The sequence below is a fragment of the Myxococcus sp. CA039A genome, from assembly GCF_013336645.1.
Classification (GTDB): Bacteria; Myxococcota; Myxococcia; order Myxococcales; family Myxococcaceae; genus Myxococcus; species Myxococcus llanfairpwllgwyngyllgogerychwyrndrobwllllantysiliogogogochensis.
On the sequence record NZ_JABUMQ010000044.1, the window covers coordinates 1 to 44831 of the forward strand.

At 68.9% G+C, this 44831-nt stretch carries 32 protein-coding genes and 1 pseudogene; 17 read left to right on the top strand and 16 right to left on the bottom strand.

Annotated features, from left to right (window positions below; translation table 11 throughout):
- Positions 1–1863, top strand: a pseudogene (locus HR086_RS49405) (protein kinase); the annotation flags it as partial.
- Between the two features lie 128 nt (positions 1864–1991).
- Positions 1992–2306 (top strand): hypothetical protein, encoded by a 315-nt coding sequence (locus HR086_RS10020; protein ID WP_141644470.1) that lies wholly within the window; start codon positions 1992–1994, stop codon positions 2304–2306.
- A 66-nt stretch (positions 2307–2372) separates the two neighbouring features.
- Here HR086_RS10020 and HR086_RS10025 read toward each other — a convergent pair whose 3' ends face one another.
- On the bottom strand, positions 2373–2654 hold the full coding sequence (locus HR086_RS10025) for a hypothetical protein (protein WP_371817204.1): 282 nt from the start codon (positions 2652–2654) through the stop codon (positions 2373–2375).
- Between the two features lie 100 nt (positions 2655–2754).
- Positions 2755–3420, bottom strand: a complete 666-nt coding sequence (locus tag HR086_RS10030) for a hypothetical protein (RefSeq protein ID WP_141644471.1) — start codon at positions 3418–3420, stop codon at positions 2755–2757.
- Between the two features lie 134 nt (positions 3421–3554).
- Between HR086_RS10030 and HR086_RS10035 the strand changes: the two genes are divergently transcribed.
- Complete coding sequence (locus HR086_RS10035) at positions 3555–4844, top strand: glycosyltransferase (protein ID WP_174465469.1); 1290 nt, start codon at positions 3555–3557, stop codon at positions 4842–4844.
- A 200-nt stretch (positions 4845–5044) separates the two neighbouring features.
- Complete coding sequence (locus HR086_RS10040) at positions 5045–5341, top strand: hypothetical protein (RefSeq protein WP_174465470.1); 297 nt, start codon at positions 5045–5047, stop codon at positions 5339–5341.
- A gap of 7 nt (positions 5342–5348) precedes the next feature.
- Here the strand turns inward: HR086_RS10040 and HR086_RS10050 are convergent, their stop codons facing one another.
- The 8 genes from HR086_RS10050 to HR086_RS10085 all read right to left on the bottom strand — a co-directional run bounded on the left by HR086_RS10050 (position 5349) and on the right by HR086_RS10085 (position 16382).
- Positions 5349–7505 carry a DUF3616 domain-containing protein gene (locus tag HR086_RS10050; RefSeq protein ID WP_254626269.1) on the bottom strand — a complete coding sequence of 719 codons (2157 nt, stop codon included), beginning with the start codon at positions 7503–7505 and terminating at the stop codon, positions 5349–5351.
- A gap of 255 nt (positions 7506–7760) precedes the next feature.
- A complete protein-coding gene (locus HR086_RS10055; RefSeq protein ID WP_174465471.1) occupies positions 7761–8342 on the bottom strand; it encodes an imm11 family protein in 582 nt (193 codons plus the stop codon).
- Positions 8343–8350: 8 nt separating this feature from the next.
- Positions 8351–9091: an AHH domain-containing protein gene (locus HR086_RS10060; RefSeq protein WP_174465489.1), complete on the bottom strand. Its 741-nt coding sequence runs from the start codon at positions 9089–9091 to the stop codon at positions 8351–8353.
- A 111-nt stretch (positions 9092–9202) separates the two neighbouring features.
- Positions 9203–9703, bottom strand: coding sequence for a VOC family protein (locus HR086_RS10065; RefSeq protein ID WP_141644475.1), 501 nt, complete (start codon positions 9701–9703; stop codon positions 9203–9205).
- 159 nt (positions 9704–9862) lie between these two features.
- The gene (locus HR086_RS10070; protein WP_174465472.1) at positions 9863–11899 is read right to left on the bottom strand and encodes a zinc-dependent metalloprotease family protein; all 2037 of its coding nucleotides are present in this window, start codon (positions 11897–11899) and stop codon (positions 9863–9865) included.
- A gap of 179 nt (positions 11900–12078) precedes the next feature.
- Positions 12079–13281, bottom strand: coding sequence for a formaldehyde dehydrogenase, glutathione-independent (gene fdhA, locus HR086_RS10075; RefSeq protein WP_141644477.1), 1203 nt, complete (start codon positions 13279–13281; stop codon positions 12079–12081).
- Between the two features lie 178 nt (positions 13282–13459).
- The gene (locus HR086_RS10080) at positions 13460–14854 is read right to left on the bottom strand and encodes a suppressor of fused domain protein (protein ID WP_174465473.1); all 1395 of its coding nucleotides are present in this window, start codon (positions 14852–14854) and stop codon (positions 13460–13462) included.
- Positions 14855–14921: 67 nt separating this feature from the next.
- Positions 14922–16382 (bottom strand): RluA family pseudouridine synthase, encoded by a 1461-nt coding sequence (locus HR086_RS10085; protein WP_174465474.1) that lies wholly within the window; start codon positions 16380–16382, stop codon positions 14922–14924.
- A gap of 170 nt (positions 16383–16552) precedes the next feature.
- On the opposite strand from HR086_RS10085, the gene HR086_RS10090 reads away from it, so the two are divergent.
- From HR086_RS10090 to HR086_RS10135, 10 genes are all read left to right on the top strand, one after another.
- Positions 16553–17026, top strand: coding sequence for a chemotaxis protein CheW (locus HR086_RS10090; RefSeq protein WP_174465475.1), 474 nt, complete (start codon positions 16553–16555; stop codon positions 17024–17026).
- A complete protein-coding gene (locus tag HR086_RS48440; RefSeq protein ID WP_174465476.1) occupies positions 17023–19062 on the top strand; it encodes a CheR family methyltransferase in 2040 nt (679 codons plus the stop codon). The genes HR086_RS10090 and HR086_RS48440 overlap by 4 nt, the downstream gene beginning before the upstream one ends.
- Positions 19062–19673 (top strand): chemotaxis protein CheW, encoded by a 612-nt coding sequence (locus HR086_RS10100; RefSeq protein ID WP_174465477.1) that lies wholly within the window; start codon positions 19062–19064, stop codon positions 19671–19673. Before HR086_RS48440 ends, HR086_RS10100 begins: the two co-directional genes overlap by 1 nt.
- The gene (locus HR086_RS10105; RefSeq protein WP_174465478.1) at positions 19670–21313 is read left to right on the top strand and encodes a methyl-accepting chemotaxis protein; all 1644 of its coding nucleotides are present in this window, start codon (positions 19670–19672) and stop codon (positions 21311–21313) included. The genes HR086_RS10100 and HR086_RS10105 overlap by 4 nt, the downstream gene beginning before the upstream one ends.
- Positions 21313–23655, top strand: a complete 2343-nt coding sequence (locus tag HR086_RS10110) for a hybrid sensor histidine kinase/response regulator (protein WP_174465479.1) — start codon at positions 21313–21315, stop codon at positions 23653–23655. The genes HR086_RS10105 and HR086_RS10110 overlap by 1 nt, the downstream gene beginning before the upstream one ends.
- Positions 23652–24713, top strand: a complete 1062-nt coding sequence (cheB, locus tag HR086_RS10115; RefSeq protein WP_174465480.1) for a chemotaxis-specific protein-glutamate methyltransferase CheB — start codon at positions 23652–23654, stop codon at positions 24711–24713. Before HR086_RS10110 ends, cheB begins: the two co-directional genes overlap by 4 nt.
- 101 nt (positions 24714–24814) lie before the next feature.
- Positions 24815–26512 (top strand): ATP-binding protein, encoded by a 1698-nt coding sequence (locus tag HR086_RS10120; RefSeq protein ID WP_174465481.1) that lies wholly within the window; start codon positions 24815–24817, stop codon positions 26510–26512.
- Between the two features lie 32 nt (positions 26513–26544).
- Positions 26545–28026, top strand: coding sequence for a potassium/proton antiporter (locus HR086_RS10125; protein ID WP_174465482.1), 1482 nt, complete (start codon positions 26545–26547; stop codon positions 28024–28026).
- Positions 28027–28124: 98 nt separating this feature from the next.
- Positions 28125–28931 (top strand): helix-turn-helix transcriptional regulator, encoded by an 807-nt coding sequence (locus HR086_RS10130; protein ID WP_254624960.1) that lies wholly within the window; start codon positions 28125–28127, stop codon positions 28929–28931.
- 25 nt (positions 28932–28956) lie between these two features.
- On the top strand, positions 28957–29319 hold the full coding sequence (locus tag HR086_RS10135) for a VOC family protein (RefSeq protein ID WP_141644488.1): 363 nt from the start codon (positions 28957–28959) through the stop codon (positions 29317–29319).
- Positions 29320–29373: 54 nt separating this feature from the next.
- Here HR086_RS10135 and HR086_RS10140 read toward each other — a convergent pair whose 3' ends face one another.
- Complete coding sequence (locus HR086_RS10140; protein WP_254626271.1) at positions 29374–31794, bottom strand: arylsulfatase; 2421 nt, start codon at positions 31792–31794, stop codon at positions 29374–29376.
- 131 nt (positions 31795–31925) lie between these two features.
- A complete protein-coding gene (locus HR086_RS10145) occupies positions 31926–32357 on the bottom strand; it encodes a helix-turn-helix domain-containing protein (RefSeq protein ID WP_174460726.1) in 432 nt (143 codons plus the stop codon).
- Positions 32358–32432: 75 nt separating this feature from the next.
- Between HR086_RS10145 and HR086_RS10150 the strand changes: the two genes are divergently transcribed.
- Positions 32433–33293, top strand: a complete 861-nt coding sequence (locus tag HR086_RS10150) for a class I SAM-dependent methyltransferase (protein ID WP_174465483.1) — start codon at positions 32433–32435, stop codon at positions 33291–33293.
- A gap of 42 nt (positions 33294–33335) precedes the next feature.
- Here the strand turns inward: HR086_RS10150 and HR086_RS10155 are convergent, their stop codons facing one another.
- Positions 33336–34472, bottom strand: a complete 1137-nt coding sequence (locus tag HR086_RS10155; RefSeq protein ID WP_174465484.1) for a serine hydrolase — start codon at positions 34470–34472, stop codon at positions 33336–33338.
- 298 nt (positions 34473–34770) lie between these two features.
- Here HR086_RS10155 and HR086_RS10160 point away from each other — a divergent pair, with 298 nt between their 5' ends.
- Positions 34771–36378 (top strand): LVIVD repeat-containing protein, encoded by a 1608-nt coding sequence (locus tag HR086_RS10160; protein WP_254626272.1) that lies wholly within the window; start codon positions 34771–34773, stop codon positions 36376–36378.
- Positions 36379–36512: 134 nt separating this feature from the next.
- On the opposite strand, the gene HR086_RS10165 is transcribed toward HR086_RS10160, so the two are convergent.
- The 3 genes from HR086_RS10165 to HR086_RS10175 form a co-directional block, all read right to left on the bottom strand.
- Positions 36513–37343 (bottom strand): hypothetical protein, encoded by an 831-nt coding sequence (locus tag HR086_RS10165; protein WP_174465485.1) that lies wholly within the window; start codon positions 37341–37343, stop codon positions 36513–36515.
- A 242-nt stretch (positions 37344–37585) separates the two neighbouring features.
- Positions 37586–38869, bottom strand: coding sequence for a family 16 glycosylhydrolase (locus HR086_RS10170; protein ID WP_174465486.1), 1284 nt, complete (start codon positions 38867–38869; stop codon positions 37586–37588).
- A gap of 252 nt (positions 38870–39121) precedes the next feature.
- Positions 39122–42463 (bottom strand): hypothetical protein, encoded by a 3342-nt coding sequence (locus HR086_RS10175; protein ID WP_174465487.1) that lies wholly within the window; start codon positions 42461–42463, stop codon positions 39122–39124.
- Between the two features lie 173 nt (positions 42464–42636).
- Here HR086_RS10175 and HR086_RS10180 point away from each other — a divergent pair, with 173 nt between their 5' ends.
- Positions 42637–44421, top strand: a complete 1785-nt coding sequence (locus HR086_RS10180; protein ID WP_174465488.1) for a monovalent cation:proton antiporter-2 (CPA2) family protein — start codon at positions 42637–42639, stop codon at positions 44419–44421.
- Positions 44422–44831 lie beyond the last annotated feature (410 nt).

Genomic DNA, 44831 nt, shown 5'->3' on the forward strand with positions numbered 1-44831 from the left:
CGACTGGCCCCCGCGCCATTTCCGCCCGGCCCCCGCGCGGCCCGGACACGCCAGCAACTGGGCGCCATCCTGCTGACGCGCGGCATGCTCACGCCCCACGTCCTGGACGAAGCCCTGGCGCTCCAGAAACGCAAGGGCGGCAGGCTGGGCCAGTTGCTCGTCCATGAGCGCTGGCTGGAGCCCGAGAACCTCGTGCGCGCGCTGTCCGAGCAGTCCGGCCTGCCACACATCACCGACGAGAAGCTCCAAGCCCTCCCGGTGCCCAGGGAGCTCATCCAACAGATTCCCCGCGAGCTGTGCGAGCGATTGTGCGCCGTCCCCGTGGGACTGCGCGGACGCGAGCTGTTCTGCGCGGTGCAGGACCCTCGGGACGTGCAGGTCACCGACGCGCTCAAGTTCTCCACGCGCGCCGTCGCAGTCCAGGGGCTGTTCGCCACGGAGCAGGCCATCCGCAAGGCCATCCAACGCTTCTACACCGAGGAGGAGCCCCGTCCCCGGGAGCGCGTCCCCATTGAGCTGGAGGATGAGTCCGACGTCGGCGGGCACGCGCGCGTGCTCCAGTTCGCGGAGCAGTTCACCGGCCGCGCGGTGCTCGACGAGCGCACCTTCACGCCGACCGAGTCACCGGACACCAGGACTCCCGTCTCCATGGAGACCGCGAGCCGGGTGACGCCGCCCCGGAGCGACGTGCGCGCGCGCATGGTGTTGCTGGTGGCGGAGCCCTCCGAGCCTCGCGAGGCCGTGGTGCGACTGCTGTTGATGCAGGGCCTGGCGGCGGCGACCAGTCCCTCGGCCGATGCCGGACGCGCGCTCGCGCTCGGGGGCTATGACCTGGTGCTCGTGCTCGAGGACTCGATGACGGACGCCGCCGGTCTCGCGCAGAAGCTGCGCGCCGCGCATCCCCAGGTGGAGGTGCGCCTGCTGCCTTCCTACAGCGCGGCGTTGATGGGCGAGGGCGGACCGCTGGCGCGGCTCGCCGAGACGCAGGCCCGACTGCTGGATGGAATGCTGTCGATGCTCGGCGGCAGCGCGACGCTGGCGCCCTTCCTGACGAAGCTGGCGCGACGCATCGCGGTGAGGCTGGGCGCCGGGCGCGTGGACGAGGCCGTGCTCGGCACCGCGGCCTGCGCCCTGGCCCTGGCCGCGCGACTGGAGGAGCCGCGCCGCTTCACGCTGCCCTCGCGCGCTCGCGCCCTGGTGCTCGCGAGCAGCGGCATGCCCGAGGTGACCGAGCTGCTGGTCGCCGTGCTGCCGGAAGGCGAGGAGCGCGCTCCGCCCGTGGGACGCGCGGCGGGGGCCCTGCTGGGCGCGGCGCGCTTCGTCCAGGAGGTCCAGAGCGCGCAGCCGACACCGGCCAGGGCGGCCCAGGCGCTCCAGGCACTTCGCCAGGACGCGCGCCTGCCCATCCCCGTCCTGGAGGCGCTCACCACGGAGCTGGAGGCCAGCGCGCTGGCTGACCAGACGGCGCCCCGGGTGGTGGTGGCCGAGACGGACGGCGCCAATGCGATGACGCTGCAGATCCGCCTCATGGCGGAGGGCTTCAGCACCGTGCGCGCCCGGACGCGCGCGGACGTGGAGAAGGCCGTGGGCGCCGGCGCGCAGGCGGCCATCCTGGCCAACCCGTTGCCGGATGGAGACCTGCACTCGCTCCTGCAAGCACTCCGGAAGAACCCGGCCACCGAGGACCTTCCCGTCTACCTCATCGTCGACAAGGAAGACGCCAGCGTGTTCACCGCCAGCCTGGAGGCCGGGGCCGATGACGTCCTGGTCCGCTCCGCCAGTCCCGAGGTGCTCATCGCCAAGCTGCGCCGGGGCATCCAACAGCGACAGGGTGCCCGCCGAGGCGCGAGGACCGCGCAGTGAGGGCTCCCCGGACCTCGGAGCACACACGAGCCGCGCTGTTCAGAGCTGCACAGCGCGGCCCATGACGCATGCGAGCAAGTCAGGCCTCGGATGCATCATCGCGGTGTTCCCCTCACCAGGAGCTCTGAATGACGCTGAAGCCTGCCTTTGGATTCGTGCTGGCGCTGACCGTCGCGGTGGGAATGATTGCCGCCACCTTCCCTCGGGATGAACCTGTCGCGGACGACTCCACCACCCCAGCCGCCAGCGCCTGCGACGCGGACAAGCAGAAGCTGCTCATGTCGAGGGCGCGCAGCGGGCTCCCGCTGGACGCCACGCCTGCCCTCTTCTCTGACGAGCCGGTGGGTCTGCTGGGCTACTGCTCCTACGACTGTTCGAGCTGCTCCTCCACCGCGGAGTGCCGGGCTCGCGGCGCGGGCTCCTGCTACAACATCTGTCCCTAGTCCCTGGGCTCGGCCCGATGCCCCTCACAGGGAGCATCGGGCAGGGCCCGCGAGCAGCCAGGGTCATCAGCCGCAGGTGGACGAGAAGTCCGTCACCGCGAAGCTGGTCCGGCGGCCGGAGAGCCACGCGGTCTGATAACACTCACATGAGATGTATCCGACCCACTTCGTGTACGTCGCGTCGGAGTAGTAATCAATCCAGTAGGACTGGTTGCCGCAGAAGGGCAGCGCGTCCTCGCGCGTGTCGAGCGAGGCCTGCTCCTCCTCCAGCGCCGGCTCCATGCCACCACAGCCCATCGTCAGCAGTGCCGCCGTCAACAACCCACCCAGGATGTTCCTGCTGCGCACGTGTGCACCCTCCACCGGGCCATGATTGGGCTTCCGGTGGAGCAAACCTAGCATCAGTCGTGCAAAGCAGGACAAGACGGCAAGAATGACTCAGCCTGTCTCAAGGATTGCCGGTGGCGTAGGCCCACAGTTCGATGGGCGTCGCGTAGTAGATCCACCCGAAGAAGCCTCCCACCGCGGAGCGCGCGGGCGGCCGGAGGTAGGCCTTGTCTCGCATGCCGAGCAGCTTCAATAGCCCGCCGAGGGTACACGTCCAGAGCAGTTGCAGCAGGGACGTGATGACATACGAAGCCGCGACGAAGGGCAGGTAGAAGGGGCCGAAGATGCGCGCCTGGAGCAGGTGCATCTTCTCGTGTTGCCCCGCGCCGCCCAGGTTCACCGTGCCCAGCGTCTGGAGCACGTTGTTTCCGAACGAGCCTCCCGGGTTGGCGCGATAGACAATCCAGCCCTGTCCCTCCGAGTCGGGGCGGGACAGCTTGCCGAAGAAGACATAGACGATGTTTCCGAAGATGAAGCCGAACAGCGTGTTGGGCAGGCTCCAGGTGAGGTCGATGATGAGCTCCACCCAGCCTTGCGCGGAGGGCAGCGGATAGATGCGCAAGAGCCCGGCCTCCAGGCCGTACCCCAGCCCCAGCGGTAGCCCCAGCAGCAGCGCGACGCCCGCCGGGAAGGCGCCTCCTGTCACCGCGCTGACGAGGAGCAGGACTCCCGGCACCAGCACGAGTGACAGCAGCACCGTCAGGAAGGACTGCGTTTCCTTGGACATGGTCCCCACCTCTCGAAGCTCGAAGGGAAGCCACCGTGGCTCCCTCTGACGTGGAGTGGTGGAGCCCCCGCTGTGACACCCGGGCAGGCACACCGGGGGGCAGGCGGCACGACAGGTCGTGCTAAGCGTCCTCCATGTCGAGCATCTTGATGGCGGCCCATCCGACGGCGGGCCACACCAACGCCTTGCGAGTCCTGGGCGGACGGTTGCGCGAGCTGGGCCACGACGTCGCGATGGCCCTGGCCGCGCCGCCCCTCCCCTTCTCCGACCTCTGGCCCGAGCCCCTGCGCGTCGCGACGACGCTGCCCCACGCCATCCAGCGCGACGGCCTGCGCCTCATCCGGCTCCAGCCCTCGCCCGCCATGCTCTGGTATGGGGCCCGCATCCCGCGCGCCCGCGGCGTCGACGAGCTGGCCCTGGCGCTCCGGCTGTTCACCGCCGGGATGAAGTCCCAGGCCCGCCACCTCGCCCGGGAAATCGAGGCGGCCCACATCGACGTGGTGCTCGGTGACTACCTCATGCCGGCCGCGCTGCTCGCCGCCCGACTGACGAAGCGGCCCTATGCGGCGCTCTATCACTCGGCGCTGCCCTTCCCCGTGGAGGGGGCGTCACCCTTTGGCAGCGGTCTTCCCGATGATGCGCCCCGCGATGCGACCTGGGCGCGCGCGGAGGCAGCGACGCAGTCGCTCGGCCGTTGGTTCGATGAGCGCGTCGCGCGGGACGCGAGCACGTTGGGTGTCCAGCTCCGCGGGGGAGGGCTGCTCTCCGCGCCCATCTCCGACGACCTCAATCTTCTGATGACGATTCCCGAGCTCGAGCCGGGCTTGAAACCACTCACAGGCCCCGTGGAGATGGTGGGCCCCTGCCTTCCGCGCGCCCGTGAGGCGGACCAGGACGACCCCGCGCTGCGCGCCCTTCAGCCGGGACGCCGCCACGTGTACGTGTCGCTGGGGACCGTGTTCAACGGACAGCCTCGCGTGTTCAACGCCATCCTCGACGGACTGGCGCGACATGACGTCCACACCGTCGTCAGCGCGGGCGCCAGCTTCGGCCGACTGGAGCCGCGCGCCGGCCCTCGCACGCTCGTGTTCCGTCAGGTGCCCCAGGTGCCCTTGCTCCAGCGCGTGGACTTCGTCGTGACACATGGCGGGAACAACACCGTGCAGGAAGCGCTCGCCGCGGGCCGACCCATGGTGGTGATTCCCTTCGGCGGGGACCAGCTCGCGAACGCGCGTCGCGTGGAGCGGCTCGGCGTGGGCGTCGCGGTGCTTCCCTCGGCGCTCGATGCGACCTCCGTCGCCAGTGCCCTCTCCCGACTCCTGGAGCCCGCCGTCACGGCCCGGGCCCGCGCGCTCGCCGCCTCGCTGGAAGGCGTGGACGGAACGGAGCGCGCGGTGCGAGCGGTGCTGCGATTGGTGAAGTGAGCGCTCACCCAGGGCGCTGAAGAGTTTCGCGGGGCTCGGAGAGAGCTTGCGCGATTGCAGTCTCCAGCCAGCAATCCCGCGGCGACTTGTAGTCCGCGGCCTACAACCGGCTCCGCGCCGGCTCGTCCTTTCGCGCCCTTAGGTCGTGGCCCCGGCCTTGCTTTGCTGTCGTCCAGAGCCCCTCGGACAGGAGCAGGACCATGAGCATTGGAAGCGCGACCTCCATCAAGCAGTTCATCAACCAGCCCAAAGTCGACAACGCGCTGCCCAAGTCCATCTGCGACACTCCGGGCACCCAGCCGTCCGCGGCCATGCCGTCTCCGACGGGCGCGACGAGCTGCTTCGAGCCCCAGAAGCCGAAGAGCCCCGTGAACCTCATGCCCGACTTCCCGGGCGCCATCTGCACCCCGACGGGCGCTCCGACGCCGGAGGCGCGGACGGAGGACCCCTTCAAGGCGCTCCTCGCGCTCACCCACGGTGAGCAGGAGCCGCGGTAGGCCCTCATCACTCACGGCCACCCGCCTCCCCCTCGGAATCCATCAAGACTTTCAACCTGACATCAAACACACGGGAGCGCTCGCTCCCGACGACATGGAGTAACGAACATGAAGAATCCCCTGGCGTGGTTGGTAGGCATGGCGGCCCTCGTGTTGACCGTGGGCTGTGGTCCCATGGAGCCCGACGAGACGCTGGACACCCCCTCCGAGGACAGCGCCCAGACCGGGGAGGTCTCCGCGGCCGCGACGAAGACCTGCAGGGAGAAGTGTTCCGACAATCTGTCGAGTTGCAACGGCAGATGTGGCGGCAACCTGGGATGCGTGGCGGGCTGCTCCGCCGTCTATTCCATCTGCATCTCTGGCTGTTGAAGCCCCCCTCGAAGTCCCCACACCCCTCCTGGGGCGAGACTCCTCTTCTTCCCGGAGTCTCGCCCCGGGCATCTTCCGCGCCCTGACTCAGTCGACGTGCACGAACACGTCGCTGAAGCTCTGGCTGGAGGATGCGACGTCCTTGCACTCCGTCCCCCCCCATCAAGCGCGAGCCCATGTCGAAGAGCACCTGCACATCCAGCGAGCCGGGATAGGGGATGACGGCCTCCGGCGCGGAGTTCTCCGGCGCGGTCAGGTCCACCACCTTCACTGGCGCGCTGCTCGCGTCGCCCGACCACTTCCAGAGGGCGAAGGGGCCACTGCTCTCGTCGTGCGGACCGCTGAGGAGCAACATCGCCTGGTGGGCCTCCGACCACGCCATGCCTCGCAGTCCCTGACCTCCCAGACTCAGGGGGATGGCTCGACCAAACCGCGCCGTGGCACCCGCGAGGACGGCGTCCGGATTGGTCAGCGTCACCACCAGGGCACTGGAGCCCACGCGTGGGTTGCGGAAGCCGATGGCCAGTTCGCCCGAGGGCAACGCCGCGAGCCCCTCCACGTTGGTGCCGTTCAGCTTTGGCGCGAGCGAGGCCACCGTGGACTCCGACAACCGTGAGCGCGCATTCAGCAGCGTGATGACGGCCGAGTCCGGGGCATCCCAGTTGGCGGCGTCGAGCAAATCTCTCAGCAGCGTCGAGGACGTCCCCGCCACCTGCAGGGTGACCGAGGGCGCGGTGCCCGCGACATCCAGCGCGAAGAACTTGTAGCGCGACGACTCCAGCTCTCCGTCCTTGTTGCGCGCGTGCGAGCCCGTCACGTAGAGGCGATTGCCCACGCGGGCCACGTCCTCCAGGTCCGCCTCGTCCGACGACGAGAGGCCGATGGCGGCGCTCACGTCCTGCGTCTTCACAGCGGTGGCGCTCTGGCTCCGGGTGTAGATGCGCACGGATTGGGACTCGTCATTCACGTTCAGGAAGTGCGTCCCATCCACCCAGGCGCCACCGGAGCCGTCACAAGTGCCCTTGAACGTCCCCGAGGCGGGCACCTCGCCACCGGGCGTTCCCGACGCCTCCCACGTCACGGTGAGCCTGGGACGCGACGCCTTCGTCGAGTACTCGCTCGAGCGCAGCTCCAGGCGGTTGTCATTGTCCTTGTTGGCGAGGATGAGGCCCTGATTGCTCGCGGGAGTGCTCACCCACCGCTGCACCGCCGCCACACCCTGGGCATTCAGCGCCACGGTGTACGTGCCCGTCGCGGGCGCGCGAAGCGTACCCAGCACCGTGGGGTTCCGGTCTCCCGTCCCATCCGCGCCGTTCGAGGCCCAGTCCTGGCTGTTGTCCGCCTGCTCCCAGGTGACCTGGATCTCCGTCCAGCCGCGCGTCAGCGCATACAACTGATAGTCCTGGTCGGCCTTGTCGGACACGGTGACGGTGAGCGAGGCGGAGCGGACGACGGCGTTGGCTGGAATGGCGGACACGTCCCACGCCAGCAGGGCGAAGTTCTCGTTGCCGCTGCCGGCGGGCGTGTCTCCGCTCGCGGAGAGCTTCGTGTCGCTCCCGTGGTTGGCGTCGGAGTCCTCTTCTTCAATCATCGCGTCCCGGGTGCCCGCGTAGTCCGTCGTCGGGGCCACGCCATCCTGGAATGACGTGCTCTGGGTGGCCGCCAGCGGCTGGGTGAAGGGGAGCGAAGCCTCCGGCTCCGTGTCACGCAGCGCGGGTTCCACTTCTCCGCATCCTCCCAGGAGCCAGGAGGACGCGACGAGCACAGCGATGAACGGACGCTTCAATCCACGCATGTCATTTCCCTCGCGCATCGTGCGAGGCAGCACCGTCCCCCGGCTCGCGACGGAATGCCGTAACGATTCTGTCGAAACCCCGCGACAACGTTCGGCGCGGTGTACGCAGAGGACCTGAGAATGAGAAGACCCTGCCCGAGGTCAAAGGTAGGGAGGGGTTGTGTTGGCGTGCATGGAGGTGAACAAGCATCCAGCGGAGCCCATGCTCCACCTGCCTGAATTCAAGGCTTGATCTGGAGTGCCGCGGCAGTCCGTCTATCGGAACGCCACGGAATCATCCCAGGCCTCCAGTGGGATGAATCGAAGTCCCTCTGGTGGTGGAGACAGCCCGAGCACCCGTTCCACAAGTGAGGCGTGGACGAGGTGGACGACAGCCTCCTTGAGCCTGAACGCCAGCCGCTCGCCGAGAGGAACATCCCGGAGGACGGACTCATCGAGCACGAGCCGGTCCAGCCCCGTCAGGACGATGCCGCTCCCCGCCAGCCGGTACACGGAGCGCTCCCGGTCCATCACCGAAAGGCGACGCCACATGTGCACCAGCGTGTAGCGGCGGACATCCCCCTCTTCAACCTGCACATCTGCGGGAATGAGTTGCACGCCCGGCAGCGGCACCGAGCGCAGCACGTCCGCCAGGCGCTCTGAGACCACTGGCGCCGGCAGGGTGTGGCAGTCCACCATCACAGGCAGCGAAGGCATTGGCTCGCCGAGCCGGAGCTGCACGACCTCACCCGTGTCCACCTCGCGGCCCTGCCGGAACGCCAGCGAGGATTGGGCCCATGCCAGGAGCGGGTGCCGCTCGGACGGCGCTCGCGTCCATACGTAGTAGTCGCGCTGCATGGCGCCTCTCACTCTCCCACCTGGAGCGTCCGACGCGGGAGGGGATTCCCTGTCGTCCCGTGCCTCACCCCATGGCGGCGACCATGGGGGCATGGCCGCCGAGGCTTGCTTTGAAGGCTGTGCACGCCTGCACAGCCCACGCCGCCAGCCAGATAATCCCTCCCGTCGGATGTGATTGTCCATGCGCCGGCAGCCAGGCGCGAGAGAATGTCACGGCTCAGGTCATTCAGGTCCGCGATGAACCGCGCCGGGTCCGAGCAGTAGGCTCCAGCCAGGGCGGCCTCGCCGTACGCTTCCACCAGTTCGCGCAACGCGTCCGGATAGGGCATCTCCTTCTCACTGGCCCAGCCCCCAGCGTGGTTGCCTCGATGAACGGGGACATGAAGCTCACACGCCACCACGAGAACCATCGGGAGGATGACACCGTTGCGCCGGTGGTTGATGTCGTAGCCAGTCATCCAGCAAATGGACGTCCACTCGTCGTCCTCAGCCATCACCTCCGAGCAGATGAGGTGGTGAGCCGCGATGGACCACCGCCCAGAGTACCAAGGGTGGGCTTGCGGCTCCGCGCCACGGAGGATGTTGTTGAACAGTACCGCCGAGCTTCCCGAGCTCCATCCCGGCTTCGTGGCGAACGCATGCCCCTCCTTGCCGCAGTACCTGCACGGCGAAAGCTTCGCGGGCCGTGGGCCGTCATTCGGCCCAGCCGTCTCGAATCTGACGCGGTGCCCTCGGATGATGACCGGCATGGGCGAAGCAGAACGGGCCTCGCGCCAGTTCGACAACGAGACCCCAGGGCACCTGTTGGCCACGCAACCCCGGGCGCACAACGGACAGCGCCGGTGCGCAGGAGCGGTCCGTTAGCCCGCCGCACGACGGAGGGCGTCGAGGTCGAGCTTCTTCATCTTCAACATCGCCTCCGTCACGCGGCGGGACTTCTCCGAGTCCGGGCCCGCGAGCAGTCGGACCAACTCGGTGGGCACCACCTGCCACGACACGCCGAAGCGGTCCTTGAGCCAGCCACATTGCTGGGCGCGCTCGTCACCGCCTTCGGACAGGCGTGACCAGTAGTGGTCCACCTCCGCCTGCGACTCGCAGTTCACCACCAACGACAGGGCCTCCGTGAACTTGAAGTGGGGACCTCCGTTGATGGCCACGAAGTCCTGGCCGTCGAGCTGGAACTCGAGGGTCATCACCGCGCCAAGAGGCTGACCGCTCACCTTCGCGCTCGGCTCGTTGTAGCGCGTCGTCGTGACGACTCGCGAGTTCGGGAAGACCGACGTGTAGAGCGCGACGGCGGCCTCCGTCTGCTTCTGGTCGGGGAACCACAGGAACGGGGTGATGCGCTGGAACTTGGACATGAGCGGCTCCTTCGGGCTGTGCCTCAGGAGCAAACTGAACAGGGTCCGTGCACCCGGCTCGCCGCCGTGGCTCGCAAGCCCTTGAGCAGCCAATGGGTCGCCTGGCCGAGAGGAGCCGGGGGCTCGACGCGAGCGCGGGCCGGCTCCCCTCCCCTTCAGCTACTCAGCCACATGCACCGTGGCGGTGGTGCTCGCCACGATGCCGACTTCGTCCTGAAAGAGCTCCAGGCCCACCGTATGGGTGCCCTGGGCATTCGCGGGAATGGACTTCGTCATCGTGAAGGTGAAGTCGCCACCCGGCGGCAGGTTCACGCCCCAGTCAGACCAGCTCGTGTCCCAGCCCGTCGTGTCGTTGTTCCAGAAGTCGTACCAGACCCAATTGCACGAAGCGGAGTCGTGGTTCTGCACGTACACCGTCCAGGTGACGTCCGTGCCCGGCGCCGCCGTCACCGTCGTGGGCGAGAGCGTGAGCGTGGGAGTCGCGGAGATACAGCGCTCGACGACCTCCTGCGCGGCCGTGCCCCTCACGGTGTGGCCATTGCGCGTGACGTCCACGCCCGTGGCGTACGTCCCCGGCGTCGCGGCGTACGGCGTGTAGAGCTGGAGCGTCAGCGACGTCGAACCCGACGCGGCGATGGTGCGCTGCGCGGGCAGCGGGTCGGAGCTCCAGCCCGGCGGGACGATGGCCGCGAGCTGGAAGACGCTCGGGGTACAGCCCACCGAGTCACGATTGATGATGAGCAGCTCCACCTCGGGGCGGCTTCCAGGCCAGACGGTGGGCTCGAAGGGCGTCACCTCGACCTCGGGCGCGGCTCGGATGCAGGCGGCCTGACGGTACTGGAGGGTCACCGTGAGCGCGGTGCTGGTGGCGGAGACGACCGTCACGGAGAGGTTGCTGTACGGGTCTTCCCACGTCGTGCCCGGAAGCAGGGCCGGGTCGCTCCAGGACGCGGTCCCCGGCGTGAAGTCGAGCAGGTGCGTGCCATCCCGCGTGTCCGCGTCCTCGTAGTGGATGAGCGCGCCACCGAACACCTGGGACGGCAGCGTCGACTCGTAGCTGCCCACCTGCTGGCGGTACTCCAGCCACAGCCACGCGTCATTGCCCTGCCCCCTTCGCACCTTGAGGGCCTTCACGCCGCCTGACGCCACCACCGGCGCGAGCGTGAAGGTGCCTCCCACGCCATCCACCTGAACCACCGAGGACGGAGCCAGCCAGCCGATGCGCGCCTTGTGCGGCACCGCGTAGTGGCCCAGGTTCCAACGGCCCATGGTGGAGAAGACGTCGCCGTACTCGTCCAGCGTGCCCGCCAGATTCAACAGCGACAGCGGCTCCGCGCCGAAGTCGCGCGTCTGCGAGTGGTTCAGCGACAGGTTGTGCCCCGCCTCGTGCGTGATGAGCTGCACGGCGCTGTCGTGGGTGTTCATCGACTGCGCGACGAGCCACGCGGTGGACGCCGTCACGGTGCCGTCCGGCGTCGCGACCTGACCGCAGGACAACGTGGCCAGGCCCCCGTAGTAGCAGCCCGCCTGCGGACGCGGGTGGACGATGAAGATGCGGTCATATTGCGTGAAGTCGACGTCCGCGTCGGCCGCCTGGAGCGCGGCCGTGCGCATCGCGTCCGACTCCTCGCAGGCATAGGCGCGGTCCAGCGTGTACCAGCCCACCACGTCACCTGTCGTCGTGGTGCGCCCCTCGGAGACCTCGCTCCAGTACCCCGCCAGCGAGCGGCGCGTGGTGGAGAAGAAGGCCTCCTCCATCCCTTGCGGCGTGTTCGAGGGAGTGGCCATGCCAGGGAACGCCGCCATGATGACCAGGCTGCGCTGCACACCGGTGACACCACACGTCCCCAGCGTGGAGCTGGCGGACCGGGTCCGCGTGTCCACCTCCACCGATTGAGCGACGAGCTGGCGCGCCGTCTTCTGTCCGCGCAGCTTCACGTGCAGGCCACTGCGCAGGCCCTTCGGCGCGTCGCCCTTGAACACCACCGGGTGACGCTCGCGCCCGGTGACGAGGACGTACTCCTCATGAGAGGCGTCGAGCGAGGGCGCATCCACCACCCGGACCTCCAGCTCGCCCTCCCACGCCTCCTCGCGCGACACCTGCTCCGGTGTTTGAGCCTCTTCGGATGAAACACAACCCTGAATGCCACAGGCCGCGAACCACACGGCCGCCACCATGTTCCACGTGCGGGACATCTCGCCTCCGGCGAACGGCGTCCCCGAGCGGATGTCGCCCGAGGAGCGCCGCGCGCCTTGTGCCCCCGCCCGCACGCGGTGGCAACAGCGCAGGTGGAGGGCACGAGGAATTCACCCGGGGGCACGTGGCGAGCCGCCACACGTGCCTCCGAGGAGGAAGAGGTCCCTGCTCGCGGGACTCAGGCGGACTTCTTCTTCAACATCCCATGCGGGTCGATGACGAACTTGCGAGCCACGCCCGTGTCGAACTCGTGGTAGCCGCGCGGCGCGTCGTCGAGCGAGATGACGGTGGCGTTGACGGCCTTCGCGATGGGCAGCCGGCCGTGGAGGATGGCCTGCATGAGCTGGCGGTTGTAGCGCAACACGGGCGTCTGCCCCGTGAAGAACCGATGGGACTTGGCCCAGCCCAACCCGAAGCGCATGCGCAGGTTGCCCTGCTTCGCGGCCTCGTCCTTGGAGCCCGGATCCTCGGTGACGTAGAGCCCGGGGATGCCGATACCACCCGCGGCGCGGGTAATCGCCATCAGGGAGTTGAGCACCGTGGCGGGAGCTTCCGTGGTGGCCTGGGCGCCATGGCCGCGCGCCTCGAAGCCCACGGCGTCCACGGAGGCATCCACCTCCGGCACACCGACGACCGCTTCAATCAGCTCCTCGAGCTTGTCGCTCTTGGTCAGGTCGATGGGCTCGAAGCCGGAGGCCTTCGCGTGCTTCAGTCGTTCCGGGTTCATGTCACCCACCATCACCACCGCCGCGCCCAGCACATGCGCGGAGGCCGCCGCCGCGAGCCCCACCGGACCGGCACCCGCGACGTACACCGTGGAGCCGACACCGACGCCCGCCATGACGGCGCCATGGAAGCCCGTGGGGAGGATGTCCGACAGCATGGTCAGGTCGAGAATCTTCTCCAGCGCCTGCGCCTTGTCCGGGAAGCGGATGAGGTTGAAGTCCGCGTAGGGGACCATGACGTACTCGGCCTGTCCGCCCACCCAGCCGCCCATGTCCACGTAGCCGTAGGCGCCGCCCGCGCGGCCCTTGTTGACGTTGAGGCACACGCCCGTCTGCTGCTCACGACACGTGCGACAGCGACCACAGGCGACGTTGAAGGGCACGGTGACGAGGTCGCCGATGGCGAGGTACTCGACGTCCTTGCCCTTCTCGATGATTTCTCCGGTGATTTCGTGGCCGAGCACCAGGCCCTTCGGCGCCGTGGTGCGTCCGCGCACCATGTGCTGGTCCGAGCCACAGATGTTGGTGGAGACCACCTTGAGGATGACCCCGTGCTCGATGGACTTCCCCTCCGGGTTCACCATCTTCGGGTAGTCGATGGAGCGCACCTCCACCTTGCCGGGACCCAGATAGACGACGCCGCGATTGCTGGCCATGAGCGGACTCCTCCGATGCGGCCCGGCCGTGCCGCGCCGCGTGCAAAGTCCGGTTAAGGCTGGGGACCCTCCGACTCACTGGCACGCAGGGGCGTGGGGGCCATGAAGGGTGTGCCCTCTCGTCTGCCCTCCTGCCCCTCATATTTCCGACCCAGGGCGCGCTGAGCCGGTGTCCGCGCTACCGCGTACCGGAAGCAGCATCGCGCTGCTTCGTGGCTGGCTCCGTCACCGGGCCCCACCCCTGGTGCTTCGGGCGGGAGCCCATCTTCTTGAGCAAGGCCCGGGTTGTCTTCTCGGCCGCGAAGCTCGCCTCATCGCTCGTCAGCGGCAGCAGCTTCACGAATGTGACCCGTGCATCAGCGTCCTTCTTCGCACCCACCGCCTGGGTGAAGAGGAGCTGCTGGGGCTCTCTTTTCCGATTCGGAAAGCTGGAGAAGGCCGGAACCTCCTCCGGGGGCACCAGTGCGAACCGGCTGTTGGGCTCGGTGGTATCGCCGAGGTCCACGGTGTCGTAGGTCTTGAAGGGCGTGTCCTCACTTGAGGCCGACTTGATCATCAGCGCCACGGCGACGAGACGTTCAACCACGCGGTCGTTCTCGTCCGTCGAGTACGCAAGCAACTCGATTCGAGGCTCAGGTCCTCCAGCCGCCTGCGGGCTCGTGCTGACGCCAAAGGTCGCGTAGGTGTAGTAGGGGCGGTCCTTCGTTGGAGGGTGACGCATCACGTAGAACGGCGGGGCGTTGGCGGACGGCTCCCAGGGACCGTATTCGTGAACGCCCTCTCCGAAGAACTCTCCGTAGTGGGACACGAGCTGCACACGGGAGGTCATGCGGTCGCCAGAGGCCTTCTCCTCCTGGGAGGGCACCCATTCCTTCACGCGGTTCTCTTTCAGGCCCGACAGCAGTTCCTTGACGCCCGCTGTGAGCGTATCCAACACGCCGCTACCATCCCGTGTGTCCGCGAGGAGGGTCGGTTCACTCGTGAGCCCGAGCGCCTTCTTGAGTTCGGCCGCAGGGAGCGCATTCGGGAGTCGATGCTTGTTGAGCTGAAACACTTTCGGGACCCGCGACCAATCCATTCCCTGGTCATGCAGAGCGGACTTCACTCTCTCCAAAGCTTCAAGGTTCGCATCGAGCCGTTCCCTCTGGCAGTCGGCGACGAAGACGATTCCGTCGGCGTGCTTGAGCAGCAATCGGGTCGAAGCGGCGTACTCCTCCTGGCCCGAGAGGCTGTAGAGGTGGATGCGCACTCGGTAGCCACGGATTTCGCCCACGCCTTTTGGCAAGAGGTCGAAGAACATCGTGGTCTCGGTCTTCGTGTCGAGCGAGAGCATCTTGCCCTTCGAGTCCGGCTCGGTCCTGTCGTACACGTACTGGAGGTTCTCGGCCTTGCCCGAGAGCTGTGGCCCCACGTAGATGAGCTTGAGATTGATCTCCTTGGATGCGTGATTGGTGAACATCGCGGAAGCCTCCAGTGACACGACCCCAGGCACGATGGCGAGCAAGGCGACGTAGAAACGCATCGATTTCACGGCGGCTCCAATCCCCACTTGTTGGGTTCGGCACCTTGCCATTTCCTCCTCGGACCGAGAAGACCTCTGGCGCTGTCTGCCCTCACCGCGGCGGTGTATGCGAGTGTCCTCAGAATGAGGCGCGAGCCTGGAAACACAACCGCTTCCCGGTCCCCGGGTGGGTGAAGTCGAGCCCCTCTGCGTGAAGCATCAGCCGCGAGTCTTCGACGCCAAAGCGCGCGTCTCCGACGAGGGGCAGGCCCAGCCCCAACGGATGCGCGGCATGGATGCGCAATTGCATCGCATGACGCGTCCGGGGCCAGAGCAGCACGCGTGTGCGCGACTCGCTTCGCTCCGTGACACGCCACTCCGTCACGGCCTGCTTGCCGTGATTCGGGTTCGCGAGCGTTTCAAGGGCACCTGACGTCGTGCCTCGCAAGGGCACGTCGATACGACCCTGCTCGACGGCGACGAGTCCTTCGACCCAGGCGACGTGCCGGTGCTCGGCTTCGCCACGCGCGAGCTGGCGCTGGAGCGCGGACTGGGTCGCGGTGTCCCGGGCAATCACCTGGAGGCCCGACACCTCTGACTCCAGCTCGTGGACGAAGCGCGCGGCGCTCAGGTCCGGGAAACGTGGCAGGAGTCTGACAAGCACCGAGTCGCGCGTGGGTGAATGCCGGCCCGGCACCGATGGCAAGCCGTGGGGCTTGTCGACCACGAGCAACGCCGCATCCTCGTGCAGCACGCGGAGCACGTCCTCGTCACGGGAGGTGACGGGCGGGGCTGGCGCGGGGTCCACGGCCAGGCCCTCCAGCATGAACGGCAGCACCGTTCCGCACTTGTTGTCACAGGCCGGGTAATACGCACCCGACCGCCGGCCTCCTCCGAGCGGCTCCGCGCCCCACCAGAACTCCGCGAGCGCCAGGGGTTTGAATCCGTGACGGTACGCGCAGGACAACAGCTTGGGCGCGGCGCAATCTCCCGCGCCTCCCGGCGGCGGACGCGGCGCGAACAGCGCGGCCATGGACCGCTGCTCGCCTCTCGCGTTGGGGACCGCGAAGCCTTGCGACAGTTGACGCCAGAGGGCTCGGGAACGCTCGGCCCGCTCGTGCGCGACCTCGCTCCGGCGCGCTTCGAGTTCTCGCAGCTCGGCCTTTCGTCCTCGAGGCTCCTGGGCGAGGCGTGCGCACTGCTCCGTCAGCTCCGCGTGCCTCCGTCCCAGTTCGGCCAGCTCCGCCTCACCCTCGGGCCAGAACGCGGCGCGCGCCACGGGGTCGAACACGGGCGGGACGAAGCCCTCCACGTCCCAGGAGCCGCCCAGCATCCCGGAGAACGCGCACAGGTACCCCAGCCGTCCTTCCGGCCCCGCGACGACCAGCACTCCGAACATCTTGCCGCCACCGGGCCGCCACAGCTCTTCCCACCGCGCATGCTCGCGCCGCAGTCGCTGTTGCAACGCCTCCGCGGCAAGACAGGCCAGTCGCACCGGAGGGCCTGACTCGAACGGACTGGGGAGGCGCGCCGGCACATCGCCAGGAAGCGGCGGTGCGTCGAAGGACAGCAGGGTCTGGGAGAAACGCGCCTCGCTCACGGTGATACCCGCGTCGGCATCTATCAGGTCCAGGCACCCGCGTGCGGAAAGCGGGAAAACGTGTGGCGCGGCAGGAGGCCACGGACGCCAGTGGGAACTGGTGGACACACGACGTGCGGGGCGCACGCCGTGTTCGACAGCCCGCAGGACAGCGTCTATGTCCCTCCCACATGGTGCCCGCTCCGCGAGAGGTGCTGCTGTTCACCCTGGAAGGTCAGCGCTACGGCCTCCCCATGGAGGACGTGCGAGAGCTGATTCGCGCCGTGCGCCTGACGCCGCTGCCCCGCGCACCCGATGTCGTCGAAGGCCTGCTCAACCTGCATGGCCAGTTGCTCCCCGTGCTGGACCTGCGCCGGCGCTTCCGTCACCCGGCACGTCCCCTCTCGGCGCTCGACCACCTCATCATCGCCCAGGCGGGCCCGCGTCAGGTCGCGCTGCGCGTGGACCGCGCCGAGGGCCTGCGCGTGCTCTCTCCAGGCGAATGGGACGAGACGCCCCGCGAGCTGCCCGGCGTGGGCTACGTGGCCGGCGCCGCCAAGCTGGAGGACGGGCTGGTCCTGGTCCATGACCTGCGCGGCTTTCTCTCCGAAGCCGAGGCGCTGGAGCTGGACACGGCGCTCGCCACCTCGGCGGAGCGTCCGTGAGGCAAGGGCCGTGGAGCCACGAGGGCTACCCCGCCGTGCTCGCGCTCGTCGAGGAGCGCGCCGGACTGGCCCCGCCGAGTTGCCCCGCCTCCGCCGAGGAAGGCATCTCTCGCGCCATGGCTCGCGCCAGCGTGAGTGACTTCGACGAGTATCGCGCGCGCATCACCTCCGACTCCGCCGCGATGGATGACCTCCTCACCGAGCTCACCATCGGCGAGACGTACTTCTTCCGCACCCCCGAGCACTTCGAGTTCCTGCGCCGCATGGTCCTGCCCGCGCTCCGGGAACGCCATGGCCCGGACTACACCGTGAAGATGTGGAGCGCGGCCTGCTCGTCCGGCGAGGAGCCCTATTCCATGGCGGCCCTGCTGATGAGCGAAGGCTGGGGCGAACACATGGCGGTGTATGCCACCGATGTGTCTCGCGCCTCGCTCGCGCGGGCTCGACGCGGGCACTACGGCGAGTGGTCCATGCGGGGCCCGTGGGCCGAACGGATGCGGGTCCACCTTCGCCCCGAGGGCCGGCAGTACGTCCTGTCGCCCGAGGTGAAGCAACGCGTGCGGTTCAGCTACCTGAACCTCGCGCTCGATACGTGGCCGTCGCCGGATTCGGGCATCTGGAAGCTGGACGTCGTCTTCTGTCGCAACGTCCTCATCTACTTCAACGGCTCCACCATCGAGGCCGTGGCCCGCCGACTCCACGCTTCACTGGGTGAAGGCGGTGTCCTCTTCACCGGACCTTCGGACCCGCCGCTCGGGGGGCTCGCTCCGCTGGAGCCCGTCCTCACCGAGTGGGGCGTGTTCTACCGACGGCTCCCACCTGGCACCACCGTGGCCGTCCCCGATGCGTCGCCGTTCGGTGACCGGGGGCGGATGACGGTGCCGCCTTCCGGCGGAGGACACCCCGCGCATTCGGGTGAGGGCGGCGTGGGCACCGCACCCGGAGGAAGTGCTCGCACCGCGACAGGGGCTTCCGGCAGCACCACACGCTTCCCGGGCGGTGGAGCCACGAGCCCCTCCGGAGGCCGCACGGGCGCTCCGGGCTCGGGCCCTTCGGGTGCGGCAGGCATCGGCACCTCTGGATTCGCTCCGGGCTCAGGCGCGGCGACAGGCATCGGCGCCCCTGGCTTCGCTCCCGGTTCGGGCACGACGACAGGCATCGGCGCCCCTGGCTTCGCTCCCGGTTCGGGCGCGACGACAGGCATCGGCGCCCCTGGCTTCGCTCCCGGTTCGGGCACGACGACAGGCACCCTCGGATTCCCTCCAGGCCCGGGTACATCGGGCACGACTCCCGGACGAGGCACGGGCTCCACGAGCACGGGCACATCGGGCACGACTCACGGACGAGGCACGGGCTCCACGAGCGCGGGCACGGCGGGAACGACTCACGGACGAGGCACGGGCTCCACGAGCGCGGGCACGGCGGGCGCGGCTCACGGAAGCAACGTCGGCGTGTCTGGCTTTGCACCAGGCGCGGGCACACCGGGCGCGCTTCAGGGAACTGGGAGTCCCTCGCCTCGCGCCCCGAGCCCCTCCGAACTCTCCGCTGCTCGCCGCGCGCTGGAGCGCGGGGACTGGCGCGAGGCCGCGCTTCGCATGGGCGCACTGGATTCAGACCCGGACACGGCCACCGCCGCCGTGCGCGCCATCGCCAACCTCGACGCACAGGCCGCCGTCTACGCCAGCGCCGAGGCCGCCTCCCGCCATCCCCTCGTCCCCGACCTGCGCTACCTCGAAGCCCTGCTACTCCTCGGCCAGGGACGTCTGCCCGACGCCGAGCGCTCCGTCCGTCAGGCCCTGTACCTGGAGCCCACCCTCGCCGTGGCGTGGCTCGTCCTGGGACGCGTGCTGCGCCGACTCGGTGACATCCCTGGCGCGCTCAAGGCCCTGCGCGAAGCAGAGGCCCTCTGTGAAGCCCTTCCTCCCGATGCCCCCCTGCCACTCGCGGAGGGAGAACACGCCCGGGACCTCGCACGCGCCGCGCGCGATGAACGCATCCGCTTGGAGAACCCCCTGACCGAAGGCAAGGCACCCTGATGGCTGGCCCTCACGGCATCGACTGGGATTCCGTCCGCGCCCGGCTCGCGAACCTCGTGGCTTCGCGCGAAGCGGAAGGCGCCCTCAGTCCCGAGGCGGAGGCCGCGGTCCTCGACGAGCGCGCTCGCGTCTTGAGCCGCCCTCCCACGCCCGAGGTCGCTCCCGGCACCCTGCGCGAGATGGTGCGCTTTCGCGCCGCCAGCCAGACCTACGCCCTGGAGTCACGCTTCGTGCTGGAGGTCGTCCGCGCCGCGGAGGTGGTGCCCCTGCCCGGCTCGCCTCCCACGCTGCGCGGGCTCACCCTGCTCCATGGCGAGGTCCTCCCCGTGGTGGAGCTCGCCCCTCTCTTCGGCCGCGCTCCAGCGGAGAGCTCGGGCCCCCTGCTGGTGCTGGGGACGAACCGGGCCGAGCTGGGCGTGCGCACCGAGGAAGTCCACGAAGTCACCCAGGTGTCGAGCCAGGACCTGTTGCCCGCCCCTGTCACCCTCGCGGATTCCGCCGGGGGACTGGTGTTCGCGGCCGACAGGGACGGAACACTCTTGCTGGAGGGCGAGGCACTGCTGGGTGACAGTCGCCTCGTGTTCGATTTGTCCGACGAAGGAGTCGTATGAACATCGGGAACCGCATCGCGCTCGGCTTCGGACTGTCCTTGATGGTGTTGCTCATCCTGGCGGTCGTCGCCTTCCAGGGCGCACGCCAGCTCACGGACACCACCGAGGGGCTGCTCAAGGCCCATGAAAACTTCCGTCTGGTCCGCGAGGTGCGCGCCCTGCTCATCGACGCGGAGACAGGTCAGCGCGGCTTCCTGCTCACGGGCGAGGACCCGTACCTGGAGCCCTATCAGGCGGCCCTCTCCTCGCTCCAGCAGGACATGAACATGCTGCGCGACGCGATGGCCCCCTTCCCCGACCAGCGCAACCGCATGGTGCGCCTGGAGCCGCTCGTGACGGGCCGCCTGGCCCTGCTCGAGGAGGGCATCCGCCAGCGCCGTGAAAAGGGTCTGGAGGCCTCGCTTCCCATCATCCGGGGCAACCGGGGCAAGCAGCTCATGGACCAGATTCGCTCCGTCATCAACGAGATGCTCGCGGAGGAGCAGGAGCGCTGGACCGAGCACTCAGACGCCGCCCGGGACACCGCGCGGCAAATCATGTGGGTGCTCGCCATCTGCACCGTGCTGGGAATCATCCTCGTCTCCGCGGGCAGCTATCTCGTCACGCGCAGCATCACCGTCCCGCTGCGCAGGCTCATGATTGGCACGGAGCAGCTCGGCCGCGGCGAGCTCACCCACCGCATCGACCTGAAGGGCCGAGACGAGATGGCGGAGCTGGCGCGTGCCTTCAACGAGATGGCCGAGCGGCGCCAGCAGTCGGAGGCACAAATCGCGAAGCAGTCCGAGCAGCGCGAGCACACGCTGCGGACCGTGGCGGAGTTCGTCAACCAGCTCGCGGGCGCCAGCTCCGAAATCCTCGCCAGCACCACGGAGCAGGTGGCCAGCGCGCAGGAGCAGGGCAGCGCGGTGACGGAGACGGTGAGCACCATCGAGGAAATCACCAAGACGTCCGAGGAGGCCGCTGGCCGCGCTCGCAACGTCAGCGACTCCGCGCGCCACGCCGAGGAAGTGGGACGCAGCGGACGGCGCACCGTGGAAGAGGCCGTCGCCTCCATGGGCACCGTGCGCGAGCAGGTGGAGTCCATCGCCTCGCGCATCCTCGCCCTCGCCGAGCAGGCCCAGGCCATTGGCGACATCATCACCACCGTCAATGACATCTCCGAGCAGACGCACATGCTCGCGCTCAACGCCTCCATCGAGGCCAGCCGCGCCGGAGAGAATGGCCGGGGCTTCGCCGTGGTCGCCGCCGAGGTGAAGGCGCTGGCGGACCAGTCCAAGAAGGCCACAGGTCAGGTGCGCCAGATTCTGGGACAGATTCAGAAGGCCACCCACGGCGCGGTGATGACCACCGAGGAAGGCACCAAGAGCGTGGCGGCGACCACGCGCATCGTCGCCGAGGCGGGCTCCACCATCCAGTCGCTGTCGGACCTGCTGGCCCAGGCGTCACTCACCGCCGCGCAAATCGCCGCGTCCGCCAACCAGCAGGCCACCGGAATCGCCCAGATTCGCCAGGCGATGCATGACGTCAACCAGGCCACGCAGCAGGGCCTGATGTCCTCTCGCCAGACGGAGCGGGCCATGCAGGACATCAACGGCATGGGCCAGAAGCTCAAGAACCTGCTCGAAGAGTACGGGCGCTGATGGACCGCGACAGGCTCGCCCAGGCACTGCTGGCCACGTTCCTCGAGGAGCTCGAGGGGCATGTGGCCTCGCTCAACCGGGACCTGCTCGCGCTGGAGCGGGAGCAGGGGACGCCGCGCGCGGCGGAGCGGGTGGCCGCGCTCCTGCGCACGCTGCACAGCGTGAAGGGCGCCGCGCGCGCGGCCAGTGCCCTGCTCGTGGAGACGGCGTGTCACCGGCTGGAGGAAGTGCTGGAGCCGCTGCGCGACGGGCGCACCGCGTCGCCAGAGCTGTATGAGCTGTGCTTCGCCGCCGTGGATGCGCTGGACGACGCGGGAAGGCGGCTCGCCTCGAAGCAGGAGCTGGCCGGCTCGCCGCTCGACACGTTGTTGCCGGACCTGGAGCGCGCGGCCAACGGCGACGTGTCGGCGCCCCACGCGACGGGCACGACGCCCCATGCACCGGGGGCGGCACGACCTCCCGCCTCCACCGACGAGTCTTCCCGTGCACCGGGCGCATCCGCCGCGCGTTCCCGTGCGCCGGGCTCCGCCGCCGAGCCTTCGCGCGCGGCGGGCGCAGCCCCCGAGTCTTCCCGGATGCCCGGCTCCTCCGCCGAGTCTTCTCGGATGCCCGGCTCCTCCGCCGAGTCTTCTCGGATGCCCGGCTCCTCCGCCGAATCCTCCGCGCCCGAATCCCCGCCCTCAAGCCCCGTGCTCGAAGCGACGTTGCCGGTGCGCGTGTCCGCGCAGAAGCTGGACGCGCTGCTCTCTCGCAGCGGCGAGCTGCGGGTGGCCTCGCTGCGGCTGGAAGGACGAACGGAGACGCTGGAGGGCGTGCGCGAGGAACTGGCGCGCATGCGCGAGGCGGTGCAGGGCACGGAGGCCGAGTCCTCGCTGCGCCGGGCCGAGAAGGAGCTGGCGCGCGTGACTCGCGAACTGGCGGCGGACCAGCGGACCCTGAGCGGCGTGGCCACGGGCATGGACGACGAGGTCCGCCGCGCGCGCACCCTGCCCTTCCTGGAAGGCTGCGAGGGATTGGAGCGCGCCGCGCGCGACGTGGCCCGCTCCGAAGGCAAGAAGGCGCGACTGGAGGTCCATGGCGGCGCGCTCGAACTGGACCGCTCCCTCCTCCAATCCCTGCGCGAGCCCATGCTCCACCTGGTGCGCAACGCCGTGGCTCACGGCCTGGAGTCACCCGAGGAGCGCCGCCGCGCGCACAAGCCCGAGGAAGGCCGCGTCACCCTGTCCGCGCGCCTGCGCGGCAGCCGCGTGGAAGTGACGGTGGAGGACGACGGACGCGGACTGAATCTGGAAGCGCTGCGAGCACGCGCCGTGGCCCAGGGCATCGAGGCCCCCGAGGACGACGAGGACGCCGCGCGCCTCGCGTTCCACTCCGGACTGTCCACCTCCACGCGCGTGACGGAGGTCGCGGGCCGAGGCGTGGGACTGGACGTGGTGCGCACGCAGGTGGAGGCGATGCGCGGCACGGTGGAGGTGAGCACCCTGCCGGGCCAGGGCGCGCGCTTCGCGCTCGATGTGCCCCTCACGCTGAGCACCTTGCGCGTCCTGCTGGTGTCCGCGGGAGGACAGATTCTCGCGCTGGCCAGCGAGGGCGTCGCGCGGCTGGTGCGGCTGTCCCCCGACGAAGTGCGCGACGTGGAGGGCCGTCCGACGTGGGTGGCGGAAGACGCGCTGGTGCCCCTGGCCTCGCTGGCGGACGTGCTGGGACTGCCCCCGGGGCCGCCGCGTCAGCGCCGGGGAGCGGTGGTGCTGGCGGCCGGCACCGCACGCGCCGCGCTGGTGGTGGATGAGGTCCTGGCCGAACAGGAGGCCCTCGTCCGGGCGCTCGGGCCGCGCGTGCGGCGCGCTCGGCACGTGTCCGCGGCGGCGGTGCTGCCAGACGGACGGCTGTCGCTCCTGCTCAACCCCGTGTCCCTCGTGCGGGCCGCGGGGGGCCGTCCTTCCACGGCGCTGTTCCCCGCCCCGGTGACCCAGCGGACGCGGCGGCGCATCGTCCTGGCGGACGACTCGCCCACCACCCGCGCGCTGGAGCAGAGCATCCTGGAGGGCGCTGGCTACGACGTGGTGCCCTGTGTCGACGGCGCCGAGGCCTGGGAGCGGCTCCAGGCGGGCGGCGCGGACGCCCTGGTGCTGGACGTGGAGATGCCTCGGATGGACGGCATCGCCCTCACCGAGGCCGTGCGTGCCTCCCCGCGCTTCGCGAGGCTGCCGGTCATCCTCGTCACCGCCAGGGGGCGGCCCGAGGACAAGGCCCGCGGGCTGCAAGCCGGGGCCAGTGCCTATCTTGTGAAAAGCGCCTTCGACCCGACGAGCCTGCTGGAGACCTTGAGACGACTTCTATGAGGACAGAACCGTTGCGCATCGTGGTGGCCGAGGACTCTCCCACCGCCCGTCGACTGCTCGTGGAAATCCTCCGCGCCGACCCGGGGCTGAGCGTGGTGGGTGAAGCCAAGGATGGCGTGGAGGCGATGGAACTCACCCAACGTCTGCGGCCCAACCTGGTGACGATGGACATCCAGATGCCGCGCATGGATGGCCTGGAGGCCACCCGCCGCATCATGACGGAGGTGCCCACGCCCGTCGTCGTCGTCTCCACGCTGGTGGAGCGCGACATCCAGACGTCCATGGCCGCGTTGCGGGCCGGAGCGCTCGCGGTGCTCCAGAAGCCCCTGGGCCCCGAGTCCCCCGACTTCGACGCGGACAGCCGCCGCCTGCGCGACACCCTCAAGGCCATGGCCGAGGTGAAGGTCGTCCGCCGCTGGCCGGACCGGGGCACCGCGCAGACCGCGCCCGCTCCCAGGCCCGTGCCTCGCGCGAAGTCGCTCCGGGCGTCGGTGGTCGCCCTGGCCGCGTCCACGGGTGGACCGGCCGCCTTGTTCCGGCTCCTGTCGGAATTGCCCGCGGACTTCCCCGCGCCCCTGCTGGTGGTGCAGCACATCGCCATCGGCTTCGGCCAGGGCCTGGCGTCCTGGTTGGCCACGGCGGGCCCGCTGCCGGTGCGGGTGGCGGAAGAGGGGGAGCTGCTCCTGCCCGGGCACGTCTACCTGGCGCCGGACGACCGGCACCTGGGCATCCAGGACGGCCGGGCCCAGGTGTCCAAGGCCGCTCCCGTCAACGGCTTCCGTCCCTCCGCGACGTGGCTGTTCCGCTCCGTCGCGCGCGCGCACGGCCCCGAGGCCCTGGCGGTCATCCTCACCGGCATGGGCCAGGATGGCCTGGAGGGGACCCGAGAGCTGCGCGAAGCCGGAGGCCGCGTGCTGGCCCAGGACGAGGAGTCCTCGGTCGTCTTCGGCATGCCCGGCGTCGTGGTGAGCGCGGGGCTGGCGGACGAGGTCGTCTCCCTGGCCGCCCTGCCTTCCCGCTTGTTGCTCGCTGTCCGGGCGGACACGCAGCCAGGGTGAGCCACAATATCCGCTACTGAATCCTTGCTGGGCGCCTGCCTGGCCCGGAATGGCCTCCGGGTCCTGGGGTGTCAATATCCCGTCAGCCCTTCCGCGTTCCGATGAGCCCTGCCCTGCCTTCCTTCGTCTCCGCCTTCACCGCGCTCCCCGACCCGGCCTACGTCCTCGATGCCACGGGTCGCATCCTGGCGTGCAGCGCCTCGGGAGCGCGGGCGTTCGGACGGGGGACCGATGGGCTGGAAGGCCGTCAGTGGACCGAGCTCGGCGTGCCCCTGGAGGACGCCGCGCGACTGGAGGTGGCGCGAGTCCAGGCGTCGACTCGCGGCGACGCCGTCACGGTGGAGCTGCCCTGGCCGGTGGACACGGGCCTGCGCCGCCACGCGCTGGTGCTCACGCCCCTTGCGTCCGAGGAGGGCGCAAGCACCGTGCTGGTGACGGCGAGGCCGCTCACGGAAGCCGAGGCCGTGTACTCACGCGCCCTGGAGCTGGAGCAGGCGGCGCGCGCGGAGGTCGAGCAGGCCGAGCGACGCCGCTCGTTCCTCTACCAGGCGATGACGACGCTGTTCACCCATCCGCCCGACCCCCACGGCATGTACACGCTGCTGGCGCACCTGGCGGTGCCGGACCTGGCGGACTGGTGTCTGGTGGATGCGCTGGAGCAGGGCCCGTGGGTGTCCCGCGTGGCGGCGGCCTGCCTGGACCCGACGCAGCAGGAGCGCGCGAGCACGCTGCCCCAGCGCATCGAGAAGCGCGACGACGCCCCGGTGGGTCTCTTGCGCGTGCTGTACACCGGGGAGCCGGAGCTGGTGCCCGCGGTGACGGATTCGCTCCTGCGCGCGGCGGCGGCGGAGCCGGCGCACCCGGCCCTGCTGCGCACGCTCCAGGCGCGCTCGTACATGATCATCCCGCTGCGCGCGCGCGGGAACACGCTGGGCGCGGTGACCTTCGTCTCCTCGGGTTCGGGGCGGCGGTATGGCCCGGATGACCTGGCGCTGGCGGAGGACCTGTGCCTGCGCGCCAGCCTCGCCATCGACAACGCGCGGCTGGTGGGTGAATCGCGCAGGGCCGCCCGGGCGCGCGAGGACCTGCTGGCCGTGGTGTCGCACGACTTGAAGAACCCGCTGGGCGTGGTGCAATTGGGCGCGGCGCTGCTCCTGCGTGGGCCGGGCGCGCGGCCGGGCGGAGAGAGCGTGACGAAGCAGGCCACGCGCATCCAGGACGCGACGGACCGGATGTCGCGCCTCATCTCCGACCTGCTGGACTGGGGCCGGCTGGAGGCGGGCGGGCTGCCGCTGGAGCTGGGAGAGCACTCGGTGGCGGGGCTCGTCGCGGAGGCGATGGAGTCCATCCGTCCCCTGGCGGAGGCCAAGGGACTGCACCTGCACCCCCGGCCTCCTCCCGAGGACGTGCGCACCCGGTGCGACAGGACGCGGGTGCTCCAGGTGATGGGCAACCTCCTGGGAAACGCGGTGAAGTTCACCCCGGCGGGCGGCGACCTGGAGGTGGGGGCGTCCGTGCGCAACGGCGAGGTGTACTTCCACGTCCGGGACACGGGCGCGGGCATCGACGCGGAGGCGCTGCCCCACATCTTCGACCGGTACTGGCAGGCGCGCGACGCGGCCAGCCGGGGCACGGGGCTGGGGCTCGCCATCGCCAAGGGACTGGTCGAGGCCCACGGCGGGAGCATCCACGCGCGGAGCACTCCGGGCGAGGGCAGCACGTTCTCCTTCACGCTGCCATTGGCCCACGTGTCCACCGCGCCCCACTCCGGCCGCCCTCGCCCGCGCGCGGACGCCTGAGTTTCGCCGGGGACGGGTAGAGTCCTCCCCGGATGCTCACCACGGAGCCGATTCCCACCGCCTTCCTGCTCGCCGTCTGCGGCGCACTGCTCGCGCTCAGCGTGCTGTTCAGCCGCGCGTCCGGCCGCTTCGGCATCCCCGTCGCGCTGCTGTTCCTGGGCGTGGGCATGGCGGCCGGCTCCGACGGGCCCGGCGGCATCGACTTCGACAACTACGGCTTCGCCTTCCGCCTGGGGACGGTGGCGCTGGTCCTCATCCTCTTCGACGGTGGCCTCAACACTCCCTTGGCGGCCATCCACTCCGCGCTGCGCCCGGCGGCGGCGCTGGCGACGGTGGGCGTGGTGGCCACGGCCGCGTTGATGGGCGCGGCGGCGCACTTCCTCTTCGACTTCCCGTGGACGCAGGCGCTGCTGCTGGGCGCCATCGTCTCCTCCACGGACGCGGCGGCCGTCTTCTCCGTGCTGCGCGGCAGCGGGCTGCACCTGAAGCGGCGGGTGGGCACCACGCTGGAGCTGGAGTCGGGCCTCAACGACCCGATGGCCGTCATCCTCACCACCGGCCTGACGCACACCCTGGCGAGCGGGAAGCCTCCGGGGTGGGAGCTGGCGGTGGAGGCGGTGGTGCAGATGGTGGTGGGCGCCGGCCTGGGCCTGGCCATGGGCTGGGGCGCGCGGCTCCTGCTCAAGCGGCTGCGCCTGCGCGTGGCGGGGCTCTATCCGGTGATGACGCTGGCCCTGGCGCTGTTGTCCTTCGGCCTGCCCACGCTCCTGCACGGCAGCGGTTTCCTGGCCGTGTACATCGTGGGCATCGCGCTGGGCAACGAGACCATCCGCTACCGCACCGGCCTGTTGCGCGTGCATGACGCGCTGGCGTGGCTGTCCCAGGTGTTGATGTTCCTGGTGCTCGGGTTGCTGGTGTATCCGCGAAACCTCATCAGCGTGGCCGGGGTGGGCCTGGGCCTGGGCCTCATCCTCGCCTTCGTGGCGAGGCCGCTGGCGGCGCTGCTGTGCCTCCTGCCCTTCCGGTTTCCCCTGGGGGAAATCATCTACACGGGCTGGGTGGGGCTGCGCGGCGCGGTGCCCATCATCCTGGCCACCTTCCCGGTGCTGTCCGGCACGGAGGGCTCGCGAGACATCTTCAACATCGTGTTCTTCATCGTGGTGGTGAACGGGCTGGTGCCCGGCGCCACGGTGCCGTGGGTGACACGCAAGCTGGGGCTCGCGGCCAACGTGCCCGAGCCGCCCCAGGCCGTGCTCGAAATCGCTTCCACGCAGTTGCTCAAGGGCGAGGTCAGCTCGTTCTACATCCACCAGGCCTCCGCCGTGGCCGGCGAGCGACTGGCGGACCTGCCCTTTCCTCCTGGCTCCTCCGCGATGCTGCTGGTGCGAGGCCAGGAGCTCGTCGCCCCCAAGGGCGACACCGTGTTCCAGCAAGGGGACCACGTGTATGTCATCAGCCACACCGAGGACCTGGCCCTGCTGCGGCTGCTCTTCGGCCAGCAGGAGGACGAGTAGCCACGGCCGTCGTTTCCGTTGCCCGGGTCTGGACCGGCCGCTAGCTTGGGCGGGCGATGCGGGTCTCGACAGTCCTTGAGCGTGAGTCGATTCAAGTCATGGACTTCCGGTGCGACGCCGGTCCCGACGACGCGCCGTTCGCCGAGGTGCACCGCGCCTTCTCCGTGGCCTACGTGCGCAAGGGCACCTTCTGCTACCGCACGCGCGGTGAGTCCTTCGAGCTGGTCGCGGGCTCGCTGCTGATAGGTCACCCCGGGGATGAGTACATGTGCTCGCACGAGCACCTCCGCGGCGATGAGTGCCTGTCCTTCAAGCTGGCTCCGGCGCTGCTGGAGTCGATGGGACTTTCGCCCGACGGCTGGCGCAGCGGCGGTGTTCCGCCCCTGCCGGAGCTGATGGTGCTGGGGGAGCTGGCCCAGGCCACCGCCGAGGGGACGAGCGACGTGGGGATGGACGAGGTGGGCCTGGTGTTCGCGGCCCGCTTCGCGGAGGTCGTCACGGGGCGGACTGACAAGGCGCCCTCGGCGCGGCCCGTGGACCGGCGGCGCGTGGTGGAGTCGGCGCTGTGGCTGGATGCGCACTCGGGCGAGGATATCGACCTGGAGGGCGCGGCGAAGGAGGCGGGGCTCAGCCCGTTCCACTTCCTGCGACTCTTCTCGAAAGTCGTCGGCGTGACGCCGCACCAGTACCTGCTGCGCTCCCGCCTGCGCCACGCGGCGCGGCTGCTCGCGGACGACTCGCGCTCCATCACCGACGTGGCCTTCGACGTCGGCTTCGGCGACCTCTCCAACTTCGTGCGCACCTTCCACCGCGCCGCCGGAGTGTCCCCCGGACGCTTCCGTCAGGCGGCCCGGGGCGAGCGCAATTTCCTCCAAGAGCGACTCGCCCCTCGCCCCGTACGGTGACGGCCTCTCTCACACAGAGGTCATCGTGTTCGACCACATCGGCTTGAAGGTGAAGGACCTGGACGCCAGCGTGCGCTTCTACACCGCCGCGCTCGCGCCCCTGGGATTTGGACTGTGCTCGCGAGACGACTCGGGCGCGGGCTTCGGCCCACCGGGTGAGCCCGCGTTGTGGCTCTACCCCACCCAGGGCGCGACGGGGCCTGGCACCCACCTGGCGTTCCGCGCCTCGCAGCACGCCGCCGTGGACCGCTTCCACGCGAGCGGGCTGGAGGCCGGCGGTCAAGACAATGGGAAGCCCGGCGTGCGCGCCGACTACAGCCCCACGTACTACGCCGCGTTCCTGAAGGACCCCGACGGCAACAACGTCGAGGCCGTCTGTCTGAAGTGACTTCGAGCGAGGCGCTCCCGGCGTGTGGCCCACCGGGAGCGTTTCGGCGCGGTGCTACTGCCGCATCATCTCGTGCTGGAAGCGGGCCTCGGCCTTCTTCGTCGGGTCCGCGTGGTCCGGGTGGAAGTCCGGCTTGAGGTCGAAGTCCACGCGCAGGACGCGGCCGGTGAAGCGGGAATTGGACGGGTACTCGGGGCTTACCGCCGTGCCCTTGTCCCAGCCCACGTCGAACGTCTCATCCATCGAGTAGCCCACCGGCACCGTCCTGGGAATCTGGGCTTCCGCCACCTTCTTCCCGTCGACGAAGAGCCGCCCCGTGCCACCCGCGCCGAAGGGCTCCGGTCCGGTCTTCTCGAACTCGTAGCGGAGCACGTGCTTGCCGGGCTTCAACGCCTCCTTGCCACGCAGATACGTCAGCTCGGGCCCGGGGAAGTTGTAGCAGAACACCGGCACGCCCTCCTTGAGGTACAGCGAGAAGCCCGCGGAGCTTCCGCCGAGCGCGACGACGGGGCCTCGGGCGTCACCCGCGGGCACCTCCACCTGGGCCGTCATCTCCCAGGAGCGGTTCTTCGTGTCCGGCCCGGCGAACTCCTGGATGCGCACGGCGCCCTCGTAATACGTCATGCGCTCGCGCTCCGCGTAGAGCCCCGCGCGGCCCAGCGCGCGCATCTGGAAGCGGTCATCCAGTGGCAACACCTGGTAGCGCCCCGCCTCCGCCCACCACAGGCCCACCAGCTCGATGAGCTTCTTCACCATCGGGTCGCTCAGGTTCGCGCGGTCCCTGCCCTTCATCAGGTCGTTCGACTCGGTGGGGTCCTCCACGACGTTGTAGAGCTCCCAGTGGTCCTCGTCGAAGCTCCACCGCGCCTTGTTCTCCCACGGTTTGCGCCCGTGGTACGTCACGACCTTCCAGCCATCGTGGTACAGGCCCCGGTTGCCGAGCATCTCGAAGTACTGGGTGATGTGATTGGTCGGCGCCTTCGCGTCGCTGAACGAGTAGTTCATCGGGTAGCCCTCGACGGGCTCCTGCTGCACGGAGTTGATGAAGCGCGGGGCCTCCACGCCAATCGCCTCCAGAATCGTCGGGACGATGTCGATGCAGTGGTGGTACTGCGTGCGCAGCTCGCCCCTGGCTTCGATTCCGCGCGGCCAGTGGACGATGAGCGGGTTTCGCACCCCGCCGAAGTGCGTGTACTGCTTGCAGAGCTGGAACGGCGTGTTGCCCGCCATGGCCCAGCCCACCGGGTAGTGGTTGTACGAGCCGGGCTGGCCGAACTGGTCGATGCGCGCCAGGTTCTGCGCCACCGTCTCCTCGGCGTTGTTCGCCACGGACTGCTCGTTGAACAGGCCCGTCAGCGTGCCCTCACCCGAGGAGCCGTTGTCCCCGATGAAGACGAACACCAGCGTGTTGTCGAGCTGCCCGGTGCGCTCCAGGAACTCCATCAGCCGGCCGAGCTGCGCATCCGCGTGTTCGATGAAGCCGGCGTACAGCTCCGCCATGCGCGCGAAGAGGCGCTTCTCGTCGGCGGAGAGCGAGTCCCACTTCTGCACGCCCTCCAGCATGGGCGCGAGCTTCGCGTGCTCGGGGATGATGCCCAGCTTCTTCTGCTGGGCCAGCACCTTCTCGCGGTAGGCGTCCCAGCCCAGGTCGAACTGGCCCTTGTACTTGTCCGCCCACTCGGGCGCGACGTGGTGGGGCGCGTGCGCGCACCCCAGCGCGAGCCACGTCAGCCAGGGCTTCGCCGGGTCGGCCGAGTGGTGCTGCGAAATCCAGCTCATGGCCCGGTCCACCAGGTCCGCGGACAGGTGGTAGCCCTCTTCGGGCGTGGCCGGCGGGTCGACGGCCTCGCGGTCCAGGAAGAGCTTGGGCTCCCATTGGTCGCAGTCGCCTCCGAGGAAGCCATAGAAGCGGTCGAAGCCAAAGACGGAGCCCGTGGGCCAGCGGTCATAGGGCCCGGCGATGGTCGTCTCTTCGGAAGGCGTGTTGTGCCACTTGCCAATGCAGTAGCTGGTGTAGCCGTGTTGATGGAGCATGGCGGGTACTCCCGCCTTGTCCTGCGGCTGACGGCCGTTGTAGCCGGGGAAGCCCGTGGCCAGTTCGGTGATGTTGGCCATGCCCACGGAGTGGTGGTTGCGGCCCGTCACGAGACAGGAGCGCGTGGGCGAGCACAGCGCGGTGGTGGTGAAGTGCGTGTAGCGCAGGCCCTGCTGTGCCAGCTTCATCAGCGTGGGCGTGCGAATCATGCCGCCGAAGGGTTCACACCAGCCGAAGCCAACGTCGTCCAGGATGACGTAGAGGATGTTGGGCGCGTCCTTCGGCGCCTTGGGTGGCATCGGGAAGGCCGGCTCTGATTCCTCGTACGTGCGACCAATCCGGCCAGGGAAGCGCTCTCCCTCCCGGTAGGTCTTCATCGTGTCCGCTTTCACACCCCCGCCACCGTTGCCACCCTGATTCTTGCGCTTGTCCTTGCTCATACGGGCCTCCCGGGCACCGCCTGAAGGTGAAGGGCCGCGTGAACGACGGCATCGGCCTGGCGGCTCGGGCGGACGAGGGACCGGGCGGAGGGTGTGTCAGGTCCCCGAAGGGTGACGCGGTGCTCCTGGAGCTAGCGGCTTGGAGTCCTCTTCCTTCGCGCGCCCGTCGTCGGGGCGGACGCGGCGGCGCGCAGGATGCGGCGGAAGGTGGGGCATTCCAGGTGGCTCGGCGCGGGGCAGACAGCGGCGTGCCGAAGACCGTCGCGCATGATGCCGAGCTCGCGAATCGTCCTGTCGAGTTCCTCCGCCTTGGCCACGAGCAGGGGTCGGTCGATGCGCAGCCGCCCGTCCGGCGCGAACATGTGCGCGATGTCATCGAGCGAGAAGCCGGCGGCGCGCCCCAGTGAAATCAGCGCCAGTCGCTCCAGGACATCGGGAGCGAACAGCCGGCGCAGGCCCCGCCTGCCGGTGGAGGCAAGCAGCCCCTTCCCTTCATAGAACCGCAGCGTCGAGGCGGGAACGCCGGACCGCCGCGCCACCTCCGTGATGTCCAGGTCTCTCACCCACTTGACCTCAAGTCGACTTGAAGTGGCACAGTTGAACTTACGCTGCCTGAAGGCAAGTCGAAGGAGACATCCATGACCGCGACGAACCCCCTTGGAGACGAGCAGACGAAACTCTGGAACGGCACCGCCGGGCACGCCTGGGTCGACATGCAGGAGTTGATCGACTCCATGTACAAGCCGCTCGAGGACATGCTCGTCGCGGCGGTGTCCCCGGACTCTGGAGGCCGGGTGCTCGACATCGGCTGTGGCACGGGCGGCACCACGCTCGCCGTCGCTCGACGGTTGGGGGCACAAGGTCGCTGTCTCGGCATTGACATCTCGGACCCGATGCTCGCCACCGCGAGGGCGCGGGCGGAGCGGGAAGGCACGCCTGCGCGGTTCGTCCACGCCAACGCGCAGCGCCATGTGTTCGAGCCCGCGAGCTTCGACCAGCTCATCTCTCGCTTCGGCGTCATGTTCTTCGATGACCCGGTCCGGGCCTTCACGAACCTGAGAAGTGCCGCGAGGGACGGCGCGGAGCTCCGGTTCATCGCCTGGCGGAGTGCGGCGGAGAATCCGTTCATGACCACCTCCGAGCGCACGGCGGCACCGCTCCTGCCGAACCTCCCCGCTCGTCGGCCGGGTGGCCCGGGACAGTTCGCCTTCGCGGACCCGCACCGGGTCCAATCCATCCTGGAGGAGAGCGGCTGGGCCGGGGTCGAACTCCGGCCCATCGACGTCGAGTGCGTCTTTCCCGAGAAGGAGCTGGTCCGTTACCTGTCCCGGCTCGGGCCCGTCGGAATGTTCCTCCAGGAGACGGACGAGCGGACTCGCACCAAGGTTGTCGACGCGGTCCGCGTCGCCTTCGAGCCCTTCGTGCATGGCACGGAGGTCCGCTTCACCGCGGCCTGCTGGTGGATATGCGCTCGGGCGCCATCCGCGTCAGCCGGCTGATACGACCGGGTCACTTCAAAAATGCGTGACGGGCGAGTCGCTCTAGCGGGCCTGCATGGACTCAACCATGTCAAAGATGTGCGCTAGCGCGCCTTCCATGGCTTTGGCGGTGGCATCGCCACTCTGGTTGGTAATGATGAATACCCCCAACTGGTACTTCGGCACGATGAAGACGTAGCTTTGCGCGCGCGGCACGCCGCCGTGATGCACGTAGTGGGTGCCCAACTGGCTGTTCTGGCCGATGTTCCAGAAATAGCCAATGCTGAAGTCCTCTTCAAAGCGCACCAGCGGCTTGTGCGACTCGGCCACCGCGGGATGGGCGCCCAATTGCAAGCGCAAGTACTTGACCATCTCTGGCATCGTCGCCTTCAAGTTTCCCGCGGCGCCCCAGGGCAGGAGTGGCATCGGCGTGGTGGCGACCGGGTTGTCGCTGTGGTAGCCAGGCGCCAGCCGGCTGGCGTACTGGGCAGGCAGGCGAAGCCATGTATCGCGCATGCCGGCTTCCCGGGACAGGAATTCCGCGAGCAACGATTCGTAGGGGGCTCCGTAGATTTTTTCGAGAGTGTGCGCGACCAGTTCGGTGCCGGCGCTCGAATATGCATAGTCCTTGCCGAGCGGACCCTTGATGCTGACTGTGTGCAGGTCCTGCCAGAATTGCTGCTGCCCGTAGTCTGCATAGGCGACATTGAGCTTTGCCGGGGTGGCATGCTCAGTGAAGTCCTTCAACACCGCATTCACTTGCAGTGGCAACATTCCCGGCATGCCGCTGGTGTGCGTGATCAAATGGCGCAGACGGATAGGCTCGCCGTTTGACTGCAAGTTCGGATAGGCGGACGGCAGATACTTTTGTATCGGATCGTCGAGAGTCGCCTTACCTTCGAGTACAGCGTTTGCCAACAGCAGGCCGGCGAATGTCTTGCTGACCGAACCTATTTCATAAAGAGTCGTATCGTTGGGCGGATTGGACTTGCCGGTTTCCAGTTCACCTCGATGCTGGATGAACTCCTCGCCGCGATAGACCACTGCGATCGAGGTTGAGTGCAGCAGTCTTTCCTGCAGCAGGGTTGTCGCGGCCTGGTTCATTGCCGTGGGAATATCGCGTGCTGGCGCAGAGCCAGCCGTCTTGCAAGCGGCCAACACCAGCGTCATTCCAGCAATGGCTACGGAGAGTTTGTTCATCAGGCGCATCTTCCAGAGAGGGGTGGACATTTTCGCACAACACCCAGGTCGGAGCCATGCGCTCGGGGGCCGCCTTGCGGTAGCACGGGCGCATGCGCAGGCGTTGGGCGGAGTCCAGGACACCATCGGAGAGCCGTTCAGGACGCGGATGGCTGCGTGTATTTCGTGGATTCCTCGCATGGACTCCTCATACGCAACGAGCGACAAGCAGACCGTGAGCATCGGCGCAGGGGATTGCCCTAGAGTCATGTCGCCTTGAGCCCCCGAAGTGTGCGGGGCTCTTCCTTGGAGGGGCATCATGACTGGGATGAAGCAAGGTCTCCGCGCCGCGAGACTGATGGGCCTCCTGGCCCTGGCCGGCTGTGACTCGGACCCGAAGGCGGAGCCGTGGGACGGGCTGTACACGCCGCTGGAGGAGCAGGGAGACATCATCGCGGACACCGGTCCGTTCGCGACCTGCACGGTGCGAAAGGACATCTCCGCCCCCTGCGGCTCACCCGAGGTCTTCGACCTCTCCTCGTGCAATCGAGCGTCCCTGGACACACTCGAGCGAGAGGGCGCCGTCTACCGTGGCGTGGTCCGCGTCGAATACATGCAGCCACAAAGGGAGATGGCCACCGCGGGCGTGGGCCTCCGACTGAGCCCCGATGGGCGACAGGTGGAGTTCCTCAACGGGATAGCCTCCAGTTCATCCCAGCTCGGCGACGGGCAGTTCTCCGCGTCGATGGGCTACACCAACACGGCCTCTGGTGTGTACTTCGAACAGTTCGCATTGGGCTGCGAGGCGGTGTCTCCCCGGGAGCTCGTGGGCTGCTACAGCTATTGCGCGGATGGCTCCACCTATGTGCATGGAACCTTCCGCGCCGAGCGGATGAGCTGGGCTCGCGGCGAGGCGGAGTCCTCGGGCGGATTGAAGCTGCGCTCCGAGTCCTACGTGGAGCTGGGACAATCCGTGGACGTCTTTGTCGCGAAGGACCATGCCTACGTGGTGTCCATCCAGCGCCGGGGAGAGCCGGGCGGGCTGACGGTCTTCGACGTGAAGGACCGGCGACGGCCCGTCTTCAAGACGTCCATCAGCCTGCCGGGCGACAACTATTGGAACGGCGTGTGGTCAAAGGGCGACGCGCTCTATGTCGCCAGCGCCAGCTCCGGCCTCATCGTCTTCGACATCTCGAATCCGGCCAGTCCCGTCTTCCTCCAGAGCTACCCGGGCGGAGGGCCCCTCGACATCCACACGGTGCTGGTCGATGGAGACCGGCTCTATGCGATGTCCACCGGACGGAACGCCGAGGTGCTGCTCTTTGATGTGACCACCCCCACCGAGCCACGACTCCTGCACCGCGAGAGCCTGGGCGGCATCGGGACCGGCATCTATGGCGTGCCACACGACGCCTTCGCGTACGGAGACCGCCTCTATGTGAGTCACATGAGCGGCGGCTACCAGATTCTCGACGTGCGCAACCCAGAGAACTTCGAGCACCTGGGCGAGTACACCTACTACGGCGCGGTGAGCCATCACAGCGCGGTGGGCACCCTGGGCGGACACACGGTGGCGTTCGAGGGCGGCGAGCGACAGGGCGCCCACCTGCGTGTGCTGAAGGTGGATGACCCGACGAACATCGAGCTCATCGGAGAGTTCAAGCTGCGCGACGTCGCCTCCATCCACAACATGCTGCTGGTGGGCACGCGCCTGTACATCGCCTGGTACCATGAGGGCCTGCGCGTGCTGGATGTCTCCAATCCCACGAAGCCCCGGCAGGTGGCTCACTTCAACACCTACAGGGAGTCAGACCCCAAGCGCGAGGACGGCCAGTACGAGGGCGCGCTCGGCATTCGCGTGCCAGGAGATGGGCACGTGTACGTGGTGGATGACGCACGAGGGTTGCTCATCTTCGACGAGCCCTGAGCGACGCACCCGCCCGGGGCCGCCGTTGAGGGCCCCGGTTCGAGGCGCGGAGGCCCGGTCGGTTCGACGGCGCGTTGGCGTACCAGCGCCAGGTGGATGGGGACACGACCTGAACAGGATTCGCCCGACACGGCTCACAGTGGCACGGTAGCGCCGAGCAGTTCGAGCACCGCGGCGCCTTCGGGCGTGTCGGCGACGAGCGGCGCCGTCAACTGGCCAAGGTCGCGCGCCGCGCGAGCGAGTTCGACGACGTGCTCGTTCGTCTCGCCGGCAATCCACCATTCCGACGAATCCTCATCGGCGACAATCCAGAGCCAACCCCCTTCCGCCAGGCTGAAGTCGTGGAGCGTGGCTTTCGTCGCGTACGCGCGTGAATAGGAAGAGAAGCGCTCCTTGAGCGCCGCATGCGCTTCGGCGCTGAATGGGCCCTGCGACGCTCGCAACCAGCGACCATTCCGGAAGGGCTGCACCGGGCACGCCGCTTCGGAGCGCGCGAGGTCGGCGTTCTTTCCCCAGAACGAATACGGCACCATGTCCTGGTGGAGGTACCCGTCCAAGAACGCATCGAAGAGCCACGACGAGAAGGAACGCGGGGGTGACCAACCACGGTCGCGGTGGTGTTCATGGACAGGCGGGTCGCGCGAACCATCCAGTTCGAAGAACACGCGCCACTGGCGCATGACATCGGTTTGGAAATAGACCAGCGGCCCGTGGAGAGCGCTCGGAGGCGTGGGGACATCGAGCTCGTCGCCAGTCGCGCGCTCGACGGAGGTCAGCACGGACGTCAGCGTCTCGAGCGTGCCATCGCGGTATTCGGCCCACAGGTCCGGAAGCGGCACCTCCCATTCCTCGTCGGTCACGCGTCCGACGATGACGGCTCCTGGCTCGGGGGCATTCCACACCCTGCGTTGGTATTCATTGGGCGCCATCGGAATGGTCGCAAGGCGGGTGAAGAACTCGCGCACGACGGCGGGAAGCGAGCGGCCGGACCGCGCCTCCCAAGCCTCGACTTCACGGAGTCGCTCGGGACAGGTCGACGGCTCCACCACGAGAAGCAGATAGAGAGGCTGGAGCGGTGAAAGCATGAGCCCGACACTCTAACGAGAGGGCGCCGGGTCAGCGAGGGAGCAGGCGATGCTCGCCTGGCCCGAGGAGGGTCGCCCGGGGCCGCCGTGGACGGCCCCGGTTGGAGGCATGGAGGCCCCGGTCAGTTCGACGGCGCGTTGGCGTACCAGCGCACGTAGTCCACCTCGAGCACCTGGGGGAACACGGTGTTCGTCGGGTCTCCGCCCAAATCCCCCAGCGCCAGGTTGAGCAGCAGGTGGTTGGGCTGGTCGAACACCCACGTCCCCGTGGTGCCACGCGGGAAGGTGAAGCGCTTGATTCGGTCCGCGTACCACTCCACGCGGTTGGCATTCCAGAAGATGCCGAAGGTGCGCCACGCGTCACCCACGCGCGCGGGCGCGTAGTCCACCTGTCCCGGAGGTCCCCAACCGTAGGCGATGCCGGGCGCGTGAATGGTGCCGTGAGCCAGCGTGGGCAGCGGCCCCTCGCCCTCGAAGATGTCGAACTCTCCGTTGGCGGGCCACTCCCCCGTGGAGCCCATCATCCACGCCGCGGGCCAGGTGCCCAGCCCCGTGGGCGCCTTGAGCCGCACCTCGACGTAGCCATACTGGCGCTCCATGCGGCCCTTCGAGTGGATTCGCGCGGACGTGTAGTCGCGCGTCACGCCGTCCGCGCCGGTATACGTCTCTCGCCGCGCGATGATTTTCAGGTGACCACTCCCGTCGTGCTGCACGTTCTGGGGACGCGCCGTGTACTGCTGAATCGTCCGACCGTTGTCCCACATGCCGCCCGTGACGGGCTCCCACACCTGCGGATTCGGCAGGGTGCCCGCGACTCCGTCGAACTCGTCACTCCAGAGCAGCTGGCTCGGCTCGCCCGGCGTCGGCGGCGGGACGACCGCCAGCGTCAGCGCGTCCACCAGGAAGGCATTGCCCGCCGTGGCATTGGACTGAAGGACATACACATCCAGCGTGTTGCCCGTCTGCTGCACCGTCGTCTCCACCGTCAGTTGCTGGAAGGCCGTCGTCAGGCCAACCTCCGGAGACTCCGCGTACCCCACCGAGGTCCCCGCGCCATTGCGCTCCCGGACGGCCAGCACCACGGGCTTGCCCACCGTCCCGGCGTTGCTCGCCGCGATGAAGACCTGTGCCCGGTAGACGGTGCCCACCGTCGTGGAGGCCACCGCGTCCGGAGCGTCATCCAGCGAGTAGGCGTCCCCCGCCGACCGCGTGACGCGCACCACGTACGCACCATCCGGTGCCGACGCGTGGCTCACCCGGGCCAGCGTCCCCTGCCACGTCGACCAGCCGGTGAGGTTCGTCTCAAATGAAGGGTTGGACAGGATGTTGCCCGCGGGCAGGGCAAGGTCCTCCGCGGCGGCCACACCTGCCGCCGTGAAGAGGGCGGCGGTGCAGAACAATCTCATCCAGGTTCGACCCGTTGTCGTGACGCGCTGACGCATGAATACCTCGGGGTGGAGGGAAACAGGAGCCCCGTCGCATATCCCCGAAATACAAAACCTCGCTGATGTTTCTATGTCATTGCGGGTTTTCCACTCGCGATTCGAATTTCATGCGCCACTGAGTTCCGGCGCGTGTCTGGATTCAAATAGGCAAGGCACCCACTGGCCCCGTCGGGCTCCGCCCGGCCCTTGTTCCGGCCGGGCGGAGAACTTCGGTCAGATTTTCTGGTCCGCGAGCGCGTGGGAGCGCTCGCGCTCAATCGCACTGCCAATGCCGATGGTGACGAGCCCCACCGACAAGGCGACCGCGACTCCCGCAGGCCCGCCGAAGGCGCCCACCGCCGCCGCCGTGCCGAAGTAGCCCGCCACGGCGCCACCGGCCTGCACCGCGCCGAGCGCCACCTGGTACTTGTCGTCGTTGGCGATTCCCTCGGCCACCTGGATTCCGCCGCTCACGACACCCACCGCCGCGCTGAGCCGGCCCGACCACTCCGCCAGCTTGATGGGATTGACGCGTCCGCCCAGCTCTCCCGAGGGGGAGATGGTCGTGCCCGTGCCCTTGGCCGCGAAGCGCAGCAGCTCCGCGCCCTCCACCACTCCGCTCGCCCCGTCGATGATGCCCAGGCCGCTCTTGACGAGGTCGAGCTTGTTCTGTTCGTCCAGGGCCTTCTTGAAGTCCCCCACCCCGGACACGACGTCCTTCGCGCCGGAAATCACCTGGAAGCCACCCACGGCACCCACCCCGAGGCGCTGGTCCTTGTCGAGGTCCAGGGTGAGCTCCTGGTTGAACTCCTCCACGGGATTCAAGCTGAAGAACTTCGGGTTGTTCGCCGGGTCGGGCTTGCCCTGCTTCGTCGCCGCGGTGGTGTTGGCCTCCTGCGCCAGCCGCGCCAGCCCGTAGTCCACCGTGTCTCCCGCGACATCCCAGCCCGCGCTCTCCGGGGCCTCCGGCGCGTCCTCCAGCGTCTGGGCATGGAGCGCCGAGAGCTTGGAGAAGTCATTGAGCTGCTGCTGCAACCCGTTCACCGCATAGGCTCCCAGCGCGGCCTGCGCGGGCGGCAGGCTGGCCTTGAGCTGCTGGGGGTCGGCGATGGGCTTGCCATTGACGGTCAGCTTCTCGGGCGGGATGGACGCCTCCGCGGAGCCCTCCGGGCCGGTGAGCTTCGACTCCGCTCGCACCACCTGCGGGCCCTTGGGCGTCTGCGCCGTCGTCAGCGCCTGCTCGTAGGTGCGCTTGGGCTTGTCGCCGCCCTCCTCCAGGCCACTGGTGCGCTCGGTGACTTCCACCTCGCCCTTCGCGTTGCGCGACTCGGTGCGCTGGAAGTCCTTCACCCGGCGGACACCCGTGGGGTCCGTCTGGTCCGAGTGGCTGGCGGTGATGAGGCCCTTGTCGTTGTACGTCGTGGTGCTGGTGCCCTTGATGTCCACCAGCTCCTTTTCATCCTTGTCCGAGGGCTTGGGCACACGTCCCTCGGTCGTCTCGGTGACGGTGTTTCCCTCCAGCTTCTTGCGCGTGACGAGCGTGACGTTGGGCTGTCCCTCGAAGAAGGTCTGCGTGTTCAGCTCGCCGTCGCCGCTCTTCTCCAGCACGTAGCTGGTGGGCGCGGCGTCGTCGGCGCCTCGGGCATCCTTCTCCACCTTGGCCAATTCCTCCGCGCCGGCCGGGCGGTCGCCCTTCACCGGCGAGTCGACGGCCTTCGTCTCCGTCTTCGTCAGCCGCAGCTCGTTTCCCTGCGAGTACGACGTCCCCTCCACGACCATCGCCTTCACGGGCTTGCCCTTCTCGTCCTTGGCTCCCGGAGGAGGAATGACGGTGGTGGTGGTGTGGACCGTGTCGGTGGAGGAGTGGTTCCTGAACTCGTCGAACTTGCCGTTGACGTGGTCCGTCTTGTCCGAGCCCCCGTACTCCTTCTTCGTCTCCGTCAGCGTCCCGTCCGGGGTGCGCTGGGTGGTGGTCTGCTTCGCATTGCTGCCGCCCTCGAACTTCGTGGCGGAGTAGGACGAGCCCTTCACCTTGCCCGCGGCCAGGTCCTCGAGCGACGGCGCGGGCGTGGAGGCGTCCTGCTTCCAGCGCGTATCGGTGGACGTGCTCGGCCCCTCCGGGCCCCCGCTTTCGAAGACGGTGCGGCGCGCGTCGCCCTTCTTGTCCACCTGGGTCGAGTCCACCTTGACGTTGTCGCCCTGGAACGACACCTCCAGGCGCTCGGTCACCTTGCCCGCCTTGTCCTTGCGCACGAGGACGGCGTGGTCCTTCGTCGCGCCGGGCTCGACGGTGAAGGGCTCCTTGGACTTGGGGTTCTTCGCGACGTCGTTCAGCGTCTGCCGAGCGGTGGTCCGCGTCTCCTGGTCCAGCGTCTTCTGGCGCGCGTTGAGGCCGTCGCGCTCCTCGGAGACGGAGTTGAGGTCCACCTCCGCCTGGAGCTTCTGGTCCAGCTTGCTCGGCATGGACTGGGCCTTGATGGCGGGGTCGACGTTGGAGAGGGCGTCGGCGTCCTTGTAGCGCTTCGCCGCGCGCAGCTGGCTCACCATCTCTCCGCCCAGCTTCGCCACCGCCGGGTCCTTGGCGTTCTCCTTCAAGGAGCGGCCGGGCTCCCCCACGCCGTCCAGCGACGTGGACTTCGAGGCCGAGAGGAGCTGACCCGCCAGCTCCTTGCGCGCCTCCGGTCCCACCATGTCGGCGCCCTGGGCCAGCGACTTCATGAGCTCCGGCGTCTTCGAGTGGTGCACCGAGCGGTCATTCACCTGCGCGTCGACGAACGCGTCACGCTGCGGCTTGGACTCCTTCCAGAGCGCGGCGCGGTAGGCGGGGTCGGGGTTGAGCGCCAGTTGCTTGCGCAGCTCCTCCGCGCCCGCGACGGCCTCCTCGTTCTTGTGCGGGGAGTTCTTCACGACGTTGTCCACGTGCTTGACGTCGGCGCGCGCCGCCTCTTCCGGCGTCACCGGCGCGGAGGTGCCGAACAGCTTCGCCTGGTCCTTCTTGCTGAGACTTCCGGCGTCGAAGGTGTCGATGACTTCGTTCGCCTTGGGGAAGGGCTCGGGCTGGCCGGCCTGCTTCGCGCTGACGTTGGCGGTCTTCTGCGCCTGGAGGGCCGTGTCCGAGGCGGTGACGGCGTGCTGCTTGGAGTCGCGCGCGGTGGTGTCGGCCTGGGTCAGCTTCTCCTCCGTGCCCTTGAAGGTCTTTGCTGCCTTGTCCACGCGGCCCTGGTCGGCGTCGACCTGCTTCTTCGCCTTCTTCACGGACTCGGCGTGGGCAGGGGTGCGGCCGGCGGGTGAGTCTCCGTGGTCCAGGAGGCGCTGGTAGTTGGTGTTGGAGGTGTCGAGCGCCTTCTGCGCTTCTCCCTTCTCCTTGGTGGACTTGTCATGGGCGGTCTTCGCCTGCTTCGCCTTCGCGGCGTCGGCCTGTGCCTTGACGGACTTGTTCTTCGCGTCGGTGCGCAGCGTCGTCGCGGTCTTCTTGTCGTTGGTGGCCTTCTCGACCTTGGGGTCCGGAGGCGGCTTGGGCGGCGGCGGCGGCGGAAGAGGGGGTGCTTCTCTGCGAGATATGCGCGGCGGGGGCATCGGCGGCTCCGGGGGTGTGGGGGACTGCGTGGCTGCCTGCTGCCACTGGATTACGCATCCGGCACACAGTCGGTTACATACGACCCACCTTCCCGGTGTCGGGGGTCCCCGCTGACTGGCGAGCCCGGGGGCTGTGATTGCCCGGCATGGGCGTCCGTGCGAGGAAGCGGGGCATGTCCTTCCTGCATCAGGCGCTGGTGTTCCTCGGCGCCGCGGTGGTGTCCGTTCCGCTGTTCAAGCGGCTCGGTCTGGGCTCGGTGCTCGGCTACCTGGTGGCCGGCGCCGTCATCGGCCCCTCCGGCGCGCAGCTCATCGGCGACGTGAAGAACGTGCTCCACTTCTCCGAGCTGGGCGTCGTGCTCCTCCTGTTCGTCATCGGCCTGGAGCTGCAGCCCTCACGCCTGTGGAACCTGCGCCACTCCGTGTTCGGCATGGGCGGCGCCCAGGTGCTCATCACCGGCTCCCTGCTCGCCGCCGCGTGCTTCCTCTTCGGACTGCCCCCCGCCGCCGCCATCATCGCCGGCTTCGGCCTCTCCCTCTCCTCGACCGCCTTCGCGCTCCAGCTGCTCGCCGAACGCAACCAGCTCACCACCGGCTACGGGCGGCTCGCCTTCGGCATCCTCCTGTTCCAGGACCTGGCCGTCATTCCCCTCCTGGCCCTGCTGCCCCTGCTCGGCCACACCGACGCCACCTCCGTCGAGCCCGGCTGGCATACCGGCCTCAAGGTCGTCGCCGTCCTCGTCGGCGTCGTGCTCTCCGGCCGCTTCCTGCTGCGCCCCCTCTTCCGCGCCGTCGCGTCGTTCCACAGCCAGGAGCTCTTCACCGCCACCGCCCTGCTCGTCGTCGTCGGCACCGCCGCCCTCCTCAACGCCGTGGGCCTCTCCATGGCGCTGGGCGCCTTCCTCGCCGGCGTGCTCCTGTCCGAGTCCGAGTACCGCCACGAGCTCGAGGCCGACATCGAGCCCTTCAAGGGCCTGTTGCTCGGCCTGTTCTTCATCGCCGTGGGCATGAGCGTGAACCTGGGCCTCATCACCGAGCGCCCCGGCCTCATCACCGGCCTCGTCGTCGGCCTCGTCGCCATCAAGGGCGCCGTGCTCTACGGACTGGGACGCTTCAACCTCAAGGAGAACGAGCCGGCGCTCAGCCTGGGCGTGGTCATCTCCCAGGGCGGTGAGTTCGCCTTCGTCCTCTTCGCCCTCGCCGTGTCCTTCCACGTCATGTCCACGGAGCTGGCGGACCTGCTCGTCGTCGTCGTGGGCCTGTCCATGGCCACCACGCCGCTGCTCTACGCCGCCTATGAGCGCTGGGGCCGTCCCCGCTTCCAGAAGAAGGCCCAGGCCCGCGAGTACGACGTGGCGCCCGAGGAGGACCACCCCGTCATCATCGCCGGCTTCGGCCGCGTGGGTCAGGTCGTCGGCCGCCTGCTGCGCGCCAAGCGCATCACCTTCACCGCCATTGACGCCAGCCCCGAGCACATCGACTTCATGAAGCGCTTCGGCAGCCAGGTCTTCTACGGCGATGCCTCCCGGCTGGACCTGCTGCGCGCCGCCCGCGCCGACAAGGCCCGCGTCTTCGTGCTCGCCATCGACGACGTCGAGGCCTCCATGCGCACCGCCAGGACGGTGAAGGAGCACTTCCCCCACCTCACCATCTTCGCCCGCGCACGCAACCGCGTGCATGCGTACCGGCTGCTCGATTTGGGCATCGAGCACGTGATGCGCGAGACGTTCGCCGGCAGCGTGGAGATGGGCGGCGACATCCTCCAGACGATGGGCCTCACCTTCTCCGAGAGCCACCGCGTCATGGAGCGCCTGAGAGACCACGACGAGAAGCTCCTGCGCGAGACGGCCCGCTTCCACCGCGACGAGCAGAAGCTCGTGGAGGCCGCCGCGCGCGCTCGCAAGGAGCTGGAGAGCCTGTTCGAGCAGGACGACGCCGAGGCGAAGAAGTCCGCGTGAGCGCCGAGCCCCGGGCAGGCCGACCTCCCGGGTCTTCAAGACTCAAGCTAAAAACAGCACATCCCAGGTCGGCTCGATTTTCCAGGCTATCTGAACCCGCATTCACCCGGGGCGCATTCATCCGTTCGAGTTGCAGCGAAGCCGCACGAGACGCCCGTTCCGAGCCCCCTCCATGCCCTGGAAGGCGCCGAGCGAGGGGGGGACCCCCACCGGCTGCTCGCGGGAGACGGCGAGCGGAGTATGGTTCTCCCCGGATGCGCCCCCGCCTCACCGCAACCCTCATCCTCGCCCCCTTCCGTGCATCGGCCCACGCGGAAGCTCGAGGCGCCTTCGCGCCAGTGGCGCCCTTCGTCCCCATCCGGGCGAGAGGCGACGCGCCGCGACGGCTTCGTGTACCGGGCGTTCCCCCC

What these genes read in the sequence shown, in the direction of transcription:
- HR086_RS10020 (WP_141644470.1), top strand. Translation starts at nt 1,992, where the DNA reads ATGACGCTGAAGCCTGCCTTTGGATTCGTGCTGGCGCTGACCGTCGCG.
- HR086_RS10030 (WP_141644471.1), bottom strand. Translation starts at nt 3,420, where the DNA reads ATGTCCAAGGAAACGCAGTCCTTCCTGACGGTGCTGCTGTCACTCGTG.
- HR086_RS10035 (WP_174465469.1), top strand. Translation starts at nt 3,555, where the DNA reads ATGTCGAGCATCTTGATGGCGGCCCATCCGACGGCGGGCCACACCAAC.
- HR086_RS10040 (WP_174465470.1), top strand. Translation starts at nt 5,045, where the DNA reads ATGAGCATTGGAAGCGCGACCTCCATCAAGCAGTTCATCAACCAGCCC.
- HR086_RS10050 (WP_254626269.1), bottom strand. Translation starts at nt 7,505, where the DNA reads ATGCGTGGATTGAAGCGTCCGTTCATCGCTGTGCTCGTCGCGTCCTCC.
- HR086_RS10055 (WP_174465471.1), bottom strand. Translation starts at nt 8,342, where the DNA reads ATGCAGCGCGACTACTACGTATGGACGCGAGCGCCGTCCGAGCGGCAC.
- HR086_RS10060 (WP_174465489.1), bottom strand. Translation starts at nt 9,091, where the DNA reads ATGCCGGTCATCATCCGAGGGCACCGCGTCAGATTCGAGACGGCTGGG.
- HR086_RS10065 (WP_141644475.1), bottom strand. Translation starts at nt 9,703, where the DNA reads ATGTCCAAGTTCCAGCGCATCACCCCGTTCCTGTGGTTCCCCGACCAG.
- HR086_RS10070 (WP_174465472.1), bottom strand. Translation starts at nt 11,899, where the DNA reads ATGTCCCGCACGTGGAACATGGTGGCGGCCGTGTGGTTCGCGGCCTGT.
- fdhA (WP_141644477.1), bottom strand. Translation starts at nt 13,281, where the DNA reads ATGGCCAGCAATCGCGGCGTCGTCTATCTGGGTCCCGGCAAGGTGGAG.
- HR086_RS10080 (WP_174465473.1), bottom strand. Translation starts at nt 14,854, where the DNA reads ATGGCAAGGTGCCGAACCCAACAAGTGGGGATTGGAGCCGCCGTGAAA.
- HR086_RS10090 (WP_174465475.1), top strand. Translation starts at nt 16,553, where the DNA reads ATGGTGCCCGCTCCGCGAGAGGTGCTGCTGTTCACCCTGGAAGGTCAG.
- HR086_RS10100 (WP_174465477.1), top strand. Translation starts at nt 19,062, where the DNA reads ATGGCTGGCCCTCACGGCATCGACTGGGATTCCGTCCGCGCCCGGCTC.
- HR086_RS10105 (WP_174465478.1), top strand. Translation starts at nt 19,670, where the DNA reads ATGAACATCGGGAACCGCATCGCGCTCGGCTTCGGACTGTCCTTGATG.
- HR086_RS10110 (WP_174465479.1), top strand. Translation starts at nt 21,313, where the DNA reads ATGGACCGCGACAGGCTCGCCCAGGCACTGCTGGCCACGTTCCTCGAG.
- cheB (WP_174465480.1), top strand. Translation starts at nt 23,652, where the DNA reads ATGAGGACAGAACCGTTGCGCATCGTGGTGGCCGAGGACTCTCCCACC.
- HR086_RS10120 (WP_174465481.1), top strand. Translation starts at nt 24,815, where the DNA reads ATGAGCCCTGCCCTGCCTTCCTTCGTCTCCGCCTTCACCGCGCTCCCC.
- HR086_RS10125 (WP_174465482.1), top strand. Translation starts at nt 26,545, where the DNA reads ATGCTCACCACGGAGCCGATTCCCACCGCCTTCCTGCTCGCCGTCTGC.
- HR086_RS10130 (WP_254624960.1), top strand. Translation starts at nt 28,125, where the DNA reads ATGGACTTCCGGTGCGACGCCGGTCCCGACGACGCGCCGTTCGCCGAG.
- HR086_RS10140 (WP_254626271.1), bottom strand. Translation starts at nt 31,794, where the DNA reads ATGAGCAAGGACAAGCGCAAGAATCAGGGTGGCAACGGTGGCGGGGGT.
- HR086_RS10150 (WP_174465483.1), top strand. Translation starts at nt 32,433, where the DNA reads ATGACCGCGACGAACCCCCTTGGAGACGAGCAGACGAAACTCTGGAAC.
- HR086_RS10155 (WP_174465484.1), bottom strand. Translation starts at nt 34,472, where the DNA reads ATGAACAAACTCTCCGTAGCCATTGCTGGAATGACGCTGGTGTTGGCC.
- HR086_RS10160 (WP_254626272.1), top strand. Translation starts at nt 34,771, where the DNA reads ATGACTGGGATGAAGCAAGGTCTCCGCGCCGCGAGACTGATGGGCCTC.
- HR086_RS10170 (WP_174465486.1), bottom strand. Translation starts at nt 38,869, where the DNA reads ATGAGATTGTTCTGCACCGCCGCCCTCTTCACGGCGGCAGGTGTGGCC.
- HR086_RS10175 (WP_174465487.1), bottom strand. Translation starts at nt 42,463, where the DNA reads ATGCCCCCGCCGCGCATATCTCGCAGAGAAGCACCCCCTCTTCCGCCG.
- HR086_RS10180 (WP_174465488.1), top strand. Translation starts at nt 42,637, where the DNA reads ATGTCCTTCCTGCATCAGGCGCTGGTGTTCCTCGGCGCCGCGGTGGTG.